Consider the following 57,671-nt stretch of genomic DNA (forward strand, 5'->3'; position numbering starts at 1 on the left):
CGACAATATGTGGCAACAAGTACAAGAGTCGGGCAAATGGACGGGCACCGTTTTAATCAAAACTGGGCAAGGACATATTGTTCCTCAGGACTTGTCATTACAGAAAATCGTTATTCGAGATAGAACCTTATATTTAGGCTACTTTGTTGATCTATCTAATCATTTGTATCGTGTGGCGGACATGGAGTTAGGTGGTGTTGAGCTGCTGACTCAACTTCCAACAGAGCAGCAATTCACTCAGCGCTTAGCTCAAAAATGGATGAACTCAGACGAGAATATGATTTATTTGGTGCTGGCCTTTGTTCCTAATATTGCCCGAGTAAATGAATATGAGCTCAGGCAGTCATTATCCGAGCACCTTTCTCAAAACAATCACTGTCAACTTTCAGGCTACCTCGGAAACAACTATTTTGTGGTGTGTTTAGAGTGTGAAAAAAAATCAGGGCCAAGCCAAGTCCGAGTCATACAACAGACCATACGCAGTTTTTTTTCTGAATTGAATCGCGACGCAGGTCACGAGATTCATGACGCATTATTCAACGGTAAAGTGGGAGTATCCATTCTCGGTCATGACACCAATAATCCCAAGCTACTTGTGCCACATGCGGTTCAAGCGATGCTGGAACAAACCGGTGATATGAAGGGGATGATTACTTTTTATAATGGATCCATTCACCGAGAAGCACTACGCCGCAAAGAGATGGAAGACGTTGCAGTGACGGCAATTCGAAATGAAAATGTCGAGGTATTCTATCAGCCAATAGTGGATACTCGTAATTGGGATATCGCCAAATTTGAAGCCCTGTGTCGCTTTAGAGATCCTGATGGCCAAATCATGAATACACAAGAAATGGTCGCCATCGCAGAGGACCTAGATTTAGTCTCTGAACTAGACTGGTGCGTAGGGAAAAAATCCTTACAGGGGCTTGATACAATTCATCAGCGGTTTGGCAATAACATAGGTATTACGATCAATCGCTCGCTCAATACCAAGTTAGGTGCAGATGCGGTATTGAAAAGCGCTGAAGATATGATTCGTGTTCATGCCTCAACACCTGAGTTGGTGACCATTGAATTAACGGAAAGTGCGTATTTCGACAGTGAATCAGCGCAATCGTCACTAATCACCAACTTGAGAATGCATGGAGTAAGCGTTGCAATCGACGACTTTGGTACAGGCTACTCATCTTTTACCTACTTGAGTGACTGTAACTTTGATCTACTCAAAATAGACCGCGAATTTGTCACTAACATCAAGGTTGGGACGCACAAATACCATATCGTCAAAATGATTACTGACTTATCTCATACGCTAGAAGTGAAAGTGGTAGCTGAAGGTGTTGAAACTCGACATGAATTGGAAGTGCTGTGTGGGATTGGAGTGGACTATATTCAGGGATACTTTTTCTCCAAGCCATTACCTATCGATAACCTTGAAAGTGCATGGGGATACCAAGAACGACTGGCTGATTTTTTACAGCGCAAGTCTTCGTTGACCGGGATTGGGATATTACGTATCGCCAAAAGCTACGTTCCTACGCTAGAGCCTGGAGACACGATTGAAAGAGCGAGAGCACTGCTGAATGACGCTTCTTTACATCTCGATTCTCTCCCTATTTTGAATGGTGAAACGTGTGTGGGTATCGTCGATAAAGCGTGCTTGAACTTACATCTGTCTCCAACTTTAGGTGGCGACTTCGAAACGTCGAAAGACCTGACCATCAAAAAGCGGACTTTGAATCAAGTTATGACCACCGATATCTCGACAGTGTCTTTCCATACTCGAGTCGGTGAGCTGTCGACCTTGTTAAATCAGGGGAGCCCGTTGCCTTGGGTGGTAGTTGATGACTTAGGCAACTACCTTGGGGTCGTGACTCAACAGGACGTTTTAGACCATTTCAGCCACCACTGAATTGCTCCTAAAGGTGGCTTTGGTTATCATGCGCTACCCAAACTAATCAATTTAACACCTTGGCATGACTCAACTACTTCTCTCTAACTTCGCTCCGATGCTACTTGGCGCGCAACTTATCTTAACTTTGGTTCTCGTGAAGGGAGACATATGCCCTGGCCAGCGTGGGCGTGTCCATAAAATGTTGCCAGCGATCGGTATTTTGTGGCTTGCCGTTGCATCCCTCAAGATAGAAGCGTTTATGGTGGTATTCGCGGTGTTCTACTTCTTCTCTCAAGTCCAAACTAAGAAAACCAGAGACGAAGGCCCGCTTTGGGTTATGTACTTGGCGAACGGTCTAGCATTCGCTTATGTTGCGATCACAGTGGGTGAGCAATCGAATTGGGCGAACTCAGCGGGTGTGATTGTATCAGTGTTCTTACTGGGTGCGAGCTTTGCGCATGTGTTACTCACGATCGCACGTACTCGTTTACAAGCATTCCACCGCATACTACCGGTTTCGGGGGTTGTGTCAGCAATGTTGATGGCGCTGGTGGTACTGGCCCAATCAACGACCATTGATGTAGAAGCAGCGGAGGCTGCCACTCAAGCGATTTTACTTAGCTTGGGTTTACTGATTTCGGGTGTGATTGTTTGGAGCACTCATATGTTTAGCCAGAAAGAAGTGAACAAAGTGCAACTCAGTATCGCGTTATTGCTGCTTCTGAGCTCGGCAACCATTCAAACGGGGATTAGCCTCAACTTAATGTGATTGGGCTCTACTTAGCTAAAGCGAATTACTCATGATTTGGATAGTGGTCACGCTCTAATCACCTAAAAGGCGCTAAGCTTAATTGAGGTACTTGTGTTAAGGAGCGCCGTTATGGACTTGAGTAATGTAGGCAACTTAGACAGCATCATTTTGTTGGGTATCGTTAATGAAAAGCTGCGGCTGGAGTGCGATAGCTTCGAAGAGCTGGTCAGTATGTACGAAATGGATATTGAGAGTGTTGTCGGTAAGCTAGATGTACTAGGTTATCAATACGATCCGCTTACCAACCAATTTAAAGCTTATCAGCGTTAGATATGAATTTATTAAGCCATCTTGATTTCATCAAGGTGGCTTTTGCATTGCTGGCGTGCTGTCGAGAAAAACGCTTGTAAGTAGCGTTTATCTTTCTCTGAGTTACGCGTTGCTGCGAACAGTCGCCTCCATAATCCTTCTCCAAGTGGCTTACTAGTAATGAGTCCTTGTCTTGAAAACTCACTGATAGCCCAATTCGGTAACGCTGCAACGCCTAATCCGGCGGAAACCATTTGCACGAGCATTAGCGTATTGTCGGCTTGTTTCCATTTCTTGGGTTCAACGCCTGCTGGTTGAAGAAAGTGTTTCACGACATCTAATCGCTGCTTTTGTACCGGGTAGGACAACATGGTTTGTACTGCTAAATCTTCCGGTTCAATGAACTCTTTGTTTGCCAATACGTGATTCGTTGCTGTGATAAGACGCATTTCAAAATCAAACAGTGGCTCATAGTGCACTTCAGATCGAGGTTGGATATCAGAAGTGATCACTAAGTCGAGTTCACCAGCTAGCAATGCAGGCAAAGGTTCAAAACCAAAACCGGATGAGAAGTCTAGTGTCACGCTCGGCCAAGTCACTTGATACTCTTTCAGAGCCGGCATCAACCACTGAAAACATGAGTGACATTCAATCGCCATATGCAGCCTGCCGTTGACGTCTTCTTTCAAACTCGCCAGTTCATTTTCGGCTTTGGCCAGCTTAGGCAAAACCTCATCCGCGAGTTTTAGCAAGATTTCTCCTTCAGAAGTAAATTTGACTGGCCGAGTTTTGCGCAGAAACAACTGTCCTCCAACTCTCGCTTCAAGATCCTTAATTTGATGAGAGAGTGCCGACTGAGTCAGGTGCAATGAGGTCGCGGTTGCGGTCAGTGAACCTGTATCGCGCAAAGAAGTGAGTGTGCGTAAGTGTTTTAACTCAATCATGAATTCCTCTCATCTGATATCCGTAATGATGAACACATTTAACTTACGCGGTTTAGATAGGCTTGTAAACGTCTAGATGGCTAAAGGTTATTGCCGCATGAATTTTTTTAATAAACAGGTTGAATATTTGGAGATTGTTCATGATGTGAATCGGAGAGATAGTTTAGCCATCCAGACGCCTTTTAATAAGGTGCCCTGACGCTAACAACTCGATAAGGACTAGGGACATGACGACAACCACACATATTTTAGGCTATCCACGTATTGGCGAGCACAGAGAACTTAAATTTGCGTTGGAACAATATTGGCGCGGCGAGATTGAACAATCGGAGCTTCAACATGTGGGAGCACAATTACGACACAAGAACTGGCAAACGCAGTCAGATGCGGGGCTGAGTTTTTCCACGGTAGGTGATTTTGCATGGTATGACCATGTACTGACCACGACTTTACTGTTAGGCCATGTGCCAAAGCGCCATAGTGCAGGTGTTCCAGATTTAGATACGTTATTTAGAGTAGGGCGAGGCCAATCTCAAGCCGATTGTGGTTGCAGTGGCAGTGCTGCATCAGACATGACGAAATGGTTCAACACCAACTATCACTACATCGTTCCAGAGTTCAGCCAAGACGATAGTTTTGAAGTCAGTTGGCCGCAGCTTTTCGAAGAGGTGAGTGAGGCGGTAAAAGCAGGGAATAAAGTAAAACCGGTACTACTAGGGCCAGTAAGTTACCTATATCTTGGCAAAGAAGTAGAGCAAGGCTTTGACCGTTTGACCTTGTTACCGCGTTTGCTAACTGCTTATCAGGCGATCTTAGCGAAGCTGGCGCAGCAAGGTGTAGAGTGGGTACAAATTGATGAGCCCATCCTGAGCTTGCAACTAGAAGACCATTGGCTGGATTCGTTTAAGCTTGCCTACCAAGTGATTCAAGGTGATGTGAAGTTGCTTTTGACCACGTACTTTGATTCTGTCGACGATTCGTTGGACAAGATCCTTTCTCTACCTGTGAATGGGCTACATATCGATTTAGTGTCATCCCCTAATCAGCTTGAGCATGTCGCTGCTAAATTGCCTGACACATGGGTTTTGTCCGCGGGTGTTATCAATGGTCGCAATGTTTGGCGGGCAGACTTAAACAAGCAGTTAGCGGCTCTTCAGCCCGTAAAACAGAGGCTTGGTGAAAGGCTCTGGGTTGGCAGCTCATGCTCACTACTTCATAGCCCAGTCGACTTAGAGCTCGAAAAGACGCTTCCAGGTGATACTCGAAGTTGGTTCGCGTTTGCGAAACAAAAAGTCCAAGAAGTCGCATTGTTAGGTAAGGCATTGGATGGCGATAAAGAGGCGCTTGATGCCTGTCATGCTTATAGCCAGCCTATTTTTGAGCGTAAAACAAATCAGCAAGTTAACAAGCCTCAGGTCCAGTTGCGGGTAAACAGCATCACTCAAATATTGGCTGAGCGCAGTGCGCCTTATGCCGAACGCGCTAGCTACCAAGCTGATGTACTAGGGCTGCCATTATTGCCGACCACGACCATTGGTTCTTTCCCTCAAACTGGTGAAATCCGAACCCAACGTAGTGCATTTCGAGCAGGTCAGTTGTCCGAGGAGGATTATACCCAAGCCATAAAACGACATATTGCAGATGCAGTCGAGCGTCAGGAAGCATTAGATCTGGATGTCTTGGTCCATGGAGAGGCAGAACGTAACGATATGGTTGAGTATTTTGCGGAGAATCTTGCGGGCTTCCAAACGACTAAGTTTGGTTGGGTACAAAGTTATGGATCTCGCTGCGTAAAGCCCGCTATTGTCGTGGCTGATATTGAGCGAGAAAAACCGATCACCGTAGAGTGGTCGACTTATGCACAATCGCTAACTTCAAAACAAATGAAAGGGATGCTGACCGGGCCAGTTACCATTTTATGTTGGACATTCCCTCGTGAAGATATCTCACGAAAGGAGATTGCGCAGCAGCTCGCGTTTGCCCTGCGTGACGAAGTGTCTGACTTGCAAGATGCGGGTATCAACATTATCCAAATCGATGAGCCAGCTATCCGTGAAGGCTTGCCACTGAAAAAGCGTGATCACCAAGCATATTTGGATTGGGCGGTGGAGAGTTTCAAAATATCAGCGGCAAGTGCTAAGCCTGAAACTCAGATCCACACTCATATGTGCTATAGCGAATTTAACGAAATTATCGACTCAGTAGCAGCGTTGGATGCAGATGTGATTACCATTGAAACCTCTCGTTCTAATATGGAGCTGCTGAAAGCGTTTGAAGGTAAGCTGGCGGTAAACCCCATCTAAAAATCCCACTCCAAATTCGATATGGTCATGGCTTCCAATATCTTAAAAGGGATCAGCAATGCCAAGACCTATCCGTACCAGAACTGATGAAGAGTGGGCGACGATGATTCGAACTCAGCGTGAAAGCGGCTTGTCCGTCGCTAAGTTTTGTCATCAGAACAACATTAACCAACAAGCATTCTATCGCCATCGTAATCGCATTGAACTAAAAATCTTACAAGAAGGTGTCGAAGAATTTGTTAAGGTCAATGCAAGTCATGAAGCTTCACATGATGTCCCATCCCCCCTTATCGATTGCACGTCATCCATTTCTTTGACGATTGGCCACATCAGCATCAGTCTTTGTGATCGAACTTCACCTCTGTGGGTTGCACAGCTTATTCGTGAGGTGAATGCGTGAAGACATTCTCTGAATTTGACCAACTTTACCTCTACCCAGTACCTGTCGATTTTCGTAAATCCATCGACGGCTTAGCTTACCTAGTCGAGCAAACCATGATGCTTGACCCATTCCAGTCTGCGCTTTTCGTCTTCTGCAATAAGTCGAAGGATAAAGTGAAAGCGCTGTACTGGGATAGAACTGGCTTCGCATTGTGGTACAAACGGTTAGATCGCGACCGATTCCGTTGGCCGACAAAAGGCACGAAAACACTAACGTTAGCGCCTCATGAGCTGAACGCATTACTCGCTGGTTTTTCTTTATCTGGTCACCGTGCTGTACTCGTTGAAAGCCTTATGGAATAAGGCTCAAACTTCAACAGAACCAACCAGTTAACAGTTGATTTCATGGTATAATTCATACCATGAAAACGACGAATGATTCTCTCACTAATCACTTAAAATCTCAGCATACTCTTCACGAGCTTGAGATGACGATTGCCACGCTTGTCTCAGAGCGAGATGAAGTGGCTGCTGAGCGAGATGAAGTGGCTGCTGAGCGAGATGAATTTAAACATCGTTACTACCAAGTGCTTGAAGAGCTACGTTTAGCTCGACATCATCGTTTTGGCGCAAGCTCTGAGGTCGATACTGGTCAAGGTGAACTTTTTGATATTGAAGACGAGCCTGTTGAAGCTGAGTCAACCACTGAACCTTCATTAGAAACAGGTAAAACTCGTCGCAACCCCAAACGCCAACCCTTATCGAAAGACTTACCCAGAGTTGTAATTCGCCATGAGCCAGAGGAAACATGTTGTCCGGATTGTGGTGATGAGCTCCATACCATTGGGGAAGACATTTCTGAGAAGTTGGTCTTTATCCCAGCTAAAGTTGAAGTTGAGCAACATATTCGACCTAAGTGTGTCTGCCGTCATTGCGAGCAACAAGGTGAATCAACCGTCATCTATCAAGCCTCTATGCCTGCAACAGTATTCCCTAAAAGCTTTGCAACACCAAGTCTCGTTGCTCAGGTCATCGCCATGAAATTCCAATATGGCTTGCCGTTAACTCGCATTGCGTCGCTATTTGGTGATTGGGGTATTGATATCAGTCGTCGAACACTGGCTGACTGGGGTATTCAAGGAGCGGAGATTTTAGAGAGTGTTTGGACACACCTTCGAAGCCACCTGCTTAAAGAAAGTGCTCTTAATGCAGACGAAACGCCTGTCAAAGTAGTGGATAGTGACAAGAGCAAAACCTATATGTGGGTGTATTGCTCAGGTACCGATGGCCCAGAGCCTCCAACCTATAACGAAAACGCCCACAATATTGTCTTGTATGACCATCAAATGGGCCGTTCAGGTCAGTATGCTTCTCTGTTTCTTGATGGATATCAGGGTTATCTGCATGTTGATGGTTACAAAGGTTATCATGATACGGAGGCTACTCTCGTGGGTTGCTGGGCTCACGCACGCCGTAAATTTATCGATGCCCAGAAAGTGCAAGGTAATGACTAAGGTGGTGTTCGTGTTGCGTTAACTCACATCAAAAAGCTCTATCGCACAGAAGCTTTGCTCAAAGAGCGTAATAGCTCAGCGACAGAGCGATACAATGAACGTCAAACTAGCTCAAAAGCGGAACTGAAGAAGTTTAAAAAGTGGTTGGATAAGACGGTACTTCGTATTTCCAAACAAAGTGCTTTAGGAAAGGCGGTTCATTACACATTGGGTCAGTGGGATAAACTGATGCGCTATATTGACGATGGCCGACTTAGCATCGATAACAACAGAGGCGAGCGAGCCATTCGTCCGTTTGTGGTTGGACGGAAGGCGTGGTTATTTACTAAAAGTGAGCGTGGTGCCCGTAGCAGTTGCATCTTGTATAGCTTAGTTGAGACCGCTAAGGCGAATGGCTTGCACCGGCAGAGTATCTGACCTATTGTTTTGAGCGACTGGCAGTCGAACCCGATAATTTAGAAGCGCTGATGCCATGAAACATCAAAGACTTACAATCCGCTGAGTAGGAAAGAAACGGAAGGCTAATCACCTTCCGTTTTTTATTGCAATAGGGTGTTTACCGCCAGCTTACGGTAATTGGCTTCGGCATGCAGTTGCTTCTTAGCTTCGTCCAATAGCCCTTGGTAATCAACACCCTTTGGGATAAGGCCGATAAGGTTTAACAGGGTACCCACGTTATCTACGTCACTATCTATGCTCTTGCGAATGCCAGGGTACTGCACCTTTACCGCGAGCTTAGTGCCATCGTCGGCGTGGGCTTGATGAACTTGTCCAATGGAAGCGCTAGCGATTGGTCTGAAATTAAACTCGATAAAATGGCTTTGCCAGTCACTGCCCAGCTGCTCTGTAAGGACTTGCGACAGCTGCTTAGCCGGCATTGGGGTAGCGTCGGAACGCAGACGTGCGAGGATGTGTGCAAGCTCTGGACTGATAAGGTCTCCTGCATCCATAGACAGCAATTGGCCTACCTTCATTGCTGCGCCGCGCAGATGTGCCAGTTGGTCAGCGATACGCTTTGCGTTTGCAGGCGTTAGCAGTAGGTCCTTGGCTTTTGGGCGCTTGCCTTGTACTAGCTGCTTGGCACCCTCTGTCACCATTGCACCACCAACGCGAGTCGCCAGCGAGGCTATCTTGCTAAATCGAGAGATGGGGTGTGTGGGAACCTTGCTTTCGGGAGCTGCCATTTCAAAATCTCTTGTTTAAGTCCTTCAGCATCATACGTAATTTGCGGTATCCATGCTCAGTTGTTTCTTAAATGAGCTGAGATCTCTTATTAAGATGAATGTTTGAACCTGATCATATCTTTCTTTCAATTGCAGAGAATTGGGGGCTAATCTGCGGTTTTGTAGTAGATAGCCTTAATTATTTATCTATTTTATTTTATTTTATTTTATGTTTATTTTGTTGATATTGAGCTATGAAACGGAAAGTAAGAGTAAAATTAGTTAGGTGAATAATGTTAAATGCCTATTTTTAGTTTGTTTATATGATGTAGAATTAGTGTTTAAAATGGCATATAGGCATCAAGGAACCGGGAGTTTGGTTGCAGACTAGGCGGGAAGCATTTTTCAGGTGAATGTTATCTATTTACTGATTAACTAGGTTTTCGTTATGGTACGGCATCCATATCACTCTTCTAAATGTGTTCCCCTGTATATCATTGGCTGTGCTTATGCTTGGTGGCTTTAGTTATTGTTTAGTTGAATGTTGGATCTTTGGTGAAATATAAATGTAACAAAACTGATTTAACTTAACTATTTAGAAATGGTCAGCAATGATTATAATTTAGTTGTATGTTAATTCATTGGGAATAAAACGATGATGGTCGTTTGTTTCACTAAGTTATTTATAATTAACTCTAGTGTACTTTGATTCATTCTTTAACTACAAGCTTATTTAAGGAAGATATCGATGCTATAAAGACCATGGAGGTGTATTTTTATGGTTAATGACATTAACAAAGAAAATTTTTTTGTTGATAATAAACAGCGACTATTGTCTGGTGATAATGGAACGAATATTCAATTTACCAAGTATGAATTTAATCTTTTTTATTACTTATTGAAAAGAAAAGGTCAAGTTACTTGTACTGATTCAATAATTAATGAGGTGTGGGAATATTCAAAAATAGGTACATATCAACCAGATAGCTCAAATCTGATTCAGCTAATATCAAAAACTCGTCGGCAATTAAAACCGATTGAAAAAATAGTGGAGATTAAAAGTCAGCGTGGAGTTGGATATTATTTATCTATACATAATGGCTACAAATTCAATAATGATGAGATCAAGCGTGATAGAATAACGGACACCCCTGAAAAGTCGAAGTTAAGCAAACCGAATCTATTCACTAAAACTCGATCAATTGAAAAGCCAATTAAAATAAATAAATTTAAACTGATGATTATCGGAGTAATTTATCTTCTAGTTCTATCTTTTATTTGGATGTTCTTAAATAAAAAGGTGCATTACTACCCTGATCTGACTTTAGATAAAGATAAAATAATACTGTTATCGAAAAAGTGTAATGTTAGTGAGAAGATAATAATTACTAACGATAAGATTAAGTGTGATGAACTACATCACTTTAAATTCAAAAGTAACAAGTTATATATTCTAAGTAAATCAAATGGTAATGTATATGCCACATCGAAGTAATAATGTAAAGTTATTTTCATTTTTTGTTTTTATATGCTTGGGGGGAGTTGTTTTGGTCGCTCTGACTAATAATTATTACTCTTCCAATCGTTTGTCAGGAAATATAAGATCTATCAATTCTGTTAACTTTAAATATGTTGTGTTTGTCTTAGATTCAAATAAGTTAATAGTAGACTCTAACGTTACATTTCGAGGTGAATTATATAATTACACTCGAATGTTAGAGTTTGATAGACTTGATCAAAATACCTATGTTACAAATGAAATAGGCTTTATCACAAGTCGAGCGGAGATTGATGATAAAATATTAAATGATGATTTTTTCAAATCAGTCCAAAAAATTCATTTATTTAGCTTGGGAAATGATTCAGTCGTATTTGAATCAAATAACAAGATGCTGATTTTATTTAAGGATCGTTGACCTTTACCTGTGAGTGTATGTCGTATCGGTTTGATGAGCATTTAAGTTTAGGCTGATTGCATTACGTAATTAACGAACGGGTGGTAGGTAATTTAGTGAACGATATGGTTGTAATGACGGAGCCATAATTCAACCTCCCCTTGCGTCTCGAAGGCTCAAAGTAGTGTTGATTCAAGCCTTCGTTTCTGAATTTAGACCTTAGACACAAAGACTATCTAGATAGAAATCGTCTACGACATCCAAAACTTGAAACTGACATCCGTTGTTCACGACCGTTCGGTCATTTTTAGAAAATCATGCAGTAGTAAATAACCCTGGCGTAAATACTTAGCCATAAGAATTGTTAGTCGTTCTCGTAATGCACCATCAGCCGTTTCTTTGGACGATATCGATAAGCGGTCTACAGGTACTTACCAGGTTTAAGATTTGAGTCGTTCGTTGCTACATAAATGCCGTTTAGTCGTTTGTCACCACTTTTTTGAACCAATTGTTTTGTAGCTTCTACTTCTAGCCGCTTTTTGATTGCATTAATTTTGTAGCTGTAGCTGTAGCTGTAGCTGTGCTGTAGCTTTGGAAGGCGATTGGCTTCATTGATTTGGCATCAGTGTATTACTTACCAGTAGCATAGACTTCCACACCAATTTTATGCTGATTTTGCGCTTTGATGATTTTTTCTTTGTGTCTGTTTCTCCATCTTGAGCTCTCCTTTGTTTCTAGTGGATTGGAAATATCATCGAGGTCATGGTGTCAGCTCAGGAGAAGAGGTTAAAAAAAGCTGCCTGAAAACAGGCAGCTAATATCAATTAATCAACTTTTCGCCATTGTTGATCGATCCAGTTTGGGTCAATGGCAACCCCAGGTAAGTAAGCCTCATCATTACAATGGGCTGCCCACGGGCCGTAGCATTGGTAGATGCCTTGGTCGTTGAACTTTACAATATCGCCGTCTACATAGTTTCCAAAACCATCTGGATATACATAATCAAACTCTTCATTTTGGTCGGAAACTACAGAAAACTCATAGTTTGTTTGCTCTAAGGCACCATCTACTCGGCTAGTCAAACGAACGGTATATTCACCTAGTTCTGTTACTTGTAAAGAAACGGGTGCGTCAGTTGTTCCTGAAACCACTTGGTGAGGATGAGAGGCGCCAACGGCTTTCATAATGACAGTAAAGTCGTAAATATCTTGTTGACCATTTTCAACTTTGACTTGAACTGGAATTGATAAGGTTTCTCCTTCGGATAGCTCATACTGAGATTCGCTGTTGATCCAAATAACTGAGGTATCGTTACCATCTTGTTCTAGCTTTTCTACTAAATGTGACCATTTATCGCTCACATAGTGTATATAGTTTTTAGCTGGATCCTCGTTTAATTCAACGTCTCCATTATCATTAAGCACACCTACCTGAACAAACTTTGAAATCACAGGGCTTTCATTGATAGCGCGTGCCAAATCTAGTTTCCAAAGATCATCATTTTCGTTGTAAGAATTGATATCCTGAAGTACTTCAAACTCTTCTAAATTGCTGTGCATTAGCCGAGCTTTAACTTGATCACCAGCTACAACATCGAAATCTTCTGTTGCAAAGGCTTCGCTTTTTACCCATGGGGAATCGTCTGGCCCAGGTGTTGGGTTATGTTCACCAACAACGACATTGGCACAGCTATAAAAAGCTTCTGGACTATCCCAAATATCCGATGGAGGTGCACCTAATACTTCATGGTGAGTGTGATTTACATCCGGACGTTGCCATACCTGATAGATGATATGTTTTCCGGTTTTACCTTCAGGCCATCGTACTCGAAAAGTTTCAGTTGCTTGAGGTTCTTCTCCATATCCATCAATCACAGTTAAGCGTTCAAGATCGTCCCAGGTTAATATTTGTGTATCAGGATCAAAGCCATCACGCGTTACAAATATATCCCAGTACCAAGTACGATGTGGCGCAGTATGATTATAGATAATCTCAAATTCACCGTGTTCATTGATTTCTAGCTCAGTGGTGTATCGCTTTTCACTGGGTACATCTAATACTGAATAGTCGCCTCCTTTTGATGCAGAGCACAACTGGCCATCAGCAATGACCGCTTTATGATCGCCACCTGGAGTGTTGTTTATTTCGTTTTTTTGATTTGATACTGTGCTATTACATAGATTTGGATCAGTTGTACTACCTTTAAAGCAACTGTTTGCATAGTCTTGCGGATATTCCATATATCCATGTGCAGATGCGGGAGATATGTAAGCTCCGCTAAATATTGCAGCTGAAAGTAAGCCTATTTCAAATGCAAGCCTTTTTTTTGTTAGTTTCATTTTCAATTCCTGCTTTTTCTAATTTTCGTAGTCATTATTCAATCTAACATGGTTATTTTTGTGAAATGTAAAATATTTTTATATTAAACTGATTTATTTACTTGGTAATATATAACTATCTAGCAAAATAAAAGTAGTTAAAATTAAAATACCAAAGTAGAACACCGTGACTGATAAATAAAAGAAGTATAAAAGTTTGACTGATGGTAGAGTTAGATTAAAATATTCAAACTCAATTATATTAAGCTATCTTCAATGTGAGGTGAGTTCAATGTTAATAATATTTTTAATATCTTTATGTTTTGCTAGTTTAGTTTTAATTATTTAATATATTACCGACACCGACACCGACACCGACACCGACACCGACACCGACAGAAGTGGCCCCCAATTTTCGGACATGACTTTAAGTGATTGATCTGTTGTGATAGTACCCAGAAACATTGGAACAGATTATGACTAGAAAACGTAGAAACCACTCTCCTGAATTTAAAGCTAAGGTGGCATTAGCGGCTGCTAAAGGTGACAAAACGGTCGCTGAGTTGGCTCAAAAATACAACCTTCACGCGAACCAAATCTCTACATGGAAAAAGGAGCTGCTAGAAAATGCAGCTATGATTTTTGCTTCTGAAAGTCAGTTGAGCAGAGATAACACCGAAGAAGTGGACAAGCTTCATGCCAAGATCGGTCAGTTGACCATGGAAAATGATTTTTTGGCTAGAGTGCTCGGTCGTTAGACCGAGCCCAGCGAAAACTTTCGCTGGTTAAATCCACACCATTGCCAATTAAACGCCAATGTGAACTGCTCAATATTGCTCGTTCAACGGCTTACTATCAGCCTATCGGACTCTCCGTTGAGGAAATTGAATTACGCCGTATCATCGACGAAATTCACCTTCAGTATCCCTTCATGGGGAGTAGACGCGTTCGAACTGAGTTGGCAAAAAAGGGGCATAACGTTAATCGTAAACGCGTCATTCGGCTCATGCGCGATATGGGCATTGGAGCGATTTACCCCAAACCAAAAACGACACTGGCAAACAAAGCACACAAGGTTTACCCCTATCTGTTGCGTAATGTTGAAGTCACTTACCCGAACCAAGCGTGGGCGATTGATATCACCTACATCCCAATGGCTAAAGGGTTCCTGTACTTAGTTGCCATTATTGACTGGTATAGCCGTAAAGTATTGTCCTGGCGGCTATCTAACACTATGGATACGAGCTTTTGTATCGAAGCTCTTGAGGAAGCGCTTAAGCATTATGGACCGCTAGATATCTTCAACTCAGATCAAGGCAGTCAGTTTACTAGCTCTGAGTTCACACAGAAATTAGCTGATCATGGTGTACGGATTAGCATGGATGGAAAAGGTCGCTGGGTCGACAACGTTTTTATCGAACGATTATGGCGTAGCCTGAAATATGAGGAGGTTTACTTAAAAGCTTACACGACAACGCGTGAAGCCGAGCTTGAAATCGGTAACTACATGGTGTTTTATAATGAAGAGCGTAACCATCAAGGACTCAATGACCTCACTCCTGATGAAGCCTACTTCGGCAGGCAAAGATACGCTGCATAAGCTAGATCAACCACTTAAGAAATTAGCTTATGTGTCCAACCATTGGGGTCCACTTCTTACTTTCTAGATGACACTCTTCATAGCTAGAGCTTTCATCAAACTTTCTCATTCTTAGCTTCATCGAACTCTACTTCTTCCCAATTGCGTAATGTTTATGATTAACCTTGCTTTTCTCCGTGAGGTGATGACTTGTACGTATATCGTATTTACTTTGAAGCCGAGGTTCATTGCTAAGAGCATTAGTAATCTTCGGTATGTCATAGTGCTGGTTCAAAGAGCGGTAATGATAGTTCTTCATTGAATGGAGCTAATTTACCAAAAATGTGGCGATAGCTATCTAGTAGTACTCATTAGTAGTTGCCACTTAGCAGTGATCCATCAGCTTGTGTTCAAGAATGTTCTATGAAGTTGCGGCATGGAATCAACGCGTGGGACTAGATTCGTAATCGAACAGAAAACGAGAGTTGCTAAATGTTTCTTTCTTCTAACTAGATAACTTAAAGCCTTATTATTGAAATTAGAGCATCCCGGATGCTCGGCTAAATCTCGCTTTTTGCATGTGACAGAAATGAGAAATGAAACTGAAAACAAGATAATGGAATACCATACATCTTAACCCTTTTTCATAATTTGCAGACATATGCAACTTCTAGTGGTTATCTCTAGATTTCCATTGTGTAAAGCAATCAATACGCAAAAGTAAGAGAAATGATAGCTAATTGGCTTTTTTGATGTTTTAAGTCCATTTTTTAATAATTCTTTTTTAAATCAATAGCTTAAGTGATTTGTGACTATTTGTGTCTGCATATATATCAGGTTCATTTTCTGGTAGGACCAAAATGAAAGGTATTAGTTAGGGTGGTTTTTAATCTTGCTATCGGTCAAATAATCAAAATTAAAGACTTTCAATAGCTCAATTAATGGTATATTTACCTGCTCAAGTGTGATTCGCGATAAACTAATAATGTTCTTGTATTGTTATTTTTGATTTATTAATTTTATTTTTAAGTAAATTTTAATCGCGGTAAGTACATTAAGTTACGTACCTCAGAGCAAGGTGCTATGTGACGAGTTAAGTGGAAATATCAATTTGATGATGATTGTGGGTATTACACATGTACTTAACATTTTATTGGCCGGAAAACACTAGGAGTAATTATGTTCAATGCAATGGCTTTTAAAAAAATGACCAAAAATATAGTAGCTGATGAAGAAGGGGTAACCGCTATTGAGTATGGATTAATAGCTATCGCCATGGCAGCGCTATTAAGTGTTGTCATGGCTTCTGATGGCGGTTTCGTTACTGCATTAGAAGATGCTTTTCAGGCGATAGCAGATATGCTGAATGACTTTTCGGCAGGAATCGGAGCAGGTGGTGGCAAATAGTGTGCCATCATAACTAAGCGCGATTGATACTCTCATAAAAAGAAAAGAGGTGTAGATATTTACGCTATTCTAATATTTATCTGCTTATATGATATTAGACATAGGAAAATACTAAACATCGCTTGTGTAGCAATAATTATTAATACTTTGTTAGTTGGCGATGTTTATTTGACAGGAAGCGGAATGTTGATTTCGTTTGCTTTTTTTCTTTATGTGTTAGGTTTCTTTGCGGGAGGAGACTTTAAGCTTATATCAGTGTTATCTTTAAATATCCCTATTGAAAGTGTCCCAGGTTTTATAATCGATATGTTTTTAATTGGCGGGATACTTTCTCTACTATATCTTATTAAAAATAAATTAATGTCTAATGTTGGCAGAGGCGTCCCTTACGGGGTCGCAATTTCATTAGCATATGTATTAGTACAACATAGTTTGGTTGAGGCTACATGAAAAAGCGTGTATATTTTTTTACGCTATTAGTATTGATTTTTATCTCATACAAGATGTTCTTTGAACAAAATAATGATGACAAGAATATAGCAACAAAAAAAATAAAAACTAAAGAAGAGATTGTTCGAGTATTATCGCTAAAAAAGGATGTGTCTAAAGGACAAATAATTGATAGTGAACATTATCAAGAGCTTGATATTGAAAAGTCAGAAGTTAAAAAAACCTTAATGGTGAAGGAGGGTTATGTATTTATATCCAGAAAAGACCTGACTAACGGCGATATTATCACATCTGAAAATACTGAGACGCTGAGCAAAGAAGAAGCTATTTCAAAAGTATTTGGCAATCAAAAAAAATTAAAGCTCTATAGGTTAGAGTTAAGTAGGGATGGAGATATTAGTTATATTGGCCAAGACTATAAAGCATTCACTAGAGTTGATTTGATAGGGATAGCAACGAATTCTTCAGATTTATCAGGAAATAAGCCTTTAAAAAAAGATTTTGATGATATAAAGATTGAACTGATAGCTAAAGATGTATTACTGGATAATTCTAAAGTGAATGAAAATAAAATAACATATGACTTATACTTGACCTCAAAACAATATAACAAGCTTATATTGGCGAATAAATTTATGGACGTTCATGTTATACCCAATGATAAAACTTATGATGGTATGTATCTTGATGCTAAGGATATCATGAAAAAGTCCAAAAATATAAAGGAGTTTAGAGGCTAATGAAGCTGTTTATTTTGTTAGTGACCATGATCTGCTCTAACTTATTATTCGCGAAAGAGCTAGAAGTTAATGATGCATTTCCATTGCGAATAAACAATGCAATAGATACTGTTTTTGTTACTGATAGCGATATTTTAGATTATAAAGTTATTGATGAGAATAATATAATAATTTACTCAAAAAAGCCTGGAAAATCTAAGGTTATGGTATATGGGAATAATGGTGTGGTCTATAGCCAATATTTTAAAGTTTATATAGATACCGATGATCTAGAGAATAAGATAAAGAAACTGTACCCATCTTCTAACGTCTCTATTGAGCAATATGGGGAGTCAATTGCCGTTAGGGGAATAGTTGATGATATAGCTCAAAGAGACAGTGTTTATGAACTAGTTGCCAAATATAACAACCTTAGGCTGGTTGATAAATATGGGGAAAGTGACGACTCGTTCGGAGAAAGCGTAATAGAAGATGCGATCGAAGTATCTGACAATGAAATAACGTTTTCGAAGAACTATACCTACGAAAATCTAATTGAAGACTTGGAAGTTAAAACACTAACGCAAGTTAATGTAAAAGTTGTTATTGCAGAAGTAAATAGAGAATTAACGGATACTTTAGGTATTGATTGGTCGACATCTGGTAATGCAGCTGGTCAATTCGAATTTAACACAATTGATGCTAGTGAACTATCGGCATTAGTTTATGCAATGTCTGATGAAAGTATGGGATCCGTGTTAGCGGAGCCAAACCTTACTGTAGCGTCAGGTGAAGAAGCTTCTTTTCTTGTGGGCGGAGAAACACCTTTAATTTCGTCTTCGTCAGATGGAACAGACATCTCATTTAAAAACTTTGGTATTGGTTTGGCGATGTCAGCTAAAGTGAAAAGTGACCAAAATATAAGGTTAGTTCTGCAACCAACAGTAACCAAAATTGACCAGTTCATTGAAAATCGAGATCTAAGCGTTCCTCAATTAAGTGCAAGAAAAGTTAAAACAACCATAGAAATAAAAGATGGTGATAGCTTTATGATTGGTGGGCTATTGACCGATGAAAGTAATGAACAAAAAAGTAAGATCCCGATATTAGGTGATATACCGTTTCTAGGTGGGCTATTTAGTGGGGCATCAACTAGATCAGCTAATACCGAGGTTGTTATTGTGGCTACTGTAAATATTGTAAACCCAGTAGAACCTAAAGAATTGCAAGTACCAGAGTTCGAAAAAACGCAGAATATTGAAAGGCTATTTGAAACCAAATATAAGAATGCTGAATTATCTACAGATAGAGGGTTCTACTAATATGAAAGTACTGTATTTGATTATGTTTGCTTTTATGTTGATGGGGTGTGAGAGCAACTCATATTCAGACAATCAACATATGACCTATAGAGTCAAAGAACAAACATATAAATTCTCTTCAAAGGAAGTTGATTTATATTTAGATATGTCAAAGGACATTGATTACAAAGAATATGACCTAAAGTTTTACATCGGCAACGAATTGAATGAAAAAGAGATGATAAAAGAGGCACTACTAGAAAGTGTTTATGTTAGAGGTTCAGATATAAAGTTCATAAATGGAAAAGAGCTCTATATAGTGCAATACAATATAGATACACCTAAGTGTCCTAACTTTAAATTTCATCAAAGAAACTATGCTTTTGGGTGCTCATTAAACTCTAATTTAATGAAACAAGTCTCTTACCCTAAAAATATGAGTGAAAACAGAAATTATGATTGACTTTAGCTCATTTAAAAAAGAATCAAATCAGAATAGTGATGTGAATGATGTTTATCTTCATGGATTTGATGAAAATTATCTACCAAAGATAATTTTCATATTGGAGTCAATAAATAAGTCAATCAAGGTTAAAGTAGTAGAAAAAATTAATGATTTTCTTAATTCTCCTGGGAAGAGAATATATTTTTCTCATGAAAAAAATTCTTTTGAACTTGAAATGATCATTGATTCATTGAACGTGGGTTCGTCTTTACTAGTTATGGGTGATGATAATGATATTGTGCTGATGAAACACCTAGAATTGCTTGGTGTTCATTATATATATTCCTTGCTAGAAAAAGATAAGTTAACTTCAGAAGTTGAGTTTTTTATTAGTGGGAAACTGGAAGACAAGTATAAAAAAAGAAAGTCAAAACAAATCAATATTGTCGGTTCAACCGGATCTTCTGAAACGTCGTTCTTGGCTTACGATATGGCGAAAAATCTAGTTAAATCCAATTTGAGTGTTTTGATTATTGACTATCAGTGTGACTTTGATAACTACGTAGAAGTTACTGGTAGTAACAATCTAAAATCAAAGTCAATTGATTTTGACGCTATTGAAGTGGACTTACTGGATGTCGATAGTGCTTTAGACCTGATTATAAACCACAAAGGAATTAGCTTTCTTTCTATTAATCTTAAAAATTATACTAATAATTTCAATGTTATTTATAACAATATCAAAAAAATAGTAGATCTAATCAATGTGAAGTTTGATGTCATAATTAATGATTATCCACTGTCGATAAATATGAGTTATCATCATATTGAATTAAATGAATATGATGAAGTCTTAATCATTACTGAACCTACTATAACCGGTGTTAACTCTTCAAATACTCTATATGATGATTTAAGCAAAAAATGCTTGAATACTAGATTGATTTTTGATTGTTCGACATCAAAACGCTCTATAAATTTACAACAATCTAAGAGCTCTTCTATTTGTGATGAAATACTAACTGTTAATAATTACCCCTATCTGAATTATATTATAAATTATAGAGATTATGAAGTTAGTAAAATAGTTTCTTCATTTGTTAATATAAGGAATTGATATGCAAGATTATATAAGGTTGTTATATAATAAATTTAGAAATAATATTTATGATGGCTTGAATACTGAAGAAGTTAGTAGGTTTACTCCTGACGAATTAAAACAGGAAATTGGTAAGGCTATAAGAGTTCTGTCAAATAAAACAGGTACACAAACGACTTCTAGCGTAAGAGATACGCTAAGTGAGATATTTGTTAGTGAAATAGTGGGCTTAGGCCCACTTGAAGAATACATAACAGATCCTACTGTGTCTGACATTATGGTTAATGGCTATAAACAAATATATGTGGAGAGAGCGGGAGAAATATACCTAACAGAATCTCAGTTTATGAGCTCACAGCAATTGCTAGAAGTTGCAAAACGAATTGCTGGTAAGGTGAATAGAACCATAGATGAATCACATCCCATGGTAGATGCTCGGTTAGAAGATGGTAGTCGAATCAATATTGTTGTTGCTCCTATTAGTATTGATGGGACCCAATTGTCAATTAGAAAATTTCATAAAGATAAAGTTGATTTAAAGTCACTTGTTTTCTCAGGTATGCTTAACGAGAAACTAGCTAGAGTTTTAGCTGTTGCTACAAGATCTAAATTAAATATTATTATTTCTGGAGGTACTGGTAGCGGTAAAACAACACTTTTAAATGCTTTATCTGGTTATATAGGTGAAAAAGAGAGAATCATAACCATAGAGGATGCTGCAGAATTAAGCTTACAACAGAAGCATGTTGTAAGAATGGAAACAAAAATAAAAACCGCAGAAAGTAATTTTTCTTATGGAATTAAGGAGTTACTAATTAACTCTTTGAGAATGCGGCCGGACAGAATACTGATTGGTGAATGTCGGGGAGCTGAAGCATTTGAAATGCTACAGGCTATGAATACAGGCCATTCTGGGAGTATGTCGACTATTCATGCTAACTCCGTTTATGACGCATTGGCTCGTCTTGAGTCCATGGTGATGATGTCTAATTTAAACTTTCCAATAGAAGTTATTAGGAAAAATATAGTGTCGGCAATAGATCTGGTTATTCAAATAGAGCGGTTTCCCAATGGGAAAAGGAGAGTAATTGGAGTGTCAGAAGTCAAAGGGATAGAAGGTAATGTAATAATCTTTGATGACCTATATGACTATAATAACGGAGACGAAAAAAATAATAAGATTTCAAATCATTCTGCTTTATACCATAAATCAAGAAAATATTCATTAGAAAAAGAGTTGAGTAACTATGGAACTTAATTTTATAATAACATTCATGGTTTTGATTTGGGTATTTTATGAGTTGTATGAATATAAAAGGACACATCGTTTATTAACAAAGATAGATAAAGAAAATGATAAGTCCTTAAATGTTATAGATTCAAATAGTTTATTTTTACCTAAGGTGGGAAGGTATAACAGATTAAAGCTATCTTTATTTGACGGTATACATAGCTTTGGTTTGTCCACTCATATTGGACTGGGTCTCATCATTGTTTTACCAGTTATTGTTTCTTTATCTATTAAAGCAATCTGGTTCTCAAGTTTTGATATCTTCTGGTTTATTATTATCTTTACTATTTCGTTTATTTGGTTTTGCAATTTTATTGTTTCTAAAGGACGAACCTTCTTTTTAGAAGGGTTGGAAAATTCATTGTTAATAATATCTCAATCAGTTATTTCAGGTAAGTCTCTAATTGCTTCAATACTAATATCTTCAGAGCTGTCTAAAAATAAATCGATAAGCAAAGAACTGTTTATACTGTTTAATGATGTAGATTCTGGTAATGATATTAACTATGCAATTAGTCGTGCTATTAATAGATACATGTACAAAGAGTATGTCTTTTTCTTAGTTAATATTAGAGCTAATGTTTTATATGGTGGTGAGATAAAGCCTGTAATTAACAGTATATCAAAAACCGTAAGCAAAAATATGACAATGGAAAAGAGAAAGCTGGCATTGACATCTGAAGCAAGAATATCTTCAAAAATAGTAGCTTCTATTCCAATATTATTTTTCTTATTTATGAGATTTTTTAGGGAAGACGATTATAACTTCATTCTTAATGATTCTAATGGTGAGTGGGTCTTGATTTACGTGCTATCTAGTATTTCTATAGGTTTGCTTGTGAATTATTTCTTGTTGAAAGGAAGTGAATGATGTTTTTATCTATTGCCGATTCTATCTTTCTATTATTTATTGTTCTTTTTTTTGTTGCATTTTATCTAATTAAATACATAAAAAACGGATTGATGCTCAATCCTAAAGAATTTAAAAATAAAGTGACCGAACAAAAAAATGATTTGGGTAGCTATGAAATTTTAAAAATTATGGGGGTTAATAACCATTATGTTTTATCAAATATATTAGCAATTAAATACACTATCATTATGGTTATTTCATCGCTTATCTATTTATACGCTGGATTCACTGCCGTTTTGGTCGTATTGCCATTTTGTGTTTTTATCCCTGATGTAATTCTCAATTATTTAAGCTCTAGGTTCATAAAGTATAGTGTGAAAAATTTCCATTATATTTTAGAAATGATTTCTATTGGTATGAAAAACGGTATGACATTTGAACGTTCTCTGAATTATACCACTGAATCAGTCGCTTACTTTGACCCCAAATTATATAAGTTGTGTAACGATATGAATCTACTAATTTACACAAAGGGTATTGATATTGGATTGAGCGAATTTGAAAATAAATATCGCGATCCTATTATTAGCAATTTTTGCATGTTTATAATTCAAAGTTATAGTTCAGGCGCTTCAGTAAGTCTTATATTGGACGACTTGGCTAGCGATATAAAAGAAAGAAATCTATTAAAAGTAGAAGAAAGCATAGGAAAATTAGCGGCTAAAATGTCAATCCCTTTAATTATTTTTATTCTAATGCCTTTGGTTATACTTATCGTCGCTCCTGGTTTTATTCGGATTTTTTCAAGTCCTTTGTTAGGTATATAGTAATGATAATTAAATATGTTTTTATTATGTCACTCATGCTACTACTAACTTCATGTGCAGGAAATATTGAAAAGAACTCAATCAGTGAAGCTCAGAATTTATTGTTTGATATGAAGAATGAAAAACAGGATTATGTTGGTTTAGTAGAGCTATATGAAAGTTCGTTACAGAGGGAGGATATTGATTGGAAAAAAGAAAATTATATCACGTTCATCCATGCTTATTATCAATTGTCAAAATATAATAAAGTAATAAGTATCTACGATAATGTTTATTATCAATATGAATTTAATAATGTTGTTTCTTCCATGGTAGGAAGGAGTTTGTATTATGCAGGAGAGTATGACAGATCAATCTCTACTTTATCTCAAGTGATTGAATCTACGCCTGAACATGAATCTAACCGCGATGACTATTTCTTTTTGAGCGAAGCTTATATTAAGAACAACGATTATTATAACGCTAAGATTTATTTAAAAAAATACATCTTGTTTGATGATATTAAGAAAGAAAAAAGAATGATTGCTAGAAATAACTTAGCTTGGATGCTGTATTTAACAGGTTCTATCAATGAGTCTTTAATTCAATATGAGAGTCTGTCATCGGACTATCCAGATGTTAATAAGTTTAGCAAAACTTATAGCTTCATTGTCGAGAACTATCATAAAGCAGATAGTGTGGGAAAATTCTATATTCAATTATCATCACATCAGAAATTTTCAGATGCCTATAGTAAATTATTGAAATCTTTAAACAGTAAATCGAAAGGGCATAACATTATTATAAAACCTGTTTTAATTGGTAATGAATATTGGTTTAGATTGGTTGTGACTAATTTTTCATCTTATTTTTTAGCAGAAAAACATGCAGCTGAATATTATTCTGAAGACATGGTTCTAATCAAGGAAAGTTTATGAAAAGAAAACAAATTGGTGTAGTGACTGTTGAGTTTTCTATCTCTATATTCTTTATTTTGATTCTGTTCATGTTTTATCTGGAAGTTAATCGATATATATATACCCTTGGATTTGTTGAGCACGCAGTATCTGAGACAAGCAGATATGTTAAAGAATATCCAGCAGTTTACTATGATGATGATTATGATCAGGTGATAAAAGAAATACTGGATAACGACATAGCTCCTTGGAATCTAGCTATAAACGGTGAAAATATAGATTTATCTTATCTTTCTTTTAATAATTTATCAGATTTCCCTGATAATATGACTTCTGAGTGCGACCGGTGTAAATATGCTTATTATACAATTAGTTATCAATATGAGTCAGTTTTTTTACCTAATACCATAAAGAGCGAACTATCGAGAAGTGTGATTGTAAATCAAGAACATGAAGGATGGCGCTATGAATAGGTCAATGATCACGGAAAATAAAGGAAGTATTGTCATTGAAACAACAATATTTTTGCTTTTTATGTCGCTTGTGCTCATGGCAGTCTTGGATGTCGCAAGATTATTTGATTCTCAGTCTCAAGTCGATAAATTGTCGTACTCATTAGTTAGTATTGTAAAAGAAAGAGAGCGGGATTATTTCGATGAAGATTTTTCTCCTAATGATGAACTTGATGAACTACACAGGATTACTTTAGATGTGTTAACCGAAAATAATAGTTCATTAGATCAAGAAGATATTACGTTAGCCGTAAAGTATCCCAGTTCAGGCGGGTATTCAACCGTAACTAAAGGGAATTGCGAACTTGATCTATCGAGTGTAGATATGAGTGATTTTGAAGTAATAAATATTAATTCTGATATTACTAAACCTTACTTAGTTGGCGTATGCATCGATTTGTCGAGTGTGCTTTTTTTCGATGTGTCTCCAAATGTGTTTTCATTTTCAATATTACCTAGGAGGTAAAGAAATGTACTATAGATTGGCTTTTATCTCGATATTTATTTCTTTTTCTAATGTTGTTTATTCAGCATCCTGTGAAACTAGGTTTGTCACATCCAATACTTACTATCAAGGAAACCTGTCTAATGTTAGCGAAACTATAACGGAGGATAATTCAAACTGTTTTGCCGATGATGAGGAAAATCAGTCAAGCACAATGAATTACAGCAAGTTCACTGAAATGATGGCTAAACATAGATCTGCCTCTATATTGTTCAGTTTTGATTCTTATCTATTAAGCGAGCAATCAAAGAATAGATTAGTAGCGAAGATCCAAGACGTTAGTTCTAAAATAATTGTTATTGGTTTTACCGATTACATCGGGTCTAGTAACTATAACGATTCACTAGGAATGAAAAGAGCTGAAAGCATTAGAGAATACTTAGTATCTATTGGAATAACTAGAGATAAGATTGAAGTTTATACTGCTGGAGAAAAGTATTCTATTTCTGATGATTTGTCATTAAATAGAAGAGGCGTAATATTATGGTAAAGTCACAACGGGGCGGTATCGTTATCGTTTTTTTTGTGTTTATATTTGGGTTTCTTTTAACTTTTTTATTTGCCTCTTCAATATTTCACATGACAATGCAACAGAGCAGGCAAAATAATGGTGTCGAGGCTGCGGTTTTAGCTGAAAATGAAAGGATTACTGCTCCACCAATTGGTGGAGGATATGAGAGTGACGAATGGGAGTTATTCAGCGACGGAAACTCACAAGAGGCAAAAGAGTTAGCTAATCACTATATAACCTTTTATACACCTTATGAAGAAAAAGGTGCTTTGTCATATGTGATAAATAATAAGCTATATCACTCTGAAAATAATGTATATGCTCCTCTTACAAAAATTGAGGTCAACAATTCACTGTATTCATATTTTGACAATGACTTTCATGATAGTTCAAATGCAAGAGAAGCTATATCTTCTCAGGAGTCACACCTGGCAGGAACGGACTTAGTTTTCGTTATGGATTTAACTATGTCAATGAAGAATAACGATTTACCAGAAGGCGAGCCAATGTCTAGACTCGAGGCTTTAAAACGGACGGTCAGTGAAACGTTAATTGACTTCTTTGATGAGGATGCTTATGACCCAGCACAATTAAACAGGCTTTCTTTTATACCTTTTGGTAAATCGACTATTGATAAATATCCTACAACCTCGAAGTTGGGTAGAGAAGGAGAACAAGGTACTGTGTGCTCTGTTAATGTTTATTTTAATGATTTAGAAACTGGGGTAGACGGTGATGATGTTGACTTTCGATATTATACATCTCAATTAAGAAAACGAGATGAAGACTATTACCACAGAAAAGATTATCCGTTTATCTACGAACACTTGAAACAAAACAGTGGCTCTAGTAATTTTATAGACTATATACCCGCGATCGACGTCGATGAAACTCTAAATGAATGGAACAATTTAAATCGAGTTGCAGGAAAAATTATATCTAGCCCTCAACTTACCTCCACTACAGATTTTAATACGTTAACACATGGATTTTTGGAAAAGTTTTATGCAGAGGTTGGTCAGTCTGAGATGATGGAGCCGGAGTATGAGCCATTCCGTCCTTTTTTTGGTATGACATGTCGAAATCGGCTAGGGGGACCAAGCCTAGAAAGAACAAAGGTACAATATCAAGGGTATGGCGAATACACTAACATATATTTAAGTGAGGGTGATCAGCAAGAGTATCTAAAGGAACGACTTGACCAGTACTCACCTACTAACGGAACGTATTCCTATAATGGGTTGATTAAAGGAGCACAGGCTTTGTATATGGGACAATTCGTAGACATTGAGAGATATGAGAGCGAACTAGTTCCTAATTTTGATATCTTTTTTGATGAAAATGGTGAGTTGAATGATTTCGATATTACTAGCCAGGGACGTACTAACCGATTTCCTGCTATGTTGATAATCAGTGATGGCGATGAAACTAGGGGATCAGTTTTAAATGAGCTAATCTCTAAAGGTTTTTGTGATAAGTTGCGTGAAAACATGCCAAATTTAATGATAGGTCTTGTGGGTGTTGGCTATGACCCAACAGACCCTGATAGTTCAGCTACAGCTAACTGGATGGATTGTGTTTTGGATGAAGATTTAGTGGTCGCAGTGTATTCATACGAAAGTTTAAAGGAGTTTGTAGAAAAATTCATGCGTGCTTCCGTTGATCATCAATTTAAGTCCTCACCACGTTTAATTAATACTGAGTAAGCTACATATTTATTTACTTGAGCTCCCGACATATACGGAAACATCGGTTAGTTTGTTATTGAAATTCGCTATTTAAATGCTAATAACCTCCCCCTCCTTAATCAGGATTAAGAAAGGGGGAGGTTAATCAGTAAAAACTATTTCTTAGGTTATTATTCTTGCACGCAGGTTTCACCGTCATATGCAAATATTTGTAACCCTTCAAATACAACATCTTCTGCACAATCAACGAAGTCATCACCTTGTACATAAACTCCTACTTTAGGGATAGTATCTCCATCTTTAATATTTATGGTAGGGTCGTTAAAAAATTCATTATCAGTATTGTAGCTATGTGATCGATCCTCTGAAATCCAGCCTCCTTGGCTATCAGCTGCATAATCCTGCATGATTTGTGATTGGAAAGCACCATAGATAGGTGTAGTACTGGTATTTTTTATGACAATAACAGACTCTACTGGAACTTCTTTACACGAACCTTCGTCATAAACAAAGCGCTTTTCTCCCGTAAATACAACATCTGTTCCGCATTCAACAAACTCTTCTCCAACTAGAAACGCAATTTTGGTAATGGTTTGTCCTTCCCTAATGCCAACAGAAGTAGAGTTGAAAAATTCATTGTCAGTATCGTAGGAATGTGAGCGATTCTCCTTGATCCATCCTCCAATGCTATCGACCCCAAGGTCGACCATAATTTGGGATTGGAATGCAGGAATTATAGGAGTGCTACTAGCATTTTCCATATGTATGACGGTTTTTGCTAGGGCGCCGGTAGCTATACAAGGAAGTAAAAGTCCTAGGGCAACTGATTTTTTCATAGTGTAATCCTCATTATTAGAGACTATAAAATCCATCTTTTCATTATCAAGTCCATTGAACGAGACAATATTACTCATGGCTTGGCCAAAGAAATGCGCCATATGCTGCATTTTTGTTGGAAAAAATATGCTTTTTTATTAATTTGTTTTTTTATGTTTTTGTTTATCTGATGATATGTTGTTTCTTTTTTTTACCCACAGGTTGCCGGATGGTGTTAGCTGGGTAAGGATTAATAAATGCAAGGATTATATTTTGGTAGGCAGGTAATATAATGTAAGCTGGCGGTAAACACCCTATTGCAATAAAAAACGGAAGGTGATTAGCCTTCCGTTTCTTTCCTACTCAGCGGATTGTAAGTCTTTGATGTTCCATGGCATCAGCGCTTCTAAATTATCGGGTTCGACTGCCAGTCGCTCAAAACAATAGGTCAGATACTCTGCCGGTGCAAGCCATTCGCCTTAGCGGTCTCAACTAAGCTATACAAGATGCAATTGCTACGGGCACCACGCTCACTTTTAGTAAATAACCACGCCTTCCGTCCAACCACAAACGGACGAATGGCTCGCTTGCCTCTGTTGTTATCGATGCTAAGTCGGCCATCGTCAATATAGCGCATCAGTTTATCCCACTGACCCAATGTGTAATGAACCGCCTTTCCTAAAGCACTTTGTTTGGAAATACGAAGTACCGTCTTATCCAACCACTTTTTAAACTTCTTCAGTTCCGCTTTTGAGCTAGTTTGACGTTCATTGTATCGCTCTGTCGCTGAGCTATTACGCTCTTTGAGCAATGCTTCTGTGCGATAGAGCTTTTTGATGTGAGTTAACGCAACACGAACACCACCTTAGTCATTACCTTGCACTTTCTGGGCATCGATAAATTTACGGCGTGCGTGAGCCCAGCAACCCACGAGAGTAGCCTCCGTATCATGATAACCTTTGTAACCATCAACATGCAGATAACCCTGATATCCATCAAGAAACAGAGAAGCATACTGACCTGAACGGCCCATTTGATGGTCATACAAGACAATATTGTGGGCGTTTTCGTTATAGGTTGGAGGCTCTGGGCCATCGGTACCTGAGCAATACACCCACATATAGGTTTTGCTCTTGTCACTATCCACTACTTTGACAGGCGTTTCGTCTGCATTAAGAGCACTTTCTTTAAGCAGGTGGCTTCGAAGGTGTGTCCAAACACTCTCTAAAATCTCCGCTCCTTGAATACCCCAGTCAGCCAGTGTTCGACGACTGATATCAATACCCCAATCACCAAATAGCGACGCAATGCGAGTTAACGGCAAGCCATATTGGAATTTCATGGCGATGACCTGAGCAACGAGACTTGGTGTTGCAAAGCTTTTAGGGAATACTGTTGCAGGTATAGAGGCTTGATAGATGACGGTTGATTCACCTTGTTGCTCGCAATGACGGCAGACACACTTAGGTCGAATATGTTGCTCAACTTCAACTTTAGCTGGGATAAAGACCAACTTCTCAGAAATGTCTTCCCCAATGGTATGGAGCTCATCACCACAATCCGGACAACATGTTTCCTCTGGCTCATGGCGAATTACAACTCTGGGTAAGTCTTTCGATAAGGGTTGGCGTTTGGGGTTGCGACGAGTTTTACCTGTTTCTAATGAAGGTTCAGTGGTTGACTCAGCTTCAACAGGCTCGTCTTCAATATCAAAAAGTTCACCTTGACCAGTATCGACCTCAGAGCTTGCGCCAAAACGATGATGTCGAGCTAAACGCAGCTCTTCAAGCACTTGGTAGTAACGATGTTTAAATTCATCTCGCTCAGCAGCCACTTCATCTCGCTCTGAGACAAGCGTGGCAATCGTCATCTCAAGCTCGTGAAGAGTATGCTGAGATTTTAAGTGATTAGTAAGAGAATCATTCGTCGTTTTCATGGTATGAATTATACCATGAAATCAACTGTTAACTGGTTGGTTCTGTTGAAGTTTGAGCCTTATTCCATAAGGCTTTCAACGAGTACAGCACGGTGACCAGATAAAGAAAAACCAGCGAGTAATGCGTTCAGCTCATGAGGCGCTAACGTTAGTGTTTTCGTGCCCTTTGTCGACCAACGGAATCGGTCGCGATCTAACCGTTTGTACCACAATGCGAAGCCAGTTCTATCCCAGTACAGCGCTTTCACTTTATCCTTCGACTTATTGCAGAAGACGAAAAGCGCAGACTGGAATGGGTCAAGCATCATGGTTTGCTCGACTAGGTAAGCTAAGCCGTCGATGGATTTACGAAAATCGACAGGTACTGGGTAGAGGTAAAGTTGGTCAAATTCAGAGAATGTCTTCACGCATTCACCTCACGAATAAGCTGTGCAACCCACAGAGGTGAAGTTCGATCACAAAGACTGATGCTGATGTGGCCAATCGTCAAAGAAATGGATGACGTGCAATCGATAAGGGGGGATGGGACATCATGTGAAGCTTCATGACTTGCATTGACCTTAACAAATTCTTCGACACCTTCTTGTAAGATTTTTAGTTCAATGCGATTACGATGGCGATAGAATGCTTGTTGGTTAATGTTGTTCTGATGACAAAACTTAGCGACGGACAAGCCGCTTTCACGCTGAGTTCGAATCATCGTCGCCCACTCTTCATCAGTTCTGGTACGGATAGGTCTTGGCATTGCTGATCCCTTTTAAGATATTGGAAGCCATGACCATATCGAATTTGGAGTGGGATTATTAGATGGGGTTTACCGCCAGCTTACGTTTGAAGAGTTCAATTACCCTAATGAAATAGGGCCCGGCGTCTATGACATCCATTCACCGAACATTCCAACTGAGGAGTGGATTCAAGGCTTATTGAGGAAAGCGGCAGAAAGAGTACCAACGGAAAGGTTATGGGCGAACCCAGATTGTAGCCTGAAAACCAGAAGCTGGGAAGAAACAGAAGCGGCGCTCACTAATTTAGTATCGGCCGCGAAGAGTATTCGTAAGGAGTGGGCCGAAAAGGCGTAACAAAAATGCCGCGTTTATACGCGGCATTTTTTATATTTCGAATCGAATTACTTAGCAAAGTTTACGATTGGGAAACACTTGAAGAAGCCGTTGTCTGCACAGTTAATCAGACCGATTTGCACGCCTTCGATTTTCGCTGTTTTGTTGAATACACCAACTTGAACTGTAGATGTTTCAGAAAGGTTAGCCGCACCTAGATCGAATAGAGTGTTACCTTCTGAGTAGTTTACAAAACTGAAGTTTGCGCCTTTAACGTCGTTTGTTACGTTTACTGCACCGAAGTTAGCACCTGTTGTTAGGCCTGTGTTCCAGTTGAAGAAACCGAAAGAAGCACCTGTCATGCTGTTGTTTACTTTTGACGCACCAAAGATACCGAAGTTAACACCTGTTGTGTTGTTTGTTTCTGAAAGACCGATAACTGCTAGGTCGACACCTTTTAGCTCATCTACTTTACCGTAGAGTGCTGCAACACGAACACCGCCTACGGCGTTTTCGTCTGGTGCATTAAAGTTGTCGATTGAAGAGAACATTACAGGCGTTGAAGCGAAAGCAACTGAAGAAGACATAGCAGCCGCGACTGCTAGCGTAGTAAGAACTTTTTTCATAATAACTCCATCTTAAAGTAATATGCTGAAAAGGACGAACAATTCCATATGTACAAATATATAAAAAGTTCTTCAGCATCAAGACGCTAAATATATGTAGCTAGGCAGCAATATGCAATAGGTTCACTGTCTGAGTTGTGTAAACTCAATAAAAAATGCCCCTAGTGGGGCATTTTTTATTGGCTACAAGTTTTCTGGTCGATGAATTCGTCGATCATCAATTGACCACGACTATTTCGCATCTTTATCCGGTAGCTGACGCCGACGTCAAGGTTATCTTTCACATCAGGATTATTGCAGTAACTATTGACGCTCATTTTCATGACTTCTTGTACTGGTTTCGCCCCTTTAGCATCATCGTTATATACCATCATAATTTCAATGGTAGTGCCTTTCGAGTTGGCACGCATGATGGACAGTGGCCCATGTTCCAGCGGAAGTTCTGAATTGAGCAAGTTTGCACGATTATTGGCAATCAATTCGAGCTGGCGTTTCTGCTCGGCATTGGAAGAACAACCTGCAAGTAGGGCGATAAAAAGTAGTGAAGAGAAAACCTTTTTCATATCAGAATACTTTCTTAAATGGCTTAACAGTAACGTTTTGGTAAACGCCGGCTTCGATGTATGGATCCGCATCGGCCCACGCTTGTGCATCTTCTAGAGAGTTGAATTCTGCGATAACCGTTGAGCCAGTGAAACCAGCTTCGCCTGGATTGTCAGAATCAATCGCTGGCATAGGCCCAGCGGTTAGAAGGCGACCTTCATCTTGAAGTTCTTGTAAACGAGCTAAGTGCTGGGGTCTTACACTCAAGCGCTTTTCTAACGAGTTTTCTACGTCTTGAGAGAAGATTACGTACCACATATGTGTATGTCCTTATTATTGAGTCACGTTAAGCAATTAAAGTAACAGATTTGTACGGACTGATGTTAGAACTTAATGTCAATTTTTGATTGGACGTGGCTTACCATCACTATCCACTGCGACATAGTGGAAGGTCGCTTCACAGACTTGGAATCGTTCACCTACGCCATCTTCTTTTACAGGTTTTACCCATACTTCAAGGTTAATGGACATGGAGGTGCGACCTATTTTGGTACATTCACCATAGCAACATACGACGTCGCCTACTTTTACAGGCTTTTTAAAGGCGATGCTAGACACTGATACTGTGACGATCCTGCCGCTTGAAATCTCCTTCGCTAATATCCCACCAGCCAAATCGAGCTGAGACATGATCCAGCCACCGAAAATATCGCCATTAGCGTTAGTATCTGCTGGCATTGCTAGGGTTCTGAGCAAAAGTTGCCCTTTAGGAGAAGTAATTTCTTGATTCATGATTTCGACATCCACAACAAACAAAACAGCGACCGCTAGGGTCGCTGTTAATCAAAGCGTCATTATATCAAAACTGGTTTCAATTTCACTCGGTGGAGCCGCTTTTCTCTCTAGGTAGGTGTTTGTAGATATAAACCCCTGTCAGGAAAGTAAAACCGAACGTAGCGGCAAGTAGGCCAAATACTTTGAAGTTAACCCAAACATCAAGAGGCAAGGAAAAAGCGATGTAGATGTTTAATCCAGCGCACAGCGAAAAGAAAGCCACCCATGCCCAGTTTATTTTGGCCCAAGCGTGATCGGGTAGGGAGATTTCCTTGCCTAGCATACCTTTTATTGCAGAGCGCCCCATTAGATGGCTAACAGACAGACCAATTGCGAAAATGGCGTATACAATAGTGACTTTCCACTTAATGAAGTTCTCATCATGCAGGAAGATAGTCATTCCACCGAATACCGCAACCATTAAGAACGTGATGACTTGCATCTTTTCGACTTTCTTAAACAGAGCATACGTCAATGCAATTTGAATCGCGGAAGCAACGATAAGAGCACCAGTCGCAACGTATATGTCGTACATCTTGTATAGTGCGAAGAAAATGATTAGCGGGATAAAGTCGAGAAGTTGCTTCATGTTATGTAGGAAGGTCTTAGATCTATTTGCTTTAGTCTAACCAATGTGACGTGATTGCAACACAGCTGGAGAAGAATTGTTCCTGCTCTCCAGCTGCGTAGGTTAATACTCTTGAGACTCTAGTTTAGGTATTTGCCCTTTAAAGTCTTCAAGGTAGCCCTCGTTTCTTAGGTTGTCGACGGTGTTTATGAGTTCATCGTTACTCATTGCAAAACAACTCGATTTTCCTGTCATTAACGCCAAATATTCATGGTATTCCATCTCGGTAAAATGGCCTATGCGGTCAACGAGCAGCGATTTAATACCGTGGTGAATCAACCCATAGTATGTATGTCTTTGAACTTCCATGACTCGTACTCCTATCCATCTCAGCAGCCAAAATACTGCCGCTTAATACTGATACGAGAGAAAAGCATAAACAGTGCCATTTTTATGACCTGCCCATAGGTAAATGAGTTAGTGTACCGTTTGTTGTTGGGCCTTCTGAGCGAGTAGGTGAGTAATCATTGACTCTAGTGCCTGTTTTGTCGTGGGTTTTTCTAGGCGTCCGTCCATAAGTTGATCGATTCGGTTTAAATCATACGTAGAAGATTCCCCTGATAAAGCGACGATCGGCGTAGCCGGGGATATCTCCTTAATTAACTCACTTGCTTCGAATCCATTCATTTTGGGCATCTGTATATCCATCAATACCAAATCAACGTCATTCGAACGAAAAACGCTGACAGCAGTTTCGCCATTATTGGCTTGAATAACATTGATATCCAATTGCTCTAGGTAGATTTTCACTAGTGCTCGCTGAACCTCTTTATCATCGACGATCAGGATTGTCTTTTTAGTGACATCGACAGCAGTTGTACTGTCTACAGGGGCCGGCTCTGAGAAGCTGCTATGGAGTGCGTATCTATCCGGTGAACCAGTAGAAGGGATAGGTGGCGAAATGGTTGAACCAATTGATACAACAGGAAAATATAACTGGAACTCGGTGAACTCGTCGAGCTCTGATACGCATTCAATCCTGCCACCAAATGCTTCCATCACGCGTTGGCAATAGCCCAAACCTAGGCCACTACCGCCGCTCTTGTTGTGCGTAAAAAAGTCATCGAAGATCTTGTATCTAAGGGTTGGCTCGATGCCAGGGCCCGTATCACGGAACAGGATGCAGTTCTCATGATCGCCCTTTTGCAGTGTTATTTCAATTTGACTGTCAGGATAAGAGTCGAAATAGTAAATCGCATTTCTTAGCAAATTGAATACGACAAAGCTAAAGAGTGTGTCGTTAATGTTAGCGATAAAATCGTCGCTGTCAGTAAAGTGAACTCGCTGGCGAACTTGTTCATTCTCGAATCCATAACGGCCTAAAGCCGTGGAAAGGGCATACGAAATAGAGTTAGGTGACGCGGGTTCTTGCTGTAGTGAAGAATCGCTGACTTCTCGTAGAATGATATCGATGAGCTGTCGCCCTCTTAGGATAGCGGCACTGCCTTTATCTATCGAGCCCAAAATACTTTGGAGCGAATCCCCGCTGGTGACTTGTAGCTTTAAATGTTCGAACTGCAATTGTACTTGAGCTAATGGGTTGCGCATTTCATGGGCAATTGAATTAGCGAGAGCTTGGGATTGAGACACTTTTCGGTCTGCGTTGATATAGCTTTGTACTTTTGAAAAAACCTGCTGGAGTGCACTGATCTCCTCATTAGAAAATAGTGAGCCATCTTTTTTATGCGGTGAGACGAGCAGATGAGACACGGTAGAGTCGTGGTCGTAAAGCGGCAATACCAGTGCCGTATTGCTTGAGTGCATTTTTGTATGCAACTCACTCAACCTTTCATCAATACTGGATTTAGAATCGCTCAGTTCATTAGCGATTTCATCTACGATGAGAATCGATTTTTTTGAAGATAGGTAGTTGGCGTAAGCGACATCTTGATAGTTGTTAGTGACCAACTGTAATTTTTCCTGTGGGATATTTAACAGTTCGGCAAGCTTCTCTATCGCGTTGCGAGTGGAATGTTGAAAGTCACGCTCTAGTGCAAGAATTTGTTCGACAGGGGTATATGGAGAACCATATAGGACACGGGCTATCACGCGTTTAACTATATAGGAAACCTTCGCCCAACTTAGGCCGACTAAGATGCACAGAGTGCCTGCGATGAGCACTTCGTTATAGGAATCAAGAAAAAAGACTAAAGATGAAAGAGGCAACGAGAATATGATCCCTGTTGCTACGACGGTTGAGCTTATATAAACGATGTACTTAGGGCTGTAGAAACGCTGTGTGAGAATTGCATAGCCTACAAAAAACATTTCACTGATAGCGAATGCGGGTGGCAACCAAGTTAGGGAGAAATCACCAAATAGGTAAGTCATACCCACGTGGATGAATGCGGTTGAGATCATAAAGACCAAAATTCCTGCAATCATGTAGTTGTTTTTAGCCTGTTCAAGTTTAGTTTTGTGTCTCTTATGCCTCATTAAATTGAACAGTGTTAGAAAAATTAAGGTAAGTACTGAATTGAAGAATAGTCCAGTGTACTCGCCGAATTCGATGAAAAAATCACTCACACTGTTTACTGATACAGATTTGACCGCTAGGTCTGGAGACAAGTTAACGTAAAGAGCGAAAATAGAAAAAACCAAGAAGACACTATTCTGCCACAAAGGTACAGGTTTCTTTCTTTGGTTAGATAACAAGCGACAAGAGAAATAAAATGCAAAAGCAAACGCAAAATATGAAGCTAGGTTGGCAAATTTTGCAAAGAATACTGCTTTGTTCTGCCCACTGGTTACCAGGAAGTCTGTGTGAAAATAGGCGTTACTAAAAATCCAAAGCATAATGCATATTGAATAGCATAAATATGGAAGTTGGTATGAGGTAAGCGAGTGCCGATTAGCCTTTTTTAAACTTACCCAATAGTACGCTAGCCAAACTAGTACGGACAGGCCGGTAGCAATAAGAATCAAAGCTTTTGGATACAACATAGGGCTGACAATTGCACTAAGCATACATGTCTCCTTGTTCTTTTTGGCGTTGCTTCATGATGTGTCGCTTGTAGGTTCTAAAGTCCGTTTCTAGAAATGCTCTAAGCATGATTTTGTTGTTCCAAAACCCTTTAAACGTAAGAGTCTTGTTTTCATTTATATCGCAATAGCTACTATGAAAATATGCATCAAAGTGGGTATTGTCGTAGAAGCGTAACATCAATGGTTGGTCGATAATAGTTAAACTGTAACGAAATCCTGCATCTACGACTTGTTGGGCTAAATATCTTTGAGCGATGTATAGGAAAAACAGTTTTTGTCTGTCTTCTCCGCTGATCGTCAACCGTAGGATCTCGCATATTTCTTCTTTATTGTGTAGGCGACTTTCGAAGTCGTGCTCGAAGTCTGCAACATTACTAAAGGCTTGTGGTTCAACACCTTGGAGCATGAATACCTGTTCAAGTTCCATTTGTCTTTGATTTTCTAAGCAGAAGTTCCAGCGCGGTGATTGGAAAGAAGGGTGGTAACTTAACCAGTCTGAACGGCGGTTCCAACCTTGGATGAGTGCGCTAGATATAATAATAGGGTAGGGGTGAGCCTGAGAATGATGTGTGAGTAAAAAGTGGGTGCCAGACTGCGATAGATGAAGGCAAAGTAACATTTCATACCACTTTTCATGTCGGACAAATAAATCTAGATTGATAAGAGTAATAGCGTCGGGCAAGCTCATGGCATAGTTGCTATGGAATGTCTGGAAGAGTCGCTGATCGCTGGCTATGTCTTCGATTGTCTCGGAAACATACTGGTTTTGGTCGTTGGGTAGGTAACCGACAGATTGTAAACATTCACTTTTGCGATACTTTTTATGTACTTGGTAGATTTCATAGGCACACCAAAATTCCATCCAATGCTGAAAGTGTTTCAAGCCACTTTGTTCGACTTCAAACTCAAAATCATCCATTTGCAGGTTGCTTGAGCACACTTTTCGGTAGGCATCAGATGAGAATACGACTGAAAGGTCCCTTTCTTTAAGCCAAGGCGCAAGTACCAAGACTTGCTCACGCCGCTTCTCCGCGATAGTTCTAAAAAACGTATATTTGTCAGAGACGTGGTGATTCAAATGTTCAAAAAGGGAAAGTACTGCGGAAGGGTAGGAATAGGAGTGAATATTATTTTTGCTTTCCATAATTTACCTATAACTGACGCTTGAAGTTTATGCCAAGTGACTAGAGTCCTAGTGTCGAAAATACTTTTTATATTCAATATGTTCTAGTTCAATTGGTTTTATATTGACTCGTGTCAGTTAAATGAAAATAAAAAGAAACCGCCAGCAGGCGGTTCCATTTATGTGATTCATAAGGTGAATTTATGCTTGCTGACTCTTAAGTTCTGCTTCTGATTTAGTTTCTTCTTCAACAAGTGAATCTACAATCACAGCACATGCAGCATCGCCAGTAATGTTCAGCGCAGTACGAATCATGTCGAAGATACGGTCCAGAGCGAACAGAAGTGGTAGGCCTTCAATTGGAATACCCGCTGCAAGAAGAACGGCTACAACAAGGAATGATGGGCCAGGGACACCAGCTTGACCAACGGCACCTAGTGTAGAAGTCACAATGATTGCAATGTATGCACCCATCGAAAGGTCGATGTTGAATAGCTGCGCGAAGAAGATCGCAACTAGGCCGTAGTAAATTGCGTTACCCGACATGTTAATCGTTGCGCCCAGTGGCAGAACGAACGATGCCGTAGAGTTACGAACACCTAGTTCATTTTCAACCGTATCCATTGTTACAGGCAGCGTTGCCATTGAAGATGCAGTAGAAAGAGCAACAGCTTGTGGCTTTTTCATTGCTACTAAGAACTTCTTAGCAGAGGTTTTAGTAAATAGTTGGATCATCAGTGGGTAAGCGACAAAACCAAAAATCAAGATAGCAGCAATGTAAACAACGAATAGCTTGAATACCACCATAAGGGCGCCGAAGCCGAATGTACCAACGGCTTCCGCCATCAGACCAAATACCCCAATTGGTGCGATGATCATGACTTTGTTGATCATCCAAACCATGGCGTCAACAATGGCGTTTACACCGTTAATGATAGGCTCTCGTTTCTCTTTTGCTTGTTTGGAAATAGCGATTCCAAAGAAAAGACAGAATACTAGGATTTGTAGGATGTTCGCTTCGTTAAGAGACTGGAAAACGTTGGTTGGGATCATACCTGTAATGGTTGCCCAAAAAGTAGGAAGCTCACCTTTTGCCGCATATTCAGAAGAGAACATGCCTTCGACACCTGAAACGTCGATGCCCATACCTGGTTTAAAGACTTCACCCATGATCAGAGCAAGCGCTACGGCTAGCGCAGATGTGAGGGCAAAATAGCCTAGCGTTACAACGCCAACTTTACCTGCTGATTGGCTGTTACCTAGGCCTGCAGCACCAGATATCAGCGCAACGGCAACCAGAGGAATCACTAGCATCTTGATTAGGTTGATAAAAATCGCACCTAGAGGAGCGAACATAGCGGCGGTTGGACCCATGAAAGCACCGACGGCAGTACCGATAATCATGGCAATAACAACTTGGACACCGATGTTGCCCATTAAACTCTTTTCTTTTAACACTTCCATAACCTCTGTGCTAATAAATTGTAAAAATCCAGCATTACAACCTAAATAATGTAATTTACTTAGATAATAATTCGATCTGTTTTTACACTTGTTTCTTGCTATTAGCAATACAGCAACGGGAGTTTAGTTCGGTTTTTATTGACGTATGATAGTTTTTCATACAATAGCAAACGTTTGCTATCTGCGCGCGGAATGGTTCGGGTGTTTTTATAGGTTTTGTGATTGTTTAGAAGGGTGGAAGCTAGGATTTTAAATGTTAAAAAAAAGATCGATTTCTTTGCAAGTGTAAGAAATCGATCTCATACAGTCCCAGTTTATATTACTGTACGACTGCCTTATTTTTCCGTTGCAGCTTTCATTGCTGAAACAAACTCACCCAGCTTATCGAGCATGATTTGTGGTTGCTCTACATTAGCTTCGATGATTTTCACTACTGCCGAACCAGAAATTGCGCCAGCGGCACCCGCTTCTAGTGCTTGTTTTACCTGTGCTGGTTCTGAGATACCAAAGCCAAGTAAAGCTGGCGGCGCATCGAATTGGTTCAGCTTATCTAGCATGTGACCAACTGGCATGTTTGCTTTGGTTTCCGCGCCAGTAACACCTGCACGAGAAAGTAGGTAAGTGTAGCCACCACCCAATTTTGAAACTTGCTTGAGCGTTTCATCGCTTGCCGTTGGTGGGGCGATGAAGATTGGGTGAATACCAAACTTCTCTGCTGCGGTAACAAACTCTGCGCTTTCGTTAGTTGGCACATCTGCAATCAAAACAGAATCGATGCCTGCGTTTGCACAGCGCTCGTAGAAATGTTCGATACCACGAGAGTAAACTAGGTTCGCATACATCAGAAGACCAATAGGAAGGTCTGGGTATTTAGCGCGGATCTTACCTATTTGCTCGAAACAGATATCTGGAGTTGCACCTGAGTCTAAAGCTCGAATGTTAGCACCCTGGATAGTTGGGCCGTCAGCAAGTGGATCTGAGAATGGAATGCCGAGTTCAAGTGCATCTGCACCCGACTCAACCAAGGTTTCCATAATTCTGTATGATTGCTCAGCGTTTGGATCGCAAACCGTCACGAAGGGTACAAATGCGCCTTGGTTTTTCTCGTTTAGACGCGCAAACATCTTCTCATAACGACTCATTAGATTGCTCCTTTTTCTTCTAAGATGGCGTGTACGGTGAAGATGTCTTTATCACCACGACCAGATAGGTTAACGACCAATAGTTGTTCTTTTTCTGGGTTCTCACGAGCCATGCGTAATGCGTGCGCAAGAGCGTGAGAAGACTCAAGAGCAGGGATGATGCCTTCGTTACGTGCGATTTCTTGGAATGCTTCTAGCGCTTCATCGTCGGTTACGTTGTCGTACTCTGCACGGCCAATCGCGTTTAGATGCGCATGCTGTGGGCCAACGGAAGGAAAATCTAGGCCAGCAGACACAGAGTAAGACTCTTCTACCTGACCATTTGAATCTTGCATCAATGGTGCTTTCATACCAAAGAAGATGCCTGTTTTACCGTGCTTAAGTGGCGCGCCGTGCTGATCAGTATCGATACCGTTACCAGCGGGCTCGACGCCAATAAGGCGAACGCTTTCTTCTTCGATAAAGTCAGCAAACATGCCGATAGCGTTTGAACCACCGCCTACACATGCGATCACAGCGTCAGGTAGGCGACCTTCACGCGCTAAAATTTGGTTCTTAGTCTCTTCGCCAATCATGCGTTGGAAATCACGCACGATGGTCGGGAATGGGTGAGGACCTGCTGCTGTACCTAGTAGGTAGTGTGCATCTTCATAAGTCGCAGACCAGTCGCGCAGCGCTTCGTTACACGCATCTTTAAGTGTTGCTGAACCAGAATGTACAGGAATCACTTCTGCGCCCATTAGCTTCATACGGAACACGTTGGGGCTTTGGCGTTCAACGTCTTTCGCGCCCATGTAAACGCGACATTTAAGCCCAAGTAGTGCACACGCAAGAGCGGTTGCAACCCCGTGTTGACCAGCGCCCGTTTCTGCGATGATTTCATTTTTACCCATACGCTTTGCAAGTAGCGCTTGACCCAACACTTGGTTGGTTTTATGCGCACCGCCGTGAAGTAGGTCTTCACGTTTTAGGTACAATTTGGTCTTCGTGCCTTTAGTTAGGTTACGAGTTAGCGTAAGAGCCGTTGGACGCCCCGCATACTCTTGAAGAAGCGTCATGAATTCACTGCGGAATTCAGGGTCTTCTTGCGCGTCAATAAACGCTTGTTCTAGTTGCTCTAGTGCTGGAACTAGAATTTGCGGAACGTACTGACCGCCGTATTCGCCAAAGTAGGCATTCAGTTTTGCCATCGTGATATTCCTTCTCGTATTTTTAGCTACGAATAGCCTTAATTTTTCAGCTACAAGTAGCTTTAGTAGTTGCGAATTGCGTTGAATGCCGCGAGCAACTTCTGTGAATCTTTTTTGCCTGGTGCACTTTCGACACCAGAGTTTAAATCTAATCCCAAGCAGCCTAGTGTCGCTGCTTGTTGGGCATTTTCTGGTGACAACCCGCCAGCCAACATAATTTGACTAGGATCGCCAATCAGTGACCAATCGAATACTTGACCTGTTCCACCAGTTTGATTACCAACTTGAGCATCTAAGAGGTGACGGTCAATATTGTCTTCAAGTAGCTGTGGTTTCGCATCAGTAACGCCGTAAGCTTTCCAAATTTCAACGTCTGTTGGCAGTTCTACTTTGAGTTGGTTAACGTAAGCTTGGTCTTCTTGACCATGCAGTTGCACCGCTTTTAAGCCTAATGAGGTAGCTATTGACGCAACAAAATCGATGTCGTGGTTTTGAAATACACCTACATAGTTTAGTGGTGCGCCGCTCATGGTTAAACGAGCACTTTCAAGATCAACCGCACGCTTTGACTTCTCGACAAATATCAAGCCGCCGAATGCAGCACCCGCTTGGTACGCTTTTGCTGCGTCATCTGGATGAGTTAACCCGCAAACCTTGTTTTCGCCCATTGTTACTTTGCGTACCGCGAGCTCTAGGTTGTCTTCTGCCATTAGTGAACTACCAATCAAGAAGCCATCTGCGAAATCAGCTAAGTCACGAACTTGCTGATGGGTATAAATACCAGACTCTGAAATTACGGTAGCATTCGGTGCAAGTTCCCGAATGGTAGGAGCAAGTTCTTTAGTGCGGTTTAAATCCGTACTTAGATCACGCAAGTTACGATTGTTGATACCGATCACACGTGCACCAAGGTTAACTGCACGATGAAGTTCTTCTTCGTTGCTCACTTCAGTCAGGATACCCATATTTAGGCTGTGCGCTGCTTCTTCTAACGCTTTGTATTCTTCGTCATTGAGGACAGAAAGCATCAGTAGCACGGCATCAGCGTTGTAATGGCGCGCTAAGTAAACTTGGTAGGTATCCACCATGAAGTCTTTACAAATAACCGGCTGTTTAACTTGACCGCGTACTTGAGGAAGAAAATCAAAGTTACCTTGGAAGTACTTCTCGTCGGTCAGGACCGAAATTGCATCGGCATGATTGTTGTACACCGATGCGATGTAATCCAAGTCGAAATCATCACGGATCAAGCCTTTTGAAGGAGATGCCTTCTTACATTCAGTGATGAATACCGTTTTGTTTCCACTCAACGCATCATAAAAACTACGGTCAGAAGGAAGTAGGTCTGACTGAAATGTACTGAGTGGTTGCGATACTTTACGTTCTGCAACCCATTGGTATTTATCACGGACAATTTTTGCCAGTACTTCTGCCATTTCGGCTTCTTTTTTAGAAACGTGTTCAGACAGATTGTTAACTTGCTGAGTGTTGAAGTCAGTCATCTTCTTCAATTCCTTAAGCATGTGCGGCAAGTTGTTGTACCAACTGGTACGCCTTACCTGAGTTCATTGCGTCAATGGCTTGTTGCGCATTGGCTTTCAAGTCTTCGTGACCAAATAGACGCATTAACAGAGCAACGTTGACCGCGACTGCACCCAATTGTGCATCGGTGCCTTTACCCGTCAAAATGCTGGTCGTGATCGCTTTATTTTCTTCTGGCGCGCCACCCTTGATAGCTTCCAATGGGTGCGTTTGCAGGCCGAAGTCTTCTGGTGTTAGCGTGTACTCGGTGATCTTGCCGTCTTTAATTTCAGCAACAGTAGTGGAGCCGTGAATCGCCACTTCATCCAAACCGCTACCATGTACCACGGCGGCGCGTTTCATACCCATTTGTAACATGGTTTCTGCGATAGGACGAACCAGTTCTTCACTGTAAACGCCCATCAATTCAATATTTGGACGTGCTGGGTTAATCAGTGGGCCAAGAATGTTGAAGATGGTGCGTGTTTTCATCGTTTGACGCACTGGCATCGCGTGACGTACACCACCGTGATATTGCGGCGCAAATAGGAATGCCACACCGATGTTGTCGACGGCTTTGCGTGTGTCTTCCGCGCTCATGGCTAGGTTGATACCAAATGAATCAAGAAGATCAGAAGAGCCCGATTTGCTTGAAACGCTGCGGTTGCCGTGTTTGGCAACTTTTAGGCCACATGCCGCAGCAACAAACGCCGCAGTGGTTGAAATATTGATGGTGTTGTGACCGTCACCGCCAGTACCTACGATGTCTGCGAAATCGTAATCTGGGCGAGGGAATGGGTTTGCGTTTGCCAGCAACGCTTTAGCTGCACCGGCGATTTCATCTGGTGTTTCGCCTTTGATTTTTAGAGCAGTTAGAGCTGATGCCATCAAAATTGGATCGAGTTCACCGCGGATGATGATGTCGAACAGCTGTTGGCTCTCTTCCTGAGTCAGTGATTGCTGCTCGTATAGCTTATTGATAATTGCTTCCATATTTCCTCTCCTAAATTCTTATGTGCCAAGCGCTTTTTAATCAGCCTAAGGGGTAACTGAAGTACGTTCTTCGAGTGCCCACTCAATAGCATTGGCCAACAGGGTTGCTCCGTAGGTCGTCATAATAGATTCCGGGTGGAACTGGAACCCGCAAACTTTGTCTTCCTCATGAACGACAGACATCACCAAGTCATCTACTTCTGCTGTGATGGTTAAGTTTTCTGGAACCTTAGTTGCAACCAACGAGTGGTAACGTGCAATCGCAAGCGGTGATGGTAGGTCTTGGTAAATCGCATGGTGTTGATGCTCCATCATAGAGACCTTACCGTGAATGATTTCACCCGCGCCAGCAACGGTGCCACCGTACGCTTCAACAATCGCTTGGTGCCCAAGACAAATACCGATCATCGGCACTTTGCCTTTCATGCGTTGGATTAGCTCTGGCATTGACCCTGCTTCAGAGGGAGCGCCAGGGCCCGGCGATAAAAGAACCACCGGATTTTCAAGCTCATTGACCGCTTGCTCAATAGTTTCTGCTGGGATGTTGTTTCGGTAAATCTTGACTGAGTGACCTAGCGAGCGGAACTGATCCACAAGGTTGTAGGTGAACGAGTCAAAGTTATCGATAAAAATGATATTAGCCATCTCTGAACCCTATTCCTTATTGTGACTTATGCGCTGTTTGAATAGCAGAGATTACGGCTTGTGCTTTACCGCGGGTTTCATCTGCTTCCGCTTGTGGGTCTGAATCGAACACCACACCCGCACCAGCTTGAACTTGAGCTACACCATTCTCAACGTATGCAGAGCGAATTACGATACAGGTGTCTAGTGTTCCTTCACCCGTTAAGTAACCCACAGCACCGCCATAACTACCGCGGCGTGCGCCTTCTACATCGCGAATCAGTTGCATGGCTCGAATCTTTGGTGCACCGGTTAGTGTGCCCATGTTCATACATGCCTGATATGCGTGCAGTGCGTCTAGATCTTCACGCAGTTGACCAACAACGCGTGATACTAAGTGCATTACGTGGCTGTAGCGGTCGACTTTTAGTAAGTCTGCAACGTGGCGAGTTCCCGCTTGAGCGATACGTGCTACATCGTTTCGTGCTAAGTCAACCAGCATCATGTGCTCTGCGTTTTCTTTCATGTCGGTACGCAGTTCAAGTTCGATACGGCTATCTAGGTCGAAATCGATGTCACCATTTGGGCGCTTACCGCGACGGCGAGTCCCTGCAATTGGATAGATTTCTACTTGATTCGTCTCTGTTTCGTACTTCAGCGCACTTTCTGGCGATGCACCAAACAGAGTGAATAGTTCATCTTGCATGTAGAACATGTAAGGGCTTGGGTTACTTTGCTTGAGCTCCTTGTATGCGGCCAAAGGAGAAGGGCAAGGCAGCGTGAATCGGCGAGAAGGTACAACTTGGAATACATCGCCTTTTACCACGTACTCTTTTAGATCTCGGACGATTTGGCAGAAGTCTTGATCGGATACACTTGGCTCTACTGATACGCTGTCTAGTTGAGTCGCAGCGGGTAAAGTAACCAAATTAGAGCATTGAGTTTTGATGCTCTCTAAACGACTCGCTAAGGAATCTCGATTCGCTTGATTAGGTTCAAAAAGGCTTGCCTGAAGCTTACATGATTCAGTTTGGTGATCGACGACTAACAGCGTTTCAGCAACGTAGAATACATAGTCTGGACATTGGTTGGCTGACTCGGCATCCCCTAGAGGCTCGAAGTTAGCCACTAAGTCATAAGCAAATAATCCACCAAGAAAAACGGCGTGTTTATGCTGCTTGGTATGATCGAAGCTATGCTGAACCAAACGCAGAGCGTCGAAAGACGATGCTTCACGTAGGCGAGAATCTTCATCTAAGGTGTCACATGGCTTCTCAAACGACAGCTCCAGTACTTCTCCATTAAAAGAAGCTTCAACAGATTGTCGAATATTGTCGTTCAAGTGCGCTAATAAGTGCTTACCGTTATCGGTTAGCGCTGTGAATGTTACTTGATGACCAAAGCAAACGATGCGTACTGCAGAATCGACGATCAGGAGGCTTTGCAGATCCTGTTTGGAATCGATTTCAGCTGACTCAAGCAGCAAGCTATCCGTTTTGTTCTCACACAGGGTGTGGAACAAGCTTGTTGGATCTTGTGAATAAGGAACAGAAGTATTGATGACTTCAATGTTTCCTAGCTTTTTGATTTCAATGGCCTTGTTCACAAGACCTCCTTTACAATTGCTTACCTCTTTCTGCCGTACATAGTCGCATAAAGCAAACTTTCACCCAATGAAGAATCTGGTTTGATTGGTGAATTGTTGGTCAGTAAAGTGTGAGGTGTTCGACAAAACAAAAAAGCCCGCTAAATAAGCGGGCTTTTTCACAATGATTCTATAATTTAGAAATACGCGTAAGCCCACCCAGAATGTCCCCAAGTGCGCCACCAAGATAGCTCAGCATTACCTTTCATTGCTGAAAGAGCTGTAACTTTATCTTTCTGGTTTTGGTTAAATTCTTGTAACATGGTCAGCCCGATAATTAGGTACTTCGTATTTGTGTACTAGTTAACTAGTGCGGAGGTGAAAAGTCAACAAAAAAACGCAAAATTATGAGAATTGATTTACACAGCCACACCACCGCCTCAGACGGACGCCTATCTCCAAGTGAACTCATTGACCGTGCTCTTAGCTTTGACATTGAAGTTCTAGCAATCACTGACCACGATACGGTGGATGCATTACCAATTGCACACCAGTATATCGACGACAACGAGCTGCCCATCAAGCTGATTAATGGCATCGAATTTTCGACGGTATGGCAAAATAAAGACATTCATATTGTCGGTCTTAATATTGATCCAAAGTCAAAGGCGCTCAGTGAACTTATTGAGCAGCAAAAGGAACATCGCCACTCTCGAGCAGAGTTAATTGCCCATCGTTTACAAAAAGCGACGCGAGAAGGGGTGTTGGAAGAAGTTAAGTTGATTGCCGGTGACGCACCGATCACTAGAGCACATTTTGCCAAGTGGTTGGTCGACAATGGTTATGCGAAAACAATGCAACAGGTATTCAAGAAGTACCTTACCCGAAATAACCCTGGTTATGTCCCGCCTAATTGGTGCTCTATGGCAGACGCGGTGAATGCTATCCATAGTGCGGGTGGCCAAGCGGTATTGGCGCATCCGGGCAGATATGATCTTACTGCTAAATGGGTTAAGCGATTGCTTGCGGCTTTCGTTGAAGCGGGCGGCGATGGAATGGAAGTCGCGCAACCTCAACAAGCGCAACAAGAAAGACGCAACTTGTCCGATTATGCTATACAATACAAACTATTAGCCTCTCAAGGCAGTGACTTTCATTACCCGTCTCCGTGGATGGAGTTGGGAAGAAACCTATGGTTACCCTCTGGGGTGGAGCCAGTTTGGAAAGATTGGGGTATCGAATCAAATAACAACTGATTGGAATACCAGTTAGCCCCGAGCATTCCAGAAGTAAAATAATACGCCAAAAAATATAGAGTCGAGAGACTCGATAATGAGGAATTACAATGAGCCAGTTTTTTTATGTACACCCTGATAACCCACAGGCTCGCTTGATTAGTCAAGCAGTAGCAATCATTCGTAACGGTGGTGTGGTGGTTTACCCTACCGATTCAGGTTACGCACTCGGCTGTCAGCTGGAAAATAAGCAAGCCCTAGAACGCATCTGTCAGATCCGTCGCTTAAACGATAAACATAACTTCACTTTGCTGTGTCGCGATCTTTCTGAAATTTCGCTGTACGCACGCGTCGATAACTCGGCATTCCGTTTACTGAAAAACAATACGCCAGGTCCGTTTACCTTTATTTTTAAAGGGACTAAAGAAGTACCTCGCCGACTAATGAACGCGAAACGTAAAACCATTGGTATTCGCGTTCCAGATAACCAAATTGCGCTGGATTTACTTGAAGCTTTGGGCGAACCAATGATGTCTACTTCATTGATCTTACCGGGCAACGAGCATACCGAATCTGACCCGGAAGATATCCGCGATAAGTTGGAGCACGCGGTTGATTGTATTCTTAACGGCGGTTACTTGGGCGAGCAGCCTACAACAGTGGTAGATTTCAGCGAAGATGACCCGGTTGTAGTCCGTGTTGGTTCGGGCGATCCGACCCCGTTTGAATAACGAAAGTAGATGATTTTTCATTAGAGTTTTGAGATAATATGCGGCCGCGATTTCGGGTCGCATTTTTTCATATTCGACGTCTGTGAAGACGACAATTACTAGGTAGATAAATGAGCGAAAAATTACAGAAAGTTTTAGCACGTGCTGGTCATGGCTCACGCCGTGAACTGGAAGCGTTGATTAAAGCTGGTCGTGTAAGTGTTAATGGTATTGTGGCTAAACTGGGTGAACGCCTAGAGGACGAAAGTGCGATTATTCGTATTGATGGCCATACTGTGTCGGCAAAAGCTTCAGAAGAAGTGGTTTGTCGTGTACTTGCATACTACAAGCCAGAAGGGGAGTTATGTACACGTAACGATCCTGAAGGTCGTCGTACTGTATTTGACCGTCTGCCTAAGATCCGTGGCTCTCGCTGGATCTCTGTTGGTCGTCTGGATGCCAATACATCTGGCCTTTTGTTATTTACTACTGACGGCGAGTTGGCAAACCGTCTGATGCACCCTAGTCGTCAAGTAGAGCGTGAGTACCTAGTGCGTGTGTTCGGCGAAGTGACCGAGCAAAAAGTAAAGAACTTGGTACGTGGCGTAGAGCTTGAAGATGGTATGGCGCGTTTTGAAGACGTGGTATACGCAGGTGGTGAAGGTATGAACCATACTTTCTACGTAGCGATTAACGAAGGTCGTAACCGCGAAGTTCGTCGCTTATGGGAATCGCAAGACACCACAGTAAGCCGTCTTAAGCGTGTTCGTTATGGTGATATCTATCTAGATAAGAAACTCCCTCGTGGTGGATGGATGGAGCTTGACCTGAAAGAGGTTAACTACCTACGTGAGTTAGTAGAACTTCGCCCTGAAAGAAACACCATGCTTGATGAGTCAAAAGACAACACATCACGTAAGCGTGAGCGTTCTCGTAGCCAGAAGATCCGCCGTGCGGTTAAGCGTCACGAAGAAAGAGTGAGCGCACCAAAAGGGCGTAGCAACAATCCTTCTCGTCGTAAGCCAAAGAAATCAGCTGGAGAGCAGGGCGCACGCTCTAAAGCTCGCCGATAAAAGCTTAAGATACTGATACAAAAAAGCCGACGACTCATGTTGTCGGTTTTTTTACATCTGTAGTGTAGTCATAGCAATGTGCGTAGTTAGCAAACTCAATACGAAGTTAACTAGATATGAACGAAGTTAGCTGGATATGGGAGAAGTTAAGTTGCCGGCTAGTACACATCTAGAAGGAAAAAGAGCAGCGGTAGAGGCTGCTCTTTGATTATTTTTGTCTCAGACTTATGGTTTATCTATAGCGTTTGAGTGAGCTGAAAATAGCGCCCTTGGCTCACAAGGAGTTCGTTGTGATGCCCATATTCAACGATCTCGCCTTGCTCAATCAAACAGATCGCGTCCATTTGATCTAAGTTGACCAAACGGTGTGTGATGAAAATAACCGTTTTGTCTTTAAAGTGAGTATCAAACAACTGCATGATTTGATGTTCGGTCTGTTTGTCTAAGCCTTCGGTTGGTTCATCCAGCAACAAGATTGGTGCATCATGCAAACGAGCTCTGGCAATACCAATGCGGCGTTTTTCACCACCCGATAACTGTCTGCCACCGTCACCGAGCCAAGCGTCCAGTCCTTGGTCATCTAAAAGCTTCTCTAAGCCAACTTCTGTAAGTGCTGTACTCAGCAACTCGTCGCTTGCTTCGGGGTTAGCCATAGAAAGGTTATCGCGAAGAGTACCATTCAGAATATCGACACGTTGGCTCACGACACTGATCGTTTGGCGCAATTGGCTTTCATTCCACTGAGTTAGCGGTTTGCCTGCAATGGATACGCTGCCTTGCTGCGGATCCCAGTAACGAGTTAGAAGCTGTAGAAGCGTCGATTTACCTGAACCTGTCTGACCGACAATCGCAACGCGCTGGCAGCCCTTCACTGACAAAGAAACATCTTTAAGTACGTTTTGTTCAGCGTCTGGATAATGGAAGGTCACATTGTCAAACTCAATATCGTGCTTTCCATTCAATTCAACAGGCTTCTTGGCAAACTTCACGTCTGGCTCTGACAAAATAACGTCGTTAAGTCGACGAGCAGAGGTAAGTGTTTGACCTAGGAATTGGAATGCACCGGCAATTGGCATCAACAGCTCAAAACTAGCCATTGTTGCAAAGGCCATTAAGGCGATCATTGGATCAGGTGCGTTTCCGCCTACTCCGTCTGCTGAAAGCCAAATCACTAAAACCAAGGTCCAGCCATTTGCTAGCATCAGTAGCGCCTGTGCTAACCCGGAAAAATGTGCATTGATGAATTGGTTACTCACCAATCTATTTTGAGCTTCTAGAATTGCGTTACGGTAACGCTCTTCAGCGCCAAAGATAGTCAGTTCGCTGTAACCCTGTAACCAATCCAGAGTGGTCACACGCAGCTGCGCTTTGTGTTGCGTTAACTCAGTACCGTTGCGTTTACCTAGCTTATAGAAAATTATCGGCCAGATAAGTAACAGGGTAAGCAAGATAGCGCCAAGTGTGAGGCCGAGTGTGGTATCTATCCAACAAAGGAAAGCGGTTAATGCCGCAATACCGAATACACCAACAGTGACCGGGCTTATCAGCCTCAGATATACGTGGTCCATTGCATCAACATCAGCAACTAAACGGTTGAGTAAGTCGGCATCACGAAGGTTAGAGACTTTCCCTGGCATGAGAGGCGCAAGTTTCTCAAAGAAGAAAATGCGTAGGTCAGTCAGCAGTTTAAATGTTGCGTTGTGGCTAACCACACGTTCGCCCCAACGACCTGCGGTACGCCCCATGGCGAACCCACGCACAAAAGCACCGGGTAACATGTAGTTAAAGGTTTCACGTGCGATGGTTAAACCGGCAATAGCAGCGGCTGACAAAAACCAACCTGATAAGGTAAGTAGTCCTATCGAAGCGAAAAGTGTCAGAAATGCCAACAGCATTCCAAGAGACAAGCCAAACCAATGCTTCTTATATAACTTCAGGTAAGGGAGTAAATCACGCATCTAAGTTCCCCTTGTTTGATTGGTTCAGTGCTTGGCTAGACTGTAGCATTTGATTAAACAACCCTTGTTGCTCAACCAGTTGCTCGAAGCTACCTGCTTCGGCTAACAGTCCATCTTTCATGACTAATATTTGTTCGACGTTTTGCAATGGTGCGAGTTGATGAGTCACCATCAATGTCGTTTTCTCGGTTGTTTGAGCTTTCAATCCATCCATTACCAAGCGTTCGCTGCGGGCATCGAGGCTAGCGGTTGGCTCATCAAGCAACCAGAAGTTCCCGTTTTGTAGCATCGCTCTCGCAAGAGCCAAGCGTTGCGCTTGCCCTACGGATAGGCCTCCAGAACGATCGGATACCAAATAATCCAAACCGTGATTGTTAACAAACTCAGCAGAAAACGAATCATTCAGCGCTTTTTCAATAGCTTGTTCACCGACGTCGTCTTTACCTAGTGTAATGTTGTCACGAATAGAGCCGTGGAGTAGGAGAGGGTTTTGACCCACCCAGCTGATTTGCTCTCGCCAGTTGCTATGGTTGAGATCTTTTAGCTCTGTTCCATTGATCTTCAAGCTACCTTCATAAGGCATAAAGCCGAGTATGGCATTAATTAGGCTAGTTTTACCTGCGCCGCTTGGGCCGACCAAAGCTGCTGTTTTGTTTGCGTCAATCGAAAAGCTGATAGGACCAACTAATTGAGTGCCTTCTGGGCTAAATACCTTAAGGTCTGTAGCGCTAATCTCAATATTATTCATGGCTGACAACGTTTGTTGACCTGATTGAACTTTGCTGACATCGGTTTCTAAGAATTCGACAATGCTTTCTGCCGCGCCTACTGCTTGTTGTTTGGCGTGATAAAAGGTGCCCAGATCGCGAAGTGGTTGGTAAAACTCTGGCGCAAGGATAAGGATAAATAGGCCAGCAAATAAGGTAACACCTGTACCGTAGTAACCGAAGTTCAGTTCACCAATGAAGCTAAAACCAAAGTAGACCGCGGTAATAGCGATCGAAATTGAGGTGAAGAACTCAAGCACGGCTGAAGATAGGAAAGCTATTTTAAGAACATCCATCGTGCGGGTACGGAATACTTCGGATGCACCTTTGAGCACCTCAGTTTCGGCCTTAGTACGGTCGAAGAGTCGAATGGTGGTCATTGCTTGCAAACGATCATAGAAGTGACCAGATAAGCGCTGTAATGCTTTGAAGTTTTTGCGGTTAGCGTCGGCAGCCTTCATGCCCACAAGTGCCATAAAAATAGGAACCAGCGGAGCGGTAATTAGGAAGATTAGTCCTGCTGCCCAGTTAATCGGGAAGACAACAATTAGAATAACGAATGGAACTAAAACGGACAGAGACATTTGCGGCAAGTAGCGTGAGAAGAAATCTTGCATGTCTTCAACTTGCTCTAACAACAAGGTGGCCCAAGAGCCAGCCGGTTTGCCTTTTATGTATGCCGGGCCTAACTCTCTTAATTTATCTAGGATCAGTTGGCGAATGTATATACGGATTTGTTCACCGCAACGGAAGCCAGCAATTTCGCGACCCCATGCGCAGCCTGCGCGCGCAGCAATGGTTGCGGCTAAGCCAAAGAAATAAGGAACAAGCTCTGACTTGTCGGTTTGTTCCATAATAAGTTGGTGAAGAATCGAGGCGAGAAGAGCGGCTTGCGCGAGTAAAAACACACTTGAAAGTACGCCTAGGCTCACTGCAATCATAAGCCAGCGCTTTGCAAGCTTACTCTGCTGCTTGAGCCAATTGTTCAAGCTGCGTTGTTTTTTCTTATCCATTTAGAAGGCTTAATGATAATTATTCTTGGTTGTGAACCAAGCATTATACAAAAGAAAGCCCAAAGGGCATACCTTTGGGCTTTAGGGTTTTGAACTAAAAGTGAAAAATCACATTTACGATTTGTCGGCTAGCGCGTCGAGGAATCGTTCGGCATCAAGTGCAGCCATACAACCTGTACCTGCTGACGTGATTGCCTGGCGGTAGTTATGATCCATAACATCACCAGCAGCAAATACACCTTCAATGCTGGTTTGAGTCGCATTGCCGTCTAGGCCAGATTTAACAATGATGTAGTCGTCTTTCATTTCCAGCTGACCTTTAAAAATTGAGGTGTTTGGCTGGTGGCCTATGGCGATAAATGCGCCCATTACATCGATTTCTTCGGTAAGGTCAGATTGAGTGTCTTTCACTCGGACACCTGTCACGCCCATGTCGTCGCCTAGCACTTCATCTAAAGTACGGTCTGTGTGTAGCACAATGTTACCGTTTTCTACTTTATCCATTAAGCGCTTCACTAAGATCTTCTCTGCACGGAACGTATCACGACGGTGGATAAGGTGTACTTCAGAAGCAATGTTCGATAGGTATAACGCTTCTTCAACAGCAGTATTACCACCACCTACCACAGCAACCTTTTGGTTACGGTAGAAGAATCCATCACAAGTTGCACAAGCGGATACACCACGCCCTTTGAATGCTTCTTCAGATTCAAGACCTAGGTATTTAGCCGATGCACCGGTCGAAATAATTAGTGCGTCACAGGTGTACTGGCCGCTGTCGCCTTTTAAGCGGAAAGGGCGCTCACTCAAGTCAACTTCATTGATGTGATCGAACAGCATTTCAGTTTCGAATCGCTCGGCATGTTCTTTCATGCGATCCATCAGTGCTGGACCTGTTAAACCTTCAGGGTCCCCTGGCCAGTTTTCTACTTCAGTGGTTGTGGTTAATTGACCACCTTGTTGCATGCCAGTAACTAGTACAGGTTTTAGGTTTGCGCGTGCTGCATAGACAGCCGCGGTGTAACCCGCAGGGCCCGAACCAAGAATTAATAGATTACAGTGTTTTACGTCGCTCATTGCGGCTCCATTTCAGCGATGACGGCCTTAATAATTTTGATTTGATACTAGGGATAATATTCGCTGACTTCAAGAAATATAAATAGTTTCAAGCTATTTCATAGATAGCTTTCATCTATCGATCAATCTTATTTGCTTACATGCCTATGCGGGTTGCAATGACTCTTAATGTAGTAGGTTAGATCTTGACCAAGCGTGATGGCCATCAAATTATGATACTGATTTTTATTTAATAAGTAGATATAAATTCCGTGCATATTTCAATTAATGGTGATAAATCCTAACTTTATTGCTTGATGGTTTTTAATTCTAGAATATATAGTTGTTTTTGGTTTTATGTATTGAAGTGTGGATTTTTTGCGGGATAATAACCTTGTTGTTAATCAAATGTTAACTTTAGTAAGCGTAAGCTATACAGGGACTTATCATGGAAATGGAAAACAAATTTCTGATCGAAGCGTTTCAAACACCGAGTTCAATCGCTCCTCAACTTTCTACCTATTTTGAAGACTTGCCAGCAGACAAATATGTCGACAGCGACCATCGTTATCGCTCCTACGCGCGTTTTCAAGCGGAAAATTCGGATGTGGTGCGACTGCCACACAGCTCATTTTTTCAGTCATCGGAGTTTAACCGAGTGGTTGGCGATGTAGAGCGTGACTTCGCTGAAATGGACCATGACATGGTAAGTACGCCGTATTTTCAGCACTTACTGAAATCATTTATGCAGAAAACCGGAACGGATAAGGACAACTCTGTCGTGGACGTTCATCAGATCAGAGTCACTTGTGATTCTGATGCCACCAGCGCCCCAGCTCCTGAAGGGATTCACCAAGATGGATACCGCTTTGTAGGCATCTTCTGTGTACAGCGTAAGAACATCGCTGGTGGCTTTACCCAAATCTTCGCGTCTCCTGTAGAGCAGCATCCGCACTTGAATACGGTGCTGGAAGAGAATCAGTTTGTTATTTTGAATGACTCACGTTTTTTCCATCATATTTCAGAAACATTATCGAGCGAAGCCGGTGAAAAAGGAGTGCGTGATGTCTTTGTATTTACCGCTTAATGCGAAAAGTGTTGAAGCTCTTAGAGAGCAGTTTCCTGCGCTAAACAATACAAACAATGGCCAAACTCCAGTTTATTTTGATGGCCCGGGTGGCACTCAGCTTCCGCTTTCAGTTATTGCTGGGTTTGGCATCTACCTAAATCATGGGAATTCAAACTTAGGTGGTCGATTCTCCGTAAGTGAAAATACGGTCAGTTTAGTGGATGAGTGTCGAACTAAAGCTGCAGCACTGTTCGGGGCCGCGTCAAAAGATGAGATCGTTTTTGGCGCTAATATGACGACCATGGCTTTTCACTTTAGTCGTGCGATAAGCCAAGAGTGGCAGGCTGGGGATGAGATTATTCTTAGCGATGCCGATCATGGCGCGAATCGTTCTTCATGGGCGATGGCGGCAAAGGACAAAGGGGTTAAGGTTCACTACTTACCTGTCAAAGATAACACCTGTAATTTGGATCTAGATAAACTGCAATCACTGCTGAATGAAAAGACGCGTTTAGTTGCCGTCACTGCTGCGAGTAACTTGTCTGGAACCATTGTAGATATCGAGAAAGTGACCAGATTGGCGAAAGCGAATGGTAGTGTCGTATTTATCGACGCGGTTCACCTTCTTCCTCACCAGATTGTTGATGTACAGGCTCTAGGAGCCGACTTTGTGGCTGGCTCAGCATATAAGTTCTTCGGGCCTCACTTGGGTGTTCTATTTGGCCGCAAAGAGATGCTTGAAAAGTATCAACCATACAAAGTAGAGCCTGCGCCAAAGCATGCCCCAAATTGTTGGGAAACTGGCACACTGAACTTTGAAGCATTATCGGCATTCTCATCTGCGATTGATTATATCGCGTCTTTAGGTGAGGGGAGCGATCTTAGAGCTAAACTTGTGTCTGCGTATGACAACGTTCATCAATATGAGCAATCTCTTGCAACTTACTTCTTAGCTCGCTTGAGTGAGTTCCCAAGTATTGAACTGTTTGGTGAGTCTACTTCAAACAATCGCACTGCGACGTTTGCTTTGAGGTTTGGCAGCATTAATCCAGCGGATGTGGCTGCGCATTTGGGTGAGCGTGAGATTTATACTTGGAGCGGTCATTTATATGCTGACCGACTTACTGATGCACTAGGCATAACTGAGAAAGGCGGCATACTGCGTGTAGGACTGATGCACTACAACACTAAAGCAGAAATTGATCGTTTCTTTAGTGCACTGAGTAGCGTGTTATAACAAAAAATAAGCCACCATTTGGTGGCTTTTTACTATTGATACTGCTTCGTAGATATTAAATTTCGATTGAGTTTACTCGTCGAACACTTCGACTTCGTAAGAGCCAAACTTGCGAATGTTGATAACACCAGAATCAAATATCAGGTACTGACCTTTGATGCCCTGCAGAATGCCTGTGACCTCTGGATTCTTATCAAAATTGTGAGAGGTGATCTTCGTTGGGTGCGCTTGAACAGGGTATTCAATTGGTGTGATGTCGGCACTTAAGACTTCGATAGCATCATCACCAAAAGTTTGTTTGATCTCAGCAATTTTATCTTCTACTAACGGCAATAATTCAGCAAACCTTTCTTCCAATGCCATGGCTTCACCATCGCCTTTGAGTAGCGTACGCCAATTGGTTTTGTCAGCGATATGTTTGGCAAGTTCCACTTCGATTAGACCTGAAATCTGGCGTGTTTTTACTTTAAAAATTGGTAGGCCTTGCGTCGCTCCTTGGTCAATCCAACGTGTTGGAATCTGCGTGTGGCGAGTAATGCCCACTTTTAAACTAGATGTATTCGACAGGTAGACATAGTGGTCGACCATACAGTTAGCCTCACCCCACTCCGGCTCACGGCAGGTGCCCTGGTCGTAATGGCAAGTTTCCGGCTTCATGATGCACATGTCGCAGCTTGCTAGTTTCTTCATACAAACAAAGCAGTGACCTTGAGAATAACTCTTCTTCGTTTTTTTACCACACGAGCAGCAGAAGATGTTGCCTGTGTGAGTCAGTGTAAGTGATTTACCGATAAATGGGTTGAGGGAAACCAACTCATCACCTACTGGCAGGCGATACTCCACCTGACCATCTAGAGACGCTTGCATTTTTCGAAGCGTACCTTTTGCGATTAAAGACATGACATTGCTCTATAATTTTATTTAGGTGCG

At 41.4% G+C, this 57,671-nt stretch carries 52 protein-coding genes, 5 pseudogenes and 1 other annotated feature (1 of these 58 running past the window's edge); of the genes and pseudogenes, 30 read left to right on the top strand and 27 right to left on the bottom strand.

Annotated features, from left to right (window positions below; genetic code table 11):
- The 3 genes from ACXABW_RS05685 to ACXABW_RS05695 all read left to right on the top strand — a co-directional run.
- Positions 1-1,912 carry the 3' portion of an EAL domain-containing protein gene (locus tag ACXABW_RS05685; protein WP_457524457.1) on the top strand. The gene continues 173 nt to the left of window position 1, outside the view, so 1,912 of the gene's 2,085 nt are visible here — the last part of the coding sequence; its start codon lies beyond the left edge, outside the window; its stop codon occupies positions 1,910-1,912.
- 64 nt (positions 1,913-1,976) lie between these two features.
- Positions 1,977-2,663 carry a hypothetical protein gene (locus tag ACXABW_RS05690; protein WP_457524459.1) on the top strand — a complete coding sequence of 229 codons (687 nt, stop codon included), beginning with the start codon at positions 1,977-1,979 and terminating at the stop codon, positions 2,661-2,663.
- Positions 2,664-2,774: 111 nt separating this feature from the next.
- Positions 2,775-2,975, top strand: coding sequence for a DUF4250 domain-containing protein (locus tag ACXABW_RS05695; protein ID WP_252030415.1), 201 nt, complete (start codon positions 2,775-2,777; stop codon positions 2,973-2,975).
- An 11-nt stretch (positions 2,976-2,986) separates the two neighbouring features.
- On the opposite strand, the gene metR is transcribed toward ACXABW_RS05695, so the two are convergent.
- Positions 2,987-3,898 carry an HTH-type transcriptional regulator MetR gene (metR, locus tag ACXABW_RS05700; RefSeq protein WP_252030416.1) on the bottom strand — a complete coding sequence of 304 codons (912 nt, stop codon included), beginning with the start codon at positions 3,896-3,898 and terminating at the stop codon, positions 2,987-2,989.
- A 227-nt stretch (positions 3,899-4,125) separates the two neighbouring features.
- Between metR and metE the strand changes: the two are divergent.
- The 4 genes and pseudogenes from metE to tnpC (ACXABW_RS05720) form a co-directional block, all read left to right on the top strand.
- Positions 4,126-6,174: pseudogene (metE, locus tag ACXABW_RS05705) on the top strand (5-methyltetrahydropteroyltriglutamate--homocysteine S-methyltransferase); the annotation flags it as partial.
- An 85-nt stretch (positions 6,175-6,259) separates the two neighbouring features.
- Positions 6,260-6,601 carry an IS66 family insertion sequence element accessory protein TnpA gene (tnpA, locus tag ACXABW_RS05710; protein WP_457524461.1) on the top strand — a complete coding sequence of 114 codons (342 nt, stop codon included), beginning with the start codon at positions 6,260-6,262 and terminating at the stop codon, positions 6,599-6,601.
- Positions 6,598-6,945: an IS66 family insertion sequence element accessory protein TnpB gene (gene tnpB, locus ACXABW_RS05715; RefSeq protein WP_105065621.1), complete on the top strand. Its 348-nt coding sequence runs from the start codon at positions 6,598-6,600 to the stop codon at positions 6,943-6,945. The genes tnpA (ACXABW_RS05710) and tnpB (ACXABW_RS05715) overlap by 4 nt, the downstream gene beginning before the upstream one ends.
- 125 nt (positions 6,946-7,070) lie before the next feature.
- Positions 7,071-8,572: pseudogene (tnpC, locus tag ACXABW_RS05720) on the top strand (IS66 family transposase).
- Positions 8,573-8,656: 84 nt separating this feature from the next.
- Here tnpC (ACXABW_RS05720) and ACXABW_RS05725 read toward each other — a convergent pair.
- Positions 8,657-9,280: pseudogene (locus ACXABW_RS05725) on the bottom strand (AarF/UbiB family protein); the annotation flags it as partial.
- Between the two features lie 757 nt (positions 9,281-10,037).
- Here ACXABW_RS05725 and ACXABW_RS05730 point away from each other — a divergent pair.
- Positions 10,038-10,754 carry a helix-turn-helix domain-containing protein gene (locus tag ACXABW_RS05730; protein ID WP_457524463.1) on the top strand — a complete coding sequence of 239 codons (717 nt, stop codon included), beginning with the start codon at positions 10,038-10,040 and terminating at the stop codon, positions 10,752-10,754.
- Complete coding sequence (locus ACXABW_RS05735) at positions 10,738-11,175, top strand: hypothetical protein (RefSeq protein ID WP_457524465.1); 438 nt, start codon at positions 10,738-10,740, stop codon at positions 11,173-11,175. Before ACXABW_RS05730 ends, ACXABW_RS05735 begins: the two co-directional genes overlap by 17 nt.
- Before the next feature lie 803 nt (positions 11,176-11,978).
- On the opposite strand, the gene ACXABW_RS05740 is transcribed toward ACXABW_RS05735, so the two are convergent.
- A complete protein-coding gene (locus ACXABW_RS05740) occupies positions 11,979-13,493 on the bottom strand; it encodes a lytic polysaccharide monooxygenase (RefSeq protein ID WP_457524466.1) in 1,515 nt (504 codons plus the stop codon).
- Between the two features lie 455 nt (positions 13,494-13,948).
- Between ACXABW_RS05740 and ACXABW_RS05745 the strand changes: the two genes are divergently transcribed.
- The 15 genes from ACXABW_RS05745 to ACXABW_RS05815 all read left to right on the top strand — a co-directional run bounded on the left by ACXABW_RS05745 (position 13,949) and on the right by ACXABW_RS05815 (position 27,573).
- Positions 13,949-15,072, top strand: a protein-coding gene (locus ACXABW_RS05745; RefSeq protein ID WP_457524468.1) for an IS3 family transposase whose coding sequence is annotated in 2 segments (ribosomal slippage) — positions 13,949-14,213 and positions 14,213-15,072 — 1,125 coding nt in all. Because the reading frame shifts where the segments join, the coding sequence is not laid out codon by codon here.
- A gap of 1,158 nt (positions 15,073-16,230) precedes the next feature.
- On the top strand, positions 16,231-16,458 hold the full coding sequence (locus tag ACXABW_RS05750; RefSeq protein ID WP_457524470.1) for a Flp family type IVb pilin: 228 nt from the start codon (positions 16,231-16,233) through the stop codon (positions 16,456-16,458).
- Between the two features lie 117 nt (positions 16,459-16,575).
- On the top strand, positions 16,576-16,908 hold the full coding sequence (locus tag ACXABW_RS05755) for a hypothetical protein (protein ID WP_457524957.1): 333 nt from the start codon (positions 16,576-16,578) through the stop codon (positions 16,906-16,908).
- Positions 16,905-17,648, top strand: a complete 744-nt coding sequence (locus ACXABW_RS05760; protein ID WP_457524472.1) for a hypothetical protein — start codon at positions 16,905-16,907, stop codon at positions 17,646-17,648. The genes ACXABW_RS05755 and ACXABW_RS05760 overlap by 4 nt, the downstream gene beginning before the upstream one ends.
- The gene (locus tag ACXABW_RS05765) at positions 17,648-18,949 is read left to right on the top strand and encodes a type II and III secretion system protein family protein (protein ID WP_457524473.1); all 1,302 of its coding nucleotides are present in this window, start codon (positions 17,648-17,650) and stop codon (positions 18,947-18,949) included. The genes ACXABW_RS05760 and ACXABW_RS05765 overlap by 1 nt, the downstream gene beginning before the upstream one ends.
- Position 18,950: 1 nt before the next feature.
- A complete protein-coding gene (locus ACXABW_RS05770; protein WP_457524474.1) occupies positions 18,951-19,391 on the top strand; it encodes a hypothetical protein in 441 nt (146 codons plus the stop codon).
- The gene (locus ACXABW_RS05775) at positions 19,369-20,490 is read left to right on the top strand and encodes a hypothetical protein (RefSeq protein ID WP_457524475.1); all 1,122 of its coding nucleotides are present in this window, start codon (positions 19,369-19,371) and stop codon (positions 20,488-20,490) included. Before ACXABW_RS05770 ends, ACXABW_RS05775 begins: the two co-directional genes overlap by 23 nt.
- Before the next feature lies 1 nt (position 20,491).
- Complete coding sequence (locus ACXABW_RS05780; RefSeq protein ID WP_457524476.1) at positions 20,492-21,730, top strand: CpaF family protein; 1,239 nt, start codon at positions 20,492-20,494, stop codon at positions 21,728-21,730.
- Positions 21,720-22,634, top strand: coding sequence for a type II secretion system F family protein (locus tag ACXABW_RS05785; protein ID WP_457524478.1), 915 nt, complete (start codon positions 21,720-21,722; stop codon positions 22,632-22,634). Before ACXABW_RS05780 ends, ACXABW_RS05785 begins: the two co-directional genes overlap by 11 nt.
- Positions 22,631-23,443, top strand: a complete 813-nt coding sequence (locus tag ACXABW_RS05790) for a type II secretion system F family protein (RefSeq protein WP_457524480.1) — start codon at positions 22,631-22,633, stop codon at positions 23,441-23,443. Before ACXABW_RS05785 ends, ACXABW_RS05790 begins: the two co-directional genes overlap by 4 nt.
- 2 nt (positions 23,444-23,445) lie before the next feature.
- Entirely contained in the window at positions 23,446-24,360 is a 915-nt protein-coding gene (locus tag ACXABW_RS05795) for a tetratricopeptide repeat protein (RefSeq protein WP_457524481.1), read from the top strand.
- Entirely contained in the window at positions 24,357-24,812 is a 456-nt protein-coding gene (locus ACXABW_RS05800) for a TadE/TadG family type IV pilus assembly protein (protein ID WP_457524482.1), read from the top strand. The genes ACXABW_RS05795 and ACXABW_RS05800 overlap by 4 nt, the downstream gene beginning before the upstream one ends.
- Positions 24,805-25,317 carry a tight adherence pilus pseudopilin TadF gene (tadF, locus tag ACXABW_RS05805; RefSeq protein ID WP_457524483.1) on the top strand — a complete coding sequence of 171 codons (513 nt, stop codon included), beginning with the start codon at positions 24,805-24,807 and terminating at the stop codon, positions 25,315-25,317. Before ACXABW_RS05800 ends, tadF begins: the two co-directional genes overlap by 8 nt.
- A gap of 4 nt (positions 25,318-25,321) precedes the next feature.
- Positions 25,322-25,846: an OmpA family protein gene (locus ACXABW_RS05810; RefSeq protein ID WP_457524484.1), complete on the top strand. Its 525-nt coding sequence runs from the start codon at positions 25,322-25,324 to the stop codon at positions 25,844-25,846.
- Positions 25,840-27,573, top strand: a complete 1,734-nt coding sequence (locus ACXABW_RS05815; RefSeq protein ID WP_457524485.1) for a hypothetical protein — start codon at positions 25,840-25,842, stop codon at positions 27,571-27,573. The genes ACXABW_RS05810 and ACXABW_RS05815 overlap by 7 nt, the downstream gene beginning before the upstream one ends.
- 152 nt (positions 27,574-27,725) lie before the next feature.
- Here ACXABW_RS05815 and ACXABW_RS05820 read toward each other — a convergent pair whose 3' ends face one another.
- The 4 genes and pseudogenes from ACXABW_RS05820 to tnpA (ACXABW_RS05835) all read right to left on the bottom strand — a co-directional run bounded on the left by ACXABW_RS05820 (position 27,726) and on the right by tnpA (ACXABW_RS05835) (position 31,052).
- A complete protein-coding gene (locus ACXABW_RS05820) occupies positions 27,726-28,391 on the bottom strand; it encodes a hypothetical protein (RefSeq protein WP_457524487.1) in 666 nt (221 codons plus the stop codon).
- A gap of 339 nt (positions 28,392-28,730) precedes the next feature.
- Positions 28,731-30,241, bottom strand: a pseudogene (gene tnpC, locus ACXABW_RS05825) (IS66 family transposase).
- A gap of 125 nt (positions 30,242-30,366) precedes the next feature.
- On the bottom strand, positions 30,367-30,714 hold the full coding sequence (gene tnpB, locus ACXABW_RS05830) for an IS66 family insertion sequence element accessory protein TnpB (RefSeq protein WP_457524489.1): 348 nt from the start codon (positions 30,712-30,714) through the stop codon (positions 30,367-30,369).
- On the bottom strand, positions 30,711-31,052 hold the full coding sequence (gene tnpA, locus ACXABW_RS05835) for an IS66 family insertion sequence element accessory protein TnpA (protein ID WP_457524461.1): 342 nt from the start codon (positions 31,050-31,052) through the stop codon (positions 30,711-30,713). The genes tnpB (ACXABW_RS05830) and tnpA (ACXABW_RS05835) overlap by 4 nt, the downstream gene beginning before the upstream one ends.
- An 85-nt stretch (positions 31,053-31,137) precedes the next feature.
- On the opposite strand from tnpA (ACXABW_RS05835), the pseudogene ACXABW_RS05840 reads away from it, so the two are divergent.
- Positions 31,138-31,386 (top strand): annotated as a pseudogene (locus tag ACXABW_RS05840) (5-methyltetrahydropteroyltriglutamate--homocysteine S-methyltransferase); the annotation flags it as partial.
- A 47-nt stretch (positions 31,387-31,433) separates the two neighbouring features.
- Here ACXABW_RS05840 and ACXABW_RS05845 read toward each other — a convergent pair.
- From ACXABW_RS05845 to ACXABW_RS05920, 16 genes are all read right to left on the bottom strand, one after another.
- Entirely contained in the window at positions 31,434-31,991 is a 558-nt protein-coding gene (locus ACXABW_RS05845) for a VC2662 family protein (protein WP_252030418.1), read from the bottom strand.
- A gap of 176 nt (positions 31,992-32,167) precedes the next feature.
- Positions 32,168-32,554: a GspS/AspS pilotin family protein gene (locus tag ACXABW_RS05850; protein ID WP_457524491.1), complete on the bottom strand. Its 387-nt coding sequence runs from the start codon at positions 32,552-32,554 to the stop codon at positions 32,168-32,170.
- Position 32,555: 1 nt separating this feature from the next.
- The gene (locus ACXABW_RS05855) at positions 32,556-32,852 is read right to left on the bottom strand and encodes a YciI family protein (protein ID WP_457524493.1); all 297 of its coding nucleotides are present in this window, start codon (positions 32,850-32,852) and stop codon (positions 32,556-32,558) included.
- Positions 32,853-32,930: 78 nt separating this feature from the next.
- Positions 32,931-33,326, bottom strand: a complete 396-nt coding sequence (yciA, locus tag ACXABW_RS05860) for an acyl-CoA thioester hydrolase YciA (RefSeq protein WP_252030421.1) — start codon at positions 33,324-33,326, stop codon at positions 32,931-32,933.
- 85 nt (positions 33,327-33,411) lie between these two features.
- On the bottom strand, positions 33,412-33,957 hold the full coding sequence (locus ACXABW_RS05865) for a septation protein A (RefSeq protein WP_457524494.1): 546 nt from the start codon (positions 33,955-33,957) through the stop codon (positions 33,412-33,414).
- 102 nt (positions 33,958-34,059) lie between these two features.
- Positions 34,060-34,305 carry a hypothetical protein gene (locus ACXABW_RS05870; RefSeq protein WP_252030424.1) on the bottom strand — a complete coding sequence of 82 codons (246 nt, stop codon included), beginning with the start codon at positions 34,303-34,305 and terminating at the stop codon, positions 34,060-34,062.
- A gap of 108 nt (positions 34,306-34,413) precedes the next feature.
- A complete protein-coding gene (locus ACXABW_RS05875; RefSeq protein WP_457524496.1) occupies positions 34,414-36,963 on the bottom strand; it encodes a hybrid sensor histidine kinase/response regulator in 2,550 nt (849 codons plus the stop codon).
- The gene (locus ACXABW_RS05880) at positions 36,956-38,125 is read right to left on the bottom strand and encodes an acyl-homoserine-lactone synthase (protein WP_457524498.1); all 1,170 of its coding nucleotides are present in this window, start codon (positions 38,123-38,125) and stop codon (positions 36,956-36,958) included. The genes ACXABW_RS05875 and ACXABW_RS05880 overlap by 8 nt, the downstream gene beginning before the upstream one ends.
- Positions 38,126-38,305: 180 nt before the next feature.
- Positions 38,306-39,568: a dicarboxylate/amino acid:cation symporter gene (locus tag ACXABW_RS05885; protein WP_457524500.1), complete on the bottom strand. Its 1,263-nt coding sequence runs from the start codon at positions 39,566-39,568 to the stop codon at positions 38,306-38,308.
- A gap of 335 nt (positions 39,569-39,903) precedes the next feature.
- Entirely contained in the window at positions 39,904-40,710 is an 807-nt protein-coding gene (gene trpA, locus ACXABW_RS05890; RefSeq protein ID WP_457524502.1) for a tryptophan synthase subunit alpha, read from the bottom strand.
- Complete coding sequence (gene trpB, locus ACXABW_RS05895; RefSeq protein WP_457524504.1) at positions 40,710-41,900, bottom strand: tryptophan synthase subunit beta; 1,191 nt, start codon at positions 41,898-41,900, stop codon at positions 40,710-40,712. The genes trpA and trpB overlap by 1 nt, the downstream gene beginning before the upstream one ends.
- A 62-nt stretch (positions 41,901-41,962) precedes the next feature.
- Positions 41,963-43,402, bottom strand: a complete 1,440-nt coding sequence (gene trpCF, locus ACXABW_RS05900; RefSeq protein WP_457524506.1) for a bifunctional indole-3-glycerol-phosphate synthase TrpC/phosphoribosylanthranilate isomerase TrpF — start codon at positions 43,400-43,402, stop codon at positions 41,963-41,965.
- A gap of 13 nt (positions 43,403-43,415) precedes the next feature.
- Positions 43,416-44,414, bottom strand: coding sequence for an anthranilate phosphoribosyltransferase (gene trpD, locus ACXABW_RS05905; RefSeq protein WP_457524508.1), 999 nt, complete (start codon positions 44,412-44,414; stop codon positions 43,416-43,418).
- A 45-nt stretch (positions 44,415-44,459) separates the two neighbouring features.
- Positions 44,460-45,059: an aminodeoxychorismate/anthranilate synthase component II gene (locus ACXABW_RS05910; protein ID WP_457524509.1), complete on the bottom strand. Its 600-nt coding sequence runs from the start codon at positions 45,057-45,059 to the stop codon at positions 44,460-44,462.
- A 16-nt stretch (positions 45,060-45,075) separates the two neighbouring features.
- Complete coding sequence (locus ACXABW_RS05915) at positions 45,076-46,644, bottom strand: anthranilate synthase component 1 (RefSeq protein ID WP_457524511.1); 1,569 nt, start codon at positions 46,642-46,644, stop codon at positions 45,076-45,078.
- Between the two features lie 127 nt (positions 46,645-46,771).
- Positions 46,772-46,874, bottom strand: a sequence feature (Trp leader region).
- Complete coding sequence (locus ACXABW_RS05920) at positions 46,821-46,946, bottom strand: Trp operon leader peptide (RefSeq protein ID WP_265687725.1); 126 nt, start codon at positions 46,944-46,946, stop codon at positions 46,821-46,823. (Overlaps the previous feature by 54 nt.)
- Positions 46,947-47,030: 84 nt before the next feature.
- Here ACXABW_RS05920 and rnm point away from each other — a divergent pair, with 84 nt between their 5' ends.
- From rnm to rluB, 3 genes are all read left to right on the top strand, one after another.
- Positions 47,031-47,879, top strand: a complete 849-nt coding sequence (rnm, locus tag ACXABW_RS05925) for an RNase RNM (RefSeq protein ID WP_457524513.1) — start codon at positions 47,031-47,033, stop codon at positions 47,877-47,879.
- 89 nt (positions 47,880-47,968) lie between these two features.
- On the top strand, positions 47,969-48,589 hold the full coding sequence (locus ACXABW_RS05930; RefSeq protein WP_252030437.1) for an L-threonylcarbamoyladenylate synthase: 621 nt from the start codon (positions 47,969-47,971) through the stop codon (positions 48,587-48,589).
- Positions 48,590-48,699: 110 nt separating this feature from the next.
- A complete protein-coding gene (rluB, locus tag ACXABW_RS05935) occupies positions 48,700-49,641 on the top strand; it encodes a 23S rRNA pseudouridine(2605) synthase RluB (RefSeq protein ID WP_252030438.1) in 942 nt (313 codons plus the stop codon).
- A 236-nt stretch (positions 49,642-49,877) separates the two neighbouring features.
- Here the strand turns inward: rluB and cydC are convergent, their stop codons facing one another.
- From cydC to trxB, 3 genes are all read right to left on the bottom strand, one after another.
- Positions 49,878-51,599: a heme ABC transporter ATP-binding protein/permease CydC gene (gene cydC, locus ACXABW_RS05940; protein ID WP_457524516.1), complete on the bottom strand. Its 1,722-nt coding sequence runs from the start codon at positions 51,597-51,599 to the stop codon at positions 49,878-49,880.
- Entirely contained in the window at positions 51,592-53,379 is a 1,788-nt protein-coding gene (gene cydD / locus ACXABW_RS05945) for a heme ABC transporter permease/ATP-binding protein CydD (RefSeq protein WP_457524518.1), read from the bottom strand. The genes cydC and cydD overlap by 8 nt, the downstream gene beginning before the upstream one ends.
- A 114-nt stretch (positions 53,380-53,493) precedes the next feature.
- On the bottom strand, positions 53,494-54,456 hold the full coding sequence (trxB, locus tag ACXABW_RS05950) for a thioredoxin-disulfide reductase (protein ID WP_252030442.1): 963 nt from the start codon (positions 54,454-54,456) through the stop codon (positions 53,494-53,496).
- Positions 54,457-54,883: 427 nt separating this feature from the next.
- Here trxB and ACXABW_RS05955 point away from each other — a divergent pair, with 427 nt between their 5' ends.
- Both ACXABW_RS05955 and ACXABW_RS05960 read left to right on the top strand, forming a co-directional pair.
- Positions 54,884-55,522, top strand: a complete 639-nt coding sequence (locus ACXABW_RS05955; RefSeq protein WP_252030443.1) for a 2OG-Fe dioxygenase family protein — start codon at positions 54,884-54,886, stop codon at positions 55,520-55,522.
- The gene (locus ACXABW_RS05960; RefSeq protein ID WP_457524520.1) at positions 55,500-56,741 is read left to right on the top strand and encodes a cysteine desulfurase-like protein; all 1,242 of its coding nucleotides are present in this window, start codon (positions 55,500-55,502) and stop codon (positions 56,739-56,741) included. Before ACXABW_RS05955 ends, ACXABW_RS05960 begins: the two co-directional genes overlap by 23 nt.
- Positions 56,742-56,813: 72 nt before the next feature.
- Here ACXABW_RS05960 and ACXABW_RS05965 read toward each other — a convergent pair whose 3' ends face one another.
- Positions 56,814-57,641 carry a DUF2797 domain-containing protein gene (locus ACXABW_RS05965; protein ID WP_265688890.1) on the bottom strand — a complete coding sequence of 276 codons (828 nt, stop codon included), beginning with the start codon at positions 57,639-57,641 and terminating at the stop codon, positions 56,814-56,816.
- Positions 57,642-57,671: the final 30 nt, after the last annotated feature.

The sequence above is a fragment of the Vibrio paucivorans genome (assembly GCF_054053395.1).

Excerpts from the sequence above, each read along its gene's own strand:
- ACXABW_RS05740 (WP_457524466.1), bottom strand. The coding sequence starts at position 13,493 with ATGAAACTAACAAAAAAAAGGCTTGCATTTGAAATAGGCTTACTTTCA.
- ACXABW_RS05815 (WP_457524485.1), top strand. The coding sequence starts at position 25,840 with ATGGTAAAGTCACAACGGGGCGGTATCGTTATCGTTTTTTTTGTGTTT.
- ACXABW_RS05790 (WP_457524480.1), top strand. The coding sequence starts at position 22,631 with ATGATGTTTTTATCTATTGCCGATTCTATCTTTCTATTATTTATTGTT.
- ACXABW_RS05800 (WP_457524482.1), top strand. The coding sequence starts at position 24,357 with ATGAAAAGAAAACAAATTGGTGTAGTGACTGTTGAGTTTTCTATCTCT.
- ACXABW_RS05855 (WP_457524493.1), bottom strand. The coding sequence starts at position 32,852 with ATGTGGTACGTAATCTTCTCTCAAGACGTAGAAAACTCGTTAGAAAAG.
- tadF (WP_457524483.1), top strand. The coding sequence starts at position 24,805 with ATGAATAGGTCAATGATCACGGAAAATAAAGGAAGTATTGTCATTGAA.
- trpCF (WP_457524506.1), bottom strand. The coding sequence starts at position 43,402 with ATGACTGACTTCAACACTCAGCAAGTTAACAATCTGTCTGAACACGTT.
- ACXABW_RS05810 (WP_457524484.1), top strand. The coding sequence starts at position 25,322 with ATGTACTATAGATTGGCTTTTATCTCGATATTTATTTCTTTTTCTAAT.
- ACXABW_RS05770 (WP_457524474.1), top strand. The coding sequence starts at position 18,951 with ATGAAAGTACTGTATTTGATTATGTTTGCTTTTATGTTGATGGGGTGT.
- ACXABW_RS05780 (WP_457524476.1), top strand. The coding sequence starts at position 20,492 with ATGCAAGATTATATAAGGTTGTTATATAATAAATTTAGAAATAATATT.
- yciA (WP_252030421.1), bottom strand. The coding sequence starts at position 33,326 with ATGAATCAAGAAATTACTTCTCCTAAAGGGCAACTTTTGCTCAGAACC.
- ACXABW_RS05690 (WP_457524459.1), top strand. The coding sequence starts at position 1,977 with ATGACTCAACTACTTCTCTCTAACTTCGCTCCGATGCTACTTGGCGCG.
- ACXABW_RS05695 (WP_252030415.1), top strand. The coding sequence starts at position 2,775 with ATGGACTTGAGTAATGTAGGCAACTTAGACAGCATCATTTTGTTGGGT.
- trxB (WP_252030442.1), bottom strand. The coding sequence starts at position 54,456 with ATGAGCGACGTAAAACACTGTAATCTATTAATTCTTGGTTCGGGCCCT.
- ACXABW_RS05870 (WP_252030424.1), bottom strand. The coding sequence starts at position 34,305 with ATGGAAGTTCAAAGACATACATACTATGGGTTGATTCACCACGGTATT.
- ACXABW_RS05765 (WP_457524473.1), top strand. The coding sequence starts at position 17,648 with ATGAAGCTGTTTATTTTGTTAGTGACCATGATCTGCTCTAACTTATTA.
- ACXABW_RS05760 (WP_457524472.1), top strand. The coding sequence starts at position 16,905 with ATGAAAAAGCGTGTATATTTTTTTACGCTATTAGTATTGATTTTTATC.
- ACXABW_RS05960 (WP_457524520.1), top strand. The coding sequence starts at position 55,500 with ATGTCTTTGTATTTACCGCTTAATGCGAAAAGTGTTGAAGCTCTTAGA.
- ACXABW_RS05750 (WP_457524470.1), top strand. The coding sequence starts at position 16,231 with ATGTTCAATGCAATGGCTTTTAAAAAAATGACCAAAAATATAGTAGCT.
- trpD (WP_457524508.1), bottom strand. The coding sequence starts at position 44,414 with ATGGAAGCAATTATCAATAAGCTATACGAGCAGCAATCACTGACTCAG.
- ACXABW_RS05850 (WP_457524491.1), bottom strand. The coding sequence starts at position 32,554 with ATGAAAAAGGTTTTCTCTTCACTACTTTTTATCGCCCTACTTGCAGGT.
- tnpA (WP_457524461.1), top strand. The coding sequence starts at position 6,260 with ATGCCAAGACCTATCCGTACCAGAACTGATGAAGAGTGGGCGACGATG.
- ACXABW_RS05880 (WP_457524498.1), bottom strand. The coding sequence starts at position 38,125 with ATGGAAAGCAAAAATAATATTCACTCCTATTCCTACCCTTCCGCAGTA.
- ACXABW_RS05735 (WP_457524465.1), top strand. The coding sequence starts at position 10,738 with ATGCCACATCGAAGTAATAATGTAAAGTTATTTTCATTTTTTGTTTTT.
- ACXABW_RS05965 (WP_265688890.1), bottom strand. The coding sequence starts at position 57,641 with ATGTCTTTAATCGCAAAAGGTACGCTTCGAAAAATGCAAGCGTCTCTA.
- metR (WP_252030416.1), bottom strand. The coding sequence starts at position 3,898 with ATGATTGAGTTAAAACACTTACGCACACTCACTTCTTTGCGCGATACA.
- ACXABW_RS05910 (WP_457524509.1), bottom strand. The coding sequence starts at position 45,059 with ATGGCTAATATCATTTTTATCGATAACTTTGACTCGTTCACCTACAAC.
- trpB (WP_457524504.1), bottom strand. The coding sequence starts at position 41,900 with ATGGCAAAACTGAATGCCTACTTTGGCGAATACGGCGGTCAGTACGTT.
- tnpA (WP_457524461.1), bottom strand. The coding sequence starts at position 31,052 with ATGCCAAGACCTATCCGTACCAGAACTGATGAAGAGTGGGCGACGATG.
- ACXABW_RS05885 (WP_457524500.1), bottom strand. The coding sequence starts at position 39,568 with ATGGAAGTGTTAAAAGAAAAGAGTTTAATGGGCAACATCGGTGTCCAA.
- ACXABW_RS05920 (WP_265687725.1), bottom strand. The coding sequence starts at position 46,946 with ATGTTACAAGAATTTAACCAAAACCAGAAAGATAAAGTTACAGCTCTT.
- cydC (WP_457524516.1), bottom strand. The coding sequence starts at position 51,599 with ATGCGTGATTTACTCCCTTACCTGAAGTTATATAAGAAGCATTGGTTT.
- ACXABW_RS05875 (WP_457524496.1), bottom strand. The coding sequence starts at position 36,963 with ATGCTTAGTGCAATTGTCAGCCCTATGTTGTATCCAAAAGCTTTGATT.
- ACXABW_RS05795 (WP_457524481.1), top strand. The coding sequence starts at position 23,446 with ATGATAATTAAATATGTTTTTATTATGTCACTCATGCTACTACTAACT.
- ACXABW_RS05730 (WP_457524463.1), top strand. The coding sequence starts at position 10,038 with ATGGTTAATGACATTAACAAAGAAAATTTTTTTGTTGATAATAAACAG.
- ACXABW_RS05820 (WP_457524487.1), bottom strand. The coding sequence starts at position 28,391 with ATGAAAAAATCAGTTGCCCTAGGACTTTTACTTCCTTGTATAGCTACC.
- cydD (WP_457524518.1), bottom strand. The coding sequence starts at position 53,379 with ATGGATAAGAAAAAACAACGCAGCTTGAACAATTGGCTCAAGCAGCAG.
- trpA (WP_457524502.1), bottom strand. The coding sequence starts at position 40,710 with ATGAGTCGTTATGAGAAGATGTTTGCGCGTCTAAACGAGAAAAACCAA.
- ACXABW_RS05845 (WP_252030418.1), bottom strand. The coding sequence starts at position 31,991 with ATGAAAAAAGTTCTTACTACGCTAGCAGTCGCGGCTGCTATGTCTTCT.
- rnm (WP_457524513.1), top strand. The coding sequence starts at position 47,031 with ATGAGAATTGATTTACACAGCCACACCACCGCCTCAGACGGACGCCTA.
- ACXABW_RS05955 (WP_252030443.1), top strand. The coding sequence starts at position 54,884 with ATGGAAATGGAAAACAAATTTCTGATCGAAGCGTTTCAAACACCGAGT.
- ACXABW_RS05865 (WP_457524494.1), bottom strand. The coding sequence starts at position 33,957 with ATGAAGCAACTTCTCGACTTTATCCCGCTAATCATTTTCTTCGCACTA.
- ACXABW_RS05785 (WP_457524478.1), top strand. The coding sequence starts at position 21,720 with ATGGAACTTAATTTTATAATAACATTCATGGTTTTGATTTGGGTATTT.
- rluB (WP_252030438.1), top strand. The coding sequence starts at position 48,700 with ATGAGCGAAAAATTACAGAAAGTTTTAGCACGTGCTGGTCATGGCTCA.
- ACXABW_RS05930 (WP_252030437.1), top strand. The coding sequence starts at position 47,969 with ATGAGCCAGTTTTTTTATGTACACCCTGATAACCCACAGGCTCGCTTG.